Annotated in this window: 58 protein-coding genes (1 of these 58 cut by a window edge); 22 read left to right on the top strand and 36 right to left on the bottom strand. The window is 63.8% G+C overall.

The window, feature by feature from the left end; all coding sequences use genetic code 11:
- Nucleotides 1-390 carry the 3' portion of a CvpA family protein gene (locus ACODTW_RS15080; protein ID WP_488946851.1) on the top strand. The gene continues 345 nt to the left of window position 1, outside the view, so only the last 390 of its 735 coding nucleotides appear in the window; its start codon lies beyond the left edge, outside the window; the stop codon is at nt 388-390.
- A 59-nt stretch (nt 391-449) separates the two neighbouring features.
- Nucleotides 450-1904, top strand: a complete 1455-nt coding sequence (gene purF / locus ACODTW_RS15075) for an amidophosphoribosyltransferase (protein ID WP_488946850.1) — start codon at nt 450-452, stop codon at nt 1902-1904.
- Between the two features lie 69 nt (nt 1905-1973).
- On the opposite strand, the gene ACODTW_RS15070 is transcribed toward purF, so the two are convergent.
- The 3 genes from ACODTW_RS15070 to ACODTW_RS15060 all read right to left on the bottom strand — a co-directional run bounded on the left by ACODTW_RS15070 (nt 1974) and on the right by ACODTW_RS15060 (nt 5577).
- A complete protein-coding gene (locus tag ACODTW_RS15070) occupies nt 1974-3656 on the bottom strand; it encodes a methyl-accepting chemotaxis protein (protein WP_488946849.1) in 1683 nt (560 codons plus the stop codon).
- 29 nt (nt 3657-3685) lie between these two features.
- Entirely contained in the window at nt 3686-4150 is a 465-nt protein-coding gene (locus ACODTW_RS15065) for a cache domain-containing protein (RefSeq protein WP_488946848.1), read from the bottom strand.
- Nucleotides 4151-4347: 197 nt separating this feature from the next.
- On the bottom strand, nt 4348-5577 hold the full coding sequence (locus ACODTW_RS15060; RefSeq protein ID WP_488946847.1) for a DUF2336 domain-containing protein: 1230 nt from the start codon (nt 5575-5577) through the stop codon (nt 4348-4350).
- A 169-nt stretch (nt 5578-5746) separates the two neighbouring features.
- Here ACODTW_RS15060 and ACODTW_RS15055 point away from each other — a divergent pair, with 169 nt between their 5' ends.
- Entirely contained in the window at nt 5747-6514 is a 768-nt protein-coding gene (locus ACODTW_RS15055; RefSeq protein ID WP_488946846.1) for a substrate-binding periplasmic protein, read from the top strand.
- A 30-nt stretch (nt 6515-6544) separates the two neighbouring features.
- Here the strand turns inward: ACODTW_RS15055 and ACODTW_RS15050 are convergent, their stop codons facing one another.
- Nucleotides 6545-7327: a substrate-binding periplasmic protein gene (locus ACODTW_RS15050; RefSeq protein ID WP_488946845.1), complete on the bottom strand. Its 783-nt coding sequence runs from the start codon at nt 7325-7327 to the stop codon at nt 6545-6547.
- Nucleotides 7328-7533: 206 nt separating this feature from the next.
- Between ACODTW_RS15050 and zapE the strand changes: the two genes are divergently transcribed.
- Complete coding sequence (zapE, locus tag ACODTW_RS15045) at nt 7534-8652, top strand: cell division protein ZapE (protein WP_488946844.1); 1119 nt, start codon at nt 7534-7536, stop codon at nt 8650-8652.
- A 17-nt stretch (nt 8653-8669) separates the two neighbouring features.
- On the top strand, nt 8670-8891 hold the full coding sequence (locus tag ACODTW_RS15040) for a ribbon-helix-helix domain-containing protein (RefSeq protein ID WP_488946843.1): 222 nt from the start codon (nt 8670-8672) through the stop codon (nt 8889-8891).
- On the opposite strand, the gene ACODTW_RS15035 is transcribed toward ACODTW_RS15040, so the two are convergent.
- From ACODTW_RS15035 to ACODTW_RS15025, 3 genes are read right to left on the bottom strand one after another with little or no spacing between them, the layout of a single operon-like run.
- Nucleotides 8888-9250: an HVO_A0114 family putative DNA-binding protein gene (locus ACODTW_RS15035; RefSeq protein ID WP_488946842.1), complete on the bottom strand. Its 363-nt coding sequence runs from the start codon at nt 9248-9250 to the stop codon at nt 8888-8890. The two genes, ACODTW_RS15040 and ACODTW_RS15035, sit on opposite strands and share 4 nt — an antisense overlap.
- Nucleotides 9247-9537 (bottom strand): toxin-antitoxin system TumE family protein, encoded by a 291-nt coding sequence (locus tag ACODTW_RS15030; RefSeq protein ID WP_488946841.1) that lies wholly within the window; start codon nt 9535-9537, stop codon nt 9247-9249. The genes ACODTW_RS15035 and ACODTW_RS15030 overlap by 4 nt, the downstream gene beginning before the upstream one ends.
- 54 nt (nt 9538-9591) lie before the next feature.
- Nucleotides 9592-9780 carry a DUF1192 domain-containing protein gene (locus tag ACODTW_RS15025; protein WP_488946840.1) on the bottom strand — a complete coding sequence of 63 codons (189 nt, stop codon included), beginning with the start codon at nt 9778-9780 and terminating at the stop codon, nt 9592-9594.
- Nucleotides 9781-9886: 106 nt separating this feature from the next.
- Between ACODTW_RS15025 and ACODTW_RS15020 the strand changes: the two genes are divergently transcribed.
- The 3 genes from ACODTW_RS15020 to ACODTW_RS15010 all read left to right on the top strand — a co-directional run bounded on the left by ACODTW_RS15020 (nt 9887) and on the right by ACODTW_RS15010 (nt 12807).
- The gene (locus ACODTW_RS15020) at nt 9887-10864 is read left to right on the top strand and encodes an NAD(P)H-quinone oxidoreductase (protein WP_488946948.1); all 978 of its coding nucleotides are present in this window, start codon (nt 9887-9889) and stop codon (nt 10862-10864) included.
- A gap of 211 nt (nt 10865-11075) precedes the next feature.
- A complete protein-coding gene (locus tag ACODTW_RS15015) occupies nt 11076-11684 on the top strand; it encodes a DUF1013 domain-containing protein (RefSeq protein ID WP_488946839.1) in 609 nt (202 codons plus the stop codon).
- A 118-nt stretch (nt 11685-11802) separates the two neighbouring features.
- Nucleotides 11803-12807: a TIGR00266 family protein gene (locus ACODTW_RS15010; protein ID WP_488946837.1), complete on the top strand. Its 1005-nt coding sequence runs from the start codon at nt 11803-11805 to the stop codon at nt 12805-12807.
- A 43-nt stretch (nt 12808-12850) separates the two neighbouring features.
- Here ACODTW_RS15010 and fumC read toward each other — a convergent pair whose 3' ends face one another.
- From fumC to ACODTW_RS14995, 3 genes are all read right to left on the bottom strand, one after another.
- On the bottom strand, nt 12851-14245 hold the full coding sequence (gene fumC, locus ACODTW_RS15005) for a class II fumarate hydratase (protein WP_488946836.1): 1395 nt from the start codon (nt 14243-14245) through the stop codon (nt 12851-12853).
- Between the two features lie 67 nt (nt 14246-14312).
- Complete coding sequence (locus ACODTW_RS15000; protein ID WP_488946834.1) at nt 14313-15692, bottom strand: hypothetical protein; 1380 nt, start codon at nt 15690-15692, stop codon at nt 14313-14315.
- Between the two features lie 11 nt (nt 15693-15703).
- Nucleotides 15704-16843, bottom strand: a complete 1140-nt coding sequence (locus ACODTW_RS14995; RefSeq protein ID WP_488946833.1) for a hypothetical protein — start codon at nt 16841-16843, stop codon at nt 15704-15706.
- 242 nt (nt 16844-17085) lie between these two features.
- On the opposite strand from ACODTW_RS14995, the gene trxA reads away from it, so the two are divergent.
- Nucleotides 17086-17409, top strand: coding sequence for a thioredoxin TrxA (gene trxA, locus ACODTW_RS14990; RefSeq protein ID WP_488946832.1), 324 nt, complete (start codon nt 17086-17088; stop codon nt 17407-17409).
- Nucleotides 17410-17477: 68 nt separating this feature from the next.
- On the opposite strand, the gene ACODTW_RS14985 is transcribed toward trxA, so the two are convergent.
- The 10 genes from ACODTW_RS14985 to trpA all read right to left on the bottom strand — a co-directional run bounded on the left by ACODTW_RS14985 (nt 17478) and on the right by trpA (nt 25229).
- Nucleotides 17478-18554: a nucleotidyltransferase family protein gene (locus ACODTW_RS14985; protein WP_488946831.1), complete on the bottom strand. Its 1077-nt coding sequence runs from the start codon at nt 18552-18554 to the stop codon at nt 17478-17480.
- Complete coding sequence (locus ACODTW_RS14980; protein WP_488946830.1) at nt 18554-19795, bottom strand: PqqD family peptide modification chaperone; 1242 nt, start codon at nt 19793-19795, stop codon at nt 18554-18556. The genes ACODTW_RS14985 and ACODTW_RS14980 overlap by 1 nt, the downstream gene beginning before the upstream one ends.
- Before the next feature lie 101 nt (nt 19796-19896).
- Nucleotides 19897-20055 (bottom strand): hypothetical protein, encoded by a 159-nt coding sequence (locus ACODTW_RS14975; protein WP_488946829.1) that lies wholly within the window; start codon nt 20053-20055, stop codon nt 19897-19899.
- 381 nt (nt 20056-20436) lie between these two features.
- Nucleotides 20437-20631 (bottom strand): hypothetical protein, encoded by a 195-nt coding sequence (locus tag ACODTW_RS14970; protein WP_488946828.1) that lies wholly within the window; start codon nt 20629-20631, stop codon nt 20437-20439.
- A gap of 14 nt (nt 20632-20645) precedes the next feature.
- Nucleotides 20646-20882, bottom strand: a complete 237-nt coding sequence (locus ACODTW_RS14965; protein ID WP_488946827.1) for a hypothetical protein — start codon at nt 20880-20882, stop codon at nt 20646-20648.
- Nucleotides 20883-21115: 233 nt separating this feature from the next.
- The gene (locus tag ACODTW_RS14960; protein WP_488946826.1) at nt 21116-22441 is read right to left on the bottom strand and encodes a bifunctional folylpolyglutamate synthase/dihydrofolate synthase; all 1326 of its coding nucleotides are present in this window, start codon (nt 22439-22441) and stop codon (nt 21116-21118) included.
- Nucleotides 22441-23391, bottom strand: a complete 951-nt coding sequence (gene accD / locus ACODTW_RS14955) for an acetyl-CoA carboxylase, carboxyltransferase subunit beta (RefSeq protein WP_488946825.1) — start codon at nt 23389-23391, stop codon at nt 22441-22443. The genes ACODTW_RS14960 and accD overlap by 1 nt, the downstream gene beginning before the upstream one ends.
- Nucleotides 23388-23843: a hypothetical protein gene (locus ACODTW_RS14950; protein ID WP_488946824.1), complete on the bottom strand. Its 456-nt coding sequence runs from the start codon at nt 23841-23843 to the stop codon at nt 23388-23390. The genes accD and ACODTW_RS14950 overlap by 4 nt, the downstream gene beginning before the upstream one ends.
- Nucleotides 23840-24346 (bottom strand): hypothetical protein, encoded by a 507-nt coding sequence (locus ACODTW_RS14945; protein WP_488946823.1) that lies wholly within the window; start codon nt 24344-24346, stop codon nt 23840-23842. The genes ACODTW_RS14950 and ACODTW_RS14945 overlap by 4 nt, the downstream gene beginning before the upstream one ends.
- A 25-nt stretch (nt 24347-24371) precedes the next feature.
- On the bottom strand, nt 24372-25229 hold the full coding sequence (gene trpA / locus ACODTW_RS14940; RefSeq protein WP_488946822.1) for a tryptophan synthase subunit alpha: 858 nt from the start codon (nt 25227-25229) through the stop codon (nt 24372-24374).
- Nucleotides 25230-25422: 193 nt separating this feature from the next.
- On the opposite strand from trpA, the gene ACODTW_RS14935 reads away from it, so the two are divergent.
- Nucleotides 25423-27486, top strand: coding sequence for an HWE histidine kinase domain-containing protein (locus ACODTW_RS14935; RefSeq protein WP_488946821.1), 2064 nt, complete (start codon nt 25423-25425; stop codon nt 27484-27486).
- 68 nt (nt 27487-27554) lie between these two features.
- Here ACODTW_RS14935 and ACODTW_RS14930 read toward each other — a convergent pair whose 3' ends face one another.
- Both ACODTW_RS14930 and ACODTW_RS14925 read right to left on the bottom strand, forming a co-directional pair.
- Nucleotides 27555-28355 carry a TrmH family RNA methyltransferase gene (locus ACODTW_RS14930; RefSeq protein ID WP_488946820.1) on the bottom strand — a complete coding sequence of 267 codons (801 nt, stop codon included), beginning with the start codon at nt 28353-28355 and terminating at the stop codon, nt 27555-27557.
- 4 nt (nt 28356-28359) lie between these two features.
- The gene (locus tag ACODTW_RS14925) at nt 28360-29244 is read right to left on the bottom strand and encodes an undecaprenyl-diphosphate phosphatase (protein ID WP_488946819.1); all 885 of its coding nucleotides are present in this window, start codon (nt 29242-29244) and stop codon (nt 28360-28362) included.
- Nucleotides 29245-29439: 195 nt separating this feature from the next.
- Here ACODTW_RS14925 and clpS point away from each other — a divergent pair, with 195 nt between their 5' ends.
- The 10 genes from clpS (at nt 29440) to ACODTW_RS14875 (ending at nt 41643) form a co-directional block, all read left to right on the top strand.
- A complete protein-coding gene (clpS, locus tag ACODTW_RS14920) occupies nt 29440-29766 on the top strand; it encodes an ATP-dependent Clp protease adapter ClpS (protein WP_488946818.1) in 327 nt (108 codons plus the stop codon).
- 6 nt (nt 29767-29772) lie between these two features.
- Nucleotides 29773-32073 (top strand): ATP-dependent Clp protease ATP-binding subunit ClpA, encoded by a 2301-nt coding sequence (gene clpA / locus ACODTW_RS14915; RefSeq protein ID WP_488946817.1) that lies wholly within the window; start codon nt 29773-29775, stop codon nt 32071-32073.
- Between the two features lie 130 nt (nt 32074-32203).
- The gene (locus tag ACODTW_RS14910) at nt 32204-32746 is read left to right on the top strand and encodes a hypothetical protein (RefSeq protein ID WP_488946815.1); all 543 of its coding nucleotides are present in this window, start codon (nt 32204-32206) and stop codon (nt 32744-32746) included.
- Between the two features lie 2 nt (nt 32747-32748).
- Complete coding sequence (locus ACODTW_RS14905; RefSeq protein WP_488946814.1) at nt 32749-33264, top strand: DUF2059 domain-containing protein; 516 nt, start codon at nt 32749-32751, stop codon at nt 33262-33264.
- A gap of 519 nt (nt 33265-33783) precedes the next feature.
- Entirely contained in the window at nt 33784-35235 is a 1452-nt protein-coding gene (locus ACODTW_RS14900; RefSeq protein WP_488946813.1) for an NAD(P)-dependent oxidoreductase, read from the top strand.
- Between the two features lie 3 nt (nt 35236-35238).
- A complete protein-coding gene (locus ACODTW_RS14895) occupies nt 35239-35499 on the top strand; it encodes a DUF4160 domain-containing protein (RefSeq protein WP_488946812.1) in 261 nt (86 codons plus the stop codon).
- A 4-nt stretch (nt 35500-35503) separates the two neighbouring features.
- Nucleotides 35504-35785, top strand: a complete 282-nt coding sequence (locus ACODTW_RS14890) for a DUF2442 domain-containing protein (protein WP_488946811.1) — start codon at nt 35504-35506, stop codon at nt 35783-35785.
- 31 nt (nt 35786-35816) lie between these two features.
- Nucleotides 35817-36479, top strand: a complete 663-nt coding sequence (locus ACODTW_RS14885; protein WP_488946810.1) for a glutathione S-transferase family protein — start codon at nt 35817-35819, stop codon at nt 36477-36479.
- A 2-nt stretch (nt 36480-36481) separates the two neighbouring features.
- Nucleotides 36482-41023: a glutamate synthase large subunit gene (gene gltB, locus ACODTW_RS14880; RefSeq protein ID WP_488946809.1), complete on the top strand. Its 4542-nt coding sequence runs from the start codon at nt 36482-36484 to the stop codon at nt 41021-41023.
- 227 nt (nt 41024-41250) lie between these two features.
- Nucleotides 41251-41643 (top strand): hypothetical protein, encoded by a 393-nt coding sequence (locus tag ACODTW_RS14875; RefSeq protein WP_488946808.1) that lies wholly within the window; start codon nt 41251-41253, stop codon nt 41641-41643.
- 163 nt (nt 41644-41806) lie between these two features.
- Here the strand turns inward: ACODTW_RS14875 and ptsN are convergent, their stop codons facing one another.
- The 3 genes from ptsN to rpoN form a co-directional block, all read right to left on the bottom strand.
- Entirely contained in the window at nt 41807-42265 is a 459-nt protein-coding gene (gene ptsN, locus ACODTW_RS14870) for a PTS IIA-like nitrogen regulatory protein PtsN (RefSeq protein WP_488946807.1), read from the bottom strand.
- A 69-nt stretch (nt 42266-42334) separates the two neighbouring features.
- Nucleotides 42335-42946 carry a ribosome hibernation-promoting factor, HPF/YfiA family gene (gene hpf / locus ACODTW_RS14865; protein ID WP_488946806.1) on the bottom strand — a complete coding sequence of 204 codons (612 nt, stop codon included), beginning with the start codon at nt 42944-42946 and terminating at the stop codon, nt 42335-42337.
- Nucleotides 42947-43062: 116 nt separating this feature from the next.
- Complete coding sequence (rpoN, locus tag ACODTW_RS14860) at nt 43063-44595, bottom strand: RNA polymerase factor sigma-54 (RefSeq protein WP_488946805.1); 1533 nt, start codon at nt 44593-44595, stop codon at nt 43063-43065.
- A 278-nt stretch (nt 44596-44873) separates the two neighbouring features.
- On the opposite strand from rpoN, the gene ACODTW_RS14855 reads away from it, so the two are divergent.
- Together ACODTW_RS14855 and ACODTW_RS14850 are read left to right on the top strand one after the other, a co-directional pair.
- On the top strand, nt 44874-45473 hold the full coding sequence (locus tag ACODTW_RS14855; protein ID WP_488946804.1) for a PadR family transcriptional regulator: 600 nt from the start codon (nt 44874-44876) through the stop codon (nt 45471-45473).
- Nucleotides 45470-46771 (top strand): MFS transporter, encoded by a 1302-nt coding sequence (locus ACODTW_RS14850; RefSeq protein WP_488946803.1) that lies wholly within the window; start codon nt 45470-45472, stop codon nt 46769-46771. The genes ACODTW_RS14855 and ACODTW_RS14850 overlap by 4 nt, the downstream gene beginning before the upstream one ends.
- A gap of 7 nt (nt 46772-46778) precedes the next feature.
- Here the strand turns inward: ACODTW_RS14850 and ACODTW_RS14845 are convergent, their stop codons facing one another.
- The 11 genes from ACODTW_RS14845 to ACODTW_RS14795 form a co-directional block, all read right to left on the bottom strand.
- Nucleotides 46779-47423 (bottom strand): NrsF family protein, encoded by a 645-nt coding sequence (locus ACODTW_RS14845; protein WP_488946802.1) that lies wholly within the window; start codon nt 47421-47423, stop codon nt 46779-46781.
- On the bottom strand, nt 47416-47976 hold the full coding sequence (locus ACODTW_RS14840; RefSeq protein ID WP_488946801.1) for a sigma-70 family RNA polymerase sigma factor: 561 nt from the start codon (nt 47974-47976) through the stop codon (nt 47416-47418). Before ACODTW_RS14840 ends, ACODTW_RS14845 begins: the two co-directional genes overlap by 8 nt.
- 25 nt (nt 47977-48001) lie before the next feature.
- Complete coding sequence (locus ACODTW_RS14835; RefSeq protein WP_488946800.1) at nt 48002-48277, bottom strand: hypothetical protein; 276 nt, start codon at nt 48275-48277, stop codon at nt 48002-48004.
- Between the two features lie 3 nt (nt 48278-48280).
- Nucleotides 48281-48781: a DoxX family protein gene (locus ACODTW_RS14830; protein WP_488946799.1), complete on the bottom strand. Its 501-nt coding sequence runs from the start codon at nt 48779-48781 to the stop codon at nt 48281-48283.
- Nucleotides 48778-49530: an HvfC/BufC N-terminal domain-containing protein gene (locus ACODTW_RS14825; protein ID WP_488946798.1), complete on the bottom strand. Its 753-nt coding sequence runs from the start codon at nt 49528-49530 to the stop codon at nt 48778-48780. The genes ACODTW_RS14830 and ACODTW_RS14825 overlap by 4 nt, the downstream gene beginning before the upstream one ends.
- Nucleotides 49521-50384, bottom strand: a complete 864-nt coding sequence (gene bufB / locus ACODTW_RS14820) for an MNIO family bufferin maturase (RefSeq protein WP_488946797.1) — start codon at nt 50382-50384, stop codon at nt 49521-49523. The genes ACODTW_RS14825 and bufB overlap by 10 nt, the downstream gene beginning before the upstream one ends.
- Before the next feature lie 52 nt (nt 50385-50436).
- On the bottom strand, nt 50437-50739 hold the full coding sequence (locus ACODTW_RS14815) for a BufA1 family periplasmic bufferin-type metallophore (RefSeq protein ID WP_488946796.1): 303 nt from the start codon (nt 50737-50739) through the stop codon (nt 50437-50439).
- A 985-nt stretch (nt 50740-51724) separates the two neighbouring features.
- Nucleotides 51725-52516, bottom strand: coding sequence for an LPS export ABC transporter ATP-binding protein (lptB, locus tag ACODTW_RS14810; RefSeq protein WP_488946795.1), 792 nt, complete (start codon nt 52514-52516; stop codon nt 51725-51727).
- A complete protein-coding gene (locus ACODTW_RS14805; protein WP_488946794.1) occupies nt 52513-53478 on the bottom strand; it encodes an LptA/OstA family protein in 966 nt (321 codons plus the stop codon). Before ACODTW_RS14805 ends, lptB begins: the two co-directional genes overlap by 4 nt.
- Complete coding sequence (lptC, locus tag ACODTW_RS14800; protein ID WP_488946793.1) at nt 53475-54155, bottom strand: LPS export ABC transporter periplasmic protein LptC; 681 nt, start codon at nt 54153-54155, stop codon at nt 53475-53477. Before lptC ends, ACODTW_RS14805 begins: the two co-directional genes overlap by 4 nt.
- Nucleotides 54156-54272: 117 nt before the next feature.
- On the bottom strand, nt 54273-54884 hold the full coding sequence (locus tag ACODTW_RS14795) for a ribonuclease D (RefSeq protein ID WP_488946792.1): 612 nt from the start codon (nt 54882-54884) through the stop codon (nt 54273-54275).
- Nucleotides 54885-55111: the final 227 nt, after the last annotated feature.

The following is a 55111-nucleotide window of genomic DNA, read 5'->3' as shown; positions in this document are numbered from 1 at the left end:
GCCGTGCTGGTGTCGCTGGCCTATCTGTTCGCCATCTGGCTGTGGCCCGAACAGCCGGTCTGGCTGCGCGAGGCCAAGGCCCGGCCCTTCCTGGAAACAGGCGCCCAGATACTGCGCGGCTTTCTGCCCAATGCTGACCTGTCGCCGGCGCAGCGGGAAGCGGAACGCGCCCGCAACCGCCTGGAAGAGGCGGAGAATGCCAAGCGCACGCTGGAACGGCTGGCCAATCCGCGCCCCACATCTGCGGGGAACGCGGCTGTGCCGGAAAAGGATCGCGGCTATAATGCCGATGATCTTGGTCGCCTGGATCAGGTGATCAAAAGCACGGATCAACCCGCCGACCAACCCGCTGGCCAACCGGATCGACGTCCCGAACGGGACCAACGCTGACCCGGACCATCAACCATGACCCCACCGGACAAACCCACCCCGCGAAAGGCATTCCGCTGATGCTCACGACCCATCCGTTCGACGACGACAAGCTGCGCGAGGAGTGCGGCGTCTTCGGTGTGTACGGTCCGCAGGACGCGGCGGCCCTGGTGGCCCTTGGGCTGCATGCCTTGCAGCACCGCGGACAGGAAGCGGCCGGCATCATCAGTTTCGATGGGCAGGACTTCCCGCAGCACCGTGCGCTGGGTCAGGTCGGCGATATTTTCGGCAGCGAAACGGTCATGCGCAACCTGACCGGCAACCTTGCCATCGGTCATGTTCGCTATGCCACCACGGGCGAGCGGTCGCTGCGCAACGTTCAGCCGCTGTTCGCCGAATTCGAATTCGGCGGCTTCGCCCTGGCGCATAATGGCAATCTGACCAACGCCATGCAGCTGCGCCGCCAGCTGGTGCGTCGCGGCTGCCTGTTCCAGTCTACTTCCGATACCGAAACGATCATCCATCTGATGGCGACCAGCCGCAATGGCAGTGTCATCGACCGGCTGGTCGACGCGCTGCGTCAGATCGAAGGCGCCTATTCGCTGGTCTGCATGGCCAAGGATCAGGTGATCGGCGTGCGCGACCCCTACGGTGTGCGTCCGCTGGTGCTGGGCCGCCTGGGCGACACCCATGTGCTGGCGTCCGAAACCGTGGCGCTGGACATTATCGGTGCCGATTATGTCCGCGACATCGAACCGGGCGAGATGGTGGTGCTGGACAACGACGGGGTGCAGAGCCTGCGTCCCTTCCAGCAGACTCCGTCCAAGTTCTGCATTTTCGAATATATCTACTTCGCCCGCCCCGACAGCTTCATGGAAGGCCATTCGGTCTATGGCGTGCGCAAGAAGATCGGCGCGCAGCTGGCCATCGAAAGCAATGTCGATGCCGATCTGGTCATTCCCGTGCCGGATTCGGGCGTGCCGGCGGCGCTGGGCTATGCCGAACAGAGCGGCATCCCCTTCGACCTGGGCATCATCCGCAACCATTATGTCGGCCGCACCTTCATCCAGCCGACGGACAAGATCCGCCGTCTGGGCGTGAAGCTGAAGCACAATGCCAACCGGCATTTCATTCAGGGCAAGCGCATCATCCTGGTCGATGACAGCATCGTGCGCGGCACCACGTCGGTGAAGATCGTGGAGATGATGCGCGATGCCGGCGCCAAGGAAGTGCATATGCGCATTTCCAGCCCGCCGACCAGCCATCCCTGCTTCTACGGCATCGACACGCCGGAGAAGGAGAAGCTGCTGGCCCACCGCATGTCGGTGGACGAGATGCGCGACTATATCAACGCCGACAGCCTGGCCTTCATCTCGCTTGATGGTCTTTACAAGTCGCTGGACCATGCCAAGCGCGATGGCGACCTGCCGCAATATTGCGACGCCTGCTTCACGGGCGAATACCCGATCACGCTGACCGATTTCGACACGGCCTCGCGCGGGGATGTGACCTATATCGGGGCCAAGCGGGCGTAAGGCTTCCAGGCTTGTAAGGGCCCCTGGGCAATTGGCTCAGGGGCCCTTTCTTTTTTGGGGAAGCGGCTTCTAACAGGCGCGGACCTGTGTCAGGAATTGACGGATGCGCTGATTGAGGGCCGTGGACCGCTGGCTTAGGTCACCCGAGGCTTCGCTGACCTTCTGCGAGGCATTCTTCGTATCGTTGGCACCGCGCAGCAGGTTGACCACACGGTCATTGGCGTGACGTGTGCTCTGGTCGGCCAGTTGCACATTCTGAACGATGCCCTGCGTCACCTGGGACTGTTGTTCCACCGCCCCGGCAATGGCCAGGCTGGACTGACGCATGGTCAGGATCGTCTCGGAAATGGCGCGAAGGGCGACGACCGCGTCATGCGTGGCTGACTGGATGGCATCGACCTGCCCCCCAATCTCCGCTGTTGCCTCCGCCGTCTGCCGTGCCAGCGACTTGACCTCGCCCGCGACCACGGCGAAGCCTTTGCCCGCATCGCCGGCCCTTGCCGCCTCAATCGTGGCGTTCAGTGCCAGCAGGTTCGTCTGACCGGCAATATCGCTGATCAGGTTGACGACAATGCCGATGCGATCGGCGGCGTTGGCAAGCCCCTGAACCAGGCCATCGGTGCGGCTGGCTTCCTCCACGGCATGTTGCGCCACCTCGCTGGATTGCGCGACGCGGTCGCCGACCTCTGCAATGCAGGCGGACAGCTGCTGCGCCGCCGCGGCGACATTGGTCATCTGGTCGGAAGTCGTGGAGATGGCGCTGGCCATGCTGACAGCGGCCTCCCGCGTCGTGTCAGCGACATGGGACATGGCATCGGCGGTTTGCTGCAATTGCTGGACGGCGCTGATCGTCTCTCCCAGGGACACAGTGGCACCAGCGTCGAAATCCGCCGACATTGCGCTGATCCGGCCAATGCGCTGTTGTTCTGCCTCGGACTTGGCATGCTGCTCCACCTGCAGGAGGCGGCGCTCCTCATCATGCTGGACCAGCACGGCCAGGGCGGTCGACAGACGACCGATCTCATCCCGCCGGCCCGTCAAATCGGCAGTGACGACCAGGCCTTGCTCGCCGCCGATCAGCCGGTTGGTGATGTCGGCCAGCATGACAAGCGGGCGTGCCACGCGGCGGCTGACAAAGCCAAAGACAACGACGACGAGGATGCCCAGCGCCGCAATGCCCGCCGCCGCCAGGGCATAGGTCAGGCTGATGGCCCAGGTTACTTCCTCACGCGCCTGCAGGCGGGAACTGCTCTGCTCTGCCTTGATCTTGTCCAGCAGTTGTTCAAGCGCGTCGGCGCTGCGTTCCAGACTGCCGGTGAAGGCCAGCGTTGTCGCCACATCCCCATCGACGATGTCGAGAAGGTCACGGCTCTTGGCGACATATTTGTGCATCAGGGCTTCCAACTCCTGCTGCTTGTCGGCAAGACGATTGTTCCGGGCGACCTGGAGCAGGCGGGGCGTGTCGCCCGCAAGCGCCTCTGTCTGCGCGCGCAGGTCGTCCTTCAGCTTGTCCAATTTCTGCTGCGAGGCTTGCGTGGCAGCCAGGGCGACAAGCTGGTAGACGGCCTTGCGCTGTTCGATCAGGCGAACGTCAAGTTTGCCCAGATCGTCCTGGTCGGCGGCCATCGGGCCCAGCGCATGGTGCACCTGCCTGTCCATCGACTGGATGGCCTGGATCTGCACGGCGCCGATCACCAGCATGGTGACGGCCAGCAAGATGAAATAGATGGCAATGCGCTTGGCGACGGGCATGACCGGCACCTCCGGTTAAGCGAAGATTGCTATTGCTTGTAGATGCCACCACAGATGGCGAGACCCTGGTCGACCTGGCAGTACATCTGCTTGGGCTCGACCTTCTTGGTCGTCGGATTGGTGAACTTGTAATCCTGCCAGAAGGACTTGTTGGCCTTGGCCAGATCGATCCGTTCCTTGATGTAGAGCTTGCCGTCGATGTCCTCGGCGTCGATCAGGTCCTTGCCGATCAGCTTCTCGTTGGCGCCATGGGCCAGGCATTTGCCTGTCATGTCATAGACAACCACGTAGAGGTCACGATCGGTGAAGGGGCCGCCCTTGGTGCTGATGTCCGCAAAGGCCTTGTCGCGGCCGGACTTGTCCAGATGGGCAACAGCCTTCTGGACCATGGCGACGGCTTCCTCACGCGTGGCGGGCTTGTCATTGGCGTGCGCGGAAAGTGTCGGGTGAAGGACGAAAGCGGTGGCGGCAATTGTCAGGGCGAGCTTACGCATTATCTTATCCTTTCGCCAAGGTCGTGGCATGACCTGGCCAGGATGCGGCTTAATTCCTGAAAAGAGAGTGGTTCGTAGGGTTATATATGCTTTCGTATGGTTTTTGAGATATACTGCTTCTATGTCTTGGGTATATTATGATGTATATTGTGTTTATCGTATATGTACCATGAATTTATACTGATTAATTTTGATAACTACTCCACTCCGAATAATTCCAGCTGCCAGCGCATCTCTGCCTCTGTCATCGGATAATCGACCCCGTGGCGGGCATTCAGCAGCTTGGTGGGCGGCAATCCCGATTTCAGTTGCAGCAGCCGGGCGCAACGCATGGTCAAGCCGGCGCGCCAGGCCAGCGCCGTGATGGCGCGGGCCGATTGGGTGTCGATGATCCGCTGCACCAGGTCGGCCGGCAGGGCGGTGCGCAGGGCCAGCGCCTCGCGCACGAAGGGCTTGTCGCCCCAGGACAGCGCGTCCCAGATGGCGTTCTCGTCCAGCTTGCCTTCAGCTTTCAGGCGGGCGGCCTTGGTCTCCGGTGGTTCGCGCTTCACATAATCGCGGGCCCAGTCCAGCCGGCGCTGGGTGACGGCCACCACCTCCTGCCGGTCCTGCTTGTCAAAGCCCTTGCCAGCCAGTTCACCGCGTATGCTGTCTTCCACGATGCGGGCCAGCTTGCCCAGCAGCGACGGGGGCAGCAGCGGCTTGGCTGTGATCGTCCTGGCATCCAGGGCCGCCAGCGGCTTTTCCACCAGCCGTGACATGGTCCGGTCCGACAGGGCGGCACCGGGATTGGCCAGAAGGCTGGCCGTTGCCACCGGGTCGCCGGTGGCTGCGACGGCATCGGCCACCGGCGCCGATACATGGTCGCGTCGGGCGATGGCTTCCAGTACCCAGGGGACCGGCTGGGCGGCGACGATGGCCACCAGTTCTTCATCCGTCACGGCCGTGCAGCCGCGCAGCACCGGCTCCGCCACCTCCCGCGCCACATCGCGGGCCAGTTTGGAGATCAGGTCGGGGGGGGCTGAGGCCACGTCGCGCAGGGCGCTGGCCACGGCCGCGCGCACGCGCACCACCTGGTCGGCGGCCAGCATGGTCAGCGCATGGTGGGCCAGATCGCGGATGGCGGCATGTTCGGTGCCGGTCAGATGGGGCAGGGCGCGCGCCAGCTTGCGGGACAACAGCACGCGCACATCGGTATCGCGATCCCGGGCCAGACGCGGGGCCGCCTGCACCGGTGTCTCCGTACGGTGGGCCACGGCGCGGCGAACCAACGGGTCGTCATCGTCGGCCAGATAGAACAGCACCTCAGGCGGGACATCGGGACGCAGCGCCAGTTCGGCCCTGACCGTGGGGTCCCGGCTGCTGGCAAGGCTGCGCGCCTCCTCATAGGCCAGGGTAGCGTCGGAGGGCCGGGGGGGATCGCGCATCACGGGGGCGCCAGGGAAAGGGCGGGATCGGACATGGCCCCACGATCCTCTATCCGCATTCGCCTTTCAACGGTCAAAAACTGCCTCTCGCGGTGATAAACCGCAACAAAACCGTGTCATCATTCCCATGATTGCCCGTCGGGCAATTGTATCGCAGATGGGGGCGGGTATGCGGATAGCGGTCTTTGCCTTGGCGTTCTCGACCATGCTGGCCCTTTCGGGCGCCGCGTCGGCGGCCGAGCCAATCCGGCTGCGGGCAGATGCCTGGTGCCCCTATAATTGCGCGCCGGATGCCGAAAAGCCGGGCTACATGGTGGAGATTGCCCGGCTTCTGTTTGCCGACAGCGGGGTCGACTACCAGCTGATGCCCTGGACGCGCGCCGTGGAAGAGGCGCGGGAGGGCAAGGTGGATGCGGTGGCTGGCGCCACGGCGGAAGATGCGGCGGGGTTGGCCTTCGGTAAGCAGGCGCTGGGTGCCAGCCAGAACGTCATCATCACCCGCCGGGGAGATCCCTGGCGCTATGCAGGTCCGGCCAGCCTGGCGGGGCGCAAGCTGGCGGCTGTGCGCGATTATGCCTACGGCGATGAACTGGACGCCTATATCAAGGCTCATGAGAAGGATGGCGGCCGGTTGGAACTGGTATCGGGCGACGATGTCACCGACCAGAACCTGAAAAAGCTGCTGGCCGGCCGCGTGGACGCCGTGGTCGAAGATCGCAACGTCGTCGAATTCGCCTTGGTGGCTCAGGGCATGGAAGGGTTGGTCGAACAGCAGCCCGTGGGACCGGCCGAGCCGCTCTATCTGGCCTTCGCCCCCGGTCCGGCTGGCGCGGAGAGGGCGGCGAAGCTGGATGCGGGTATCCAGACGCTGCGCCAGTCTGGCGAACTGCGGCGAATTCTGGCTCGCTATGGCCTCAGCGACTGGCAAACGAAGTGATCGTGCATCGCATACCACCCACGATGGACATCAGCTGTTCTTACCGGCGTCCACAATGCGGTCGACCGTGCCATCCATCTGCATGCCCAGCAGCACGGCGTTGAAGCGGGTGATGATGGCCGGGTCGATATTGGCGGCGGTGGAGAAAATGACATAAGCCTGATGTTCGCTGATGCGCATCGGGTGCGCCTCCACCGCGTCCGCCTGCCCCATCTGGGCGGCGCGGGCCATGGCGATGCGGTAGCCGTCCAGGAATCCATCGATGCGACCGCGCAGCAGCATGTTCATGGCGCTTTCGCCATTCTGCACAATGACCAGATTGTCCACCAGGGCGCCGTTATTCAGCAGGCTTTCGAATTCCTGGCTGTATTTGCTGCCGGCTGTGGCGCCCAGCCGGAATTTGCTGGCAGCCAGGGCCGTCAGATCATCCAGCGGGAAATCCACCGAACTGCCCTTGCGTACGATCAGGGCATTGCGCCCCTGGCGCAACGGCTGTGAAAAAAGCCCGAAAGCCTCCCGCTCTGCCGTACGGGCCACGCCCGGCACGGCATCGACCTTGCCTTCCTGAACCAGGACCATGGCGCGCGCCCGCGGGACGGCGATCCATTCCATGGCACACGGCATGCGCCGCCCGATCTCATTGATCAGATCGACATCGATGCCGGTCGGCGGGCCTGCGCGTTGGGAGATCTGATAGGGGGGCAGGTCGGTGGCGGCCAGACGCAGCGTGCATGAAGCCGGTTCCGCCGATGCGGCCATCGGTTGGGTCGCAGCAAGACAAAGAGCCGTCAGGGCGGTCCGCAGGAACAACATATGTGAAGTCATGACGCATAGAATTCGCATAAATTTGTATGGAATGTAACAGCCAATTCGGATTGCCCCGTATGGGCCAGTCTCACACCATTGCATGGCGCCGCCAGCGGCAGGCAGGGCAGGGTCAAGCCGGCTGCACTTGCCCTATGGCGATCCGGCGGTTACCACCAAGACACGAAGTCCTTGTCAGCATTGTTGAAAGCGCCATGACCGACGGCCCCCTTTCCGTCTATCGCGCCCGCCGTGGCACCGGCACGCTGAAGGCCGATCCGGCCCAGGAACTGGCGGCGGAGAAGCTGGAAAGCCTCTGGCACGCCCTGAAGGGCTATCGCCCCGCCACCGGCCAGACGGGCTGGCGTGCCCGTTTCGGCCTGACCCGTCGGCCCGATCCGGCGCCGCAGGGCCTCTATATCTATGGCGACGTGGGCCGCGGCAAGTCCATGCTGATGGACCTGTTCTTCGAAACCGCACCGGTTGAGGAGAAGGTTCGCGTGCATTTCCATGCGTTCATGCTGAAGGTGCATGAACGCATGCATGCCATCCGCCAGGAAGGCCGCGCCAAGGGCGGGGACGAGGTGGTGGAGGTGGCGAAGGAGATCGCGGCCCAGGGCTGGCTGCTCTGCTTCGACGAATTCCATGTCACCGACATCACCAACGCCATGATCCTGGGCCGCCTGTTCACGGCGCTGTTCGAGATGGGCGTCGTCGTCGTTGCCACCAGCAACTGGCCGCCCGATGATCTGTACAAGGATGGCCTGAACCGGCAGCTTTTCCTGCCCTTCATCGCCCTGCTGAAGGACAGGCTGGACGTGCTGCATCTGGCGTCGGAGCGGGATTACCGGCTGGCCCGGCTGATGGGGGCCAAGGTCTATCATTATCCGCTGGGGGCCGGCACGAAGGAGGCGATGGCCTGGACCTTCGCCGACCTGACGGATGGGGAGACGCCGGTCGCCACCCATCTGACGGTGCAGGGCCGCCGCGTGGATGTGCCGCGCAGCGCCAAGGGCGTGGCCTGGTTCAGCTTCGATGAACTCTGCGCCCGGCCGCTGGGGGCCGGCGATTATCTGGCCATCGCCACGCATTTCCATACGGTGCTGATCGACATGGTCCCCCGCCTGTCGGAGGCGCAGCGCAACGAGGCCAAGCGCTTCATGACCCTGATCGACGCACTGTACGAGCATAAGGTGAATACCATCATCGCGGCCGAAGTGGCGCCCGAACGCATCTATGCCGAAGGCAGTCACGCTTTCGAATTCCAGCGCACGGTCAGCCGCATGATGGAAATGCAGGCGGAGGACTATCTTGCCCGCCCGCATCTGACCTGACGGGGGGAGGCCGTGCCATGACCGAAGTCCGTAAACGCTCCGTCATGATCGCCGGCCACCCGACCAGTGTGACCCTGGAGGAGCCCTTCTGGGAGGCGCTCAAAGAACTGGCGGCGGCGGGAGGTGTGTCGGTCAACGCGCTGATCGAACGCATCGATGCCACGCGCACGGGCAACCTGTCCTCGGCACTCAGGGTGTATGTGCTGATGGCGTTGCGGACGTCGAGCCCAGGCGCTTAAAGGGCCAAGGCAAGGTCGAAGGTGATGCCGCCATAGTCGGCATGCAGGCCGCCAGCATCATCCCGGTCGATCAAACCGTGATCAACCAGGGTCGCAACATCAGCATGTACATTCCGATAGTTCCGTCCAAGCCGTTGTGCCAAGGCCCGGATGCTCGATGCCGATTCTGCATGGACCGCTCGCAGCAGGTCCAATCGCCGCGGCGTCAGCACCGAGGCCGCATCCTGCAATGTGCCGAAGCTCAAGTGACGTTCATTCACGTCTTCACCGGCCACCGCGCGGTTCCAGGCAGAGATGAAGCGCTGGCCCATGTTTTCCAGGTTGGCCTTGCCACCGATATGGATATTGAGCGTGCTCATATTTCAACTTCTCCTGATGCCGCCACATCCGCCAGAAAATCGTGGATCAATTGCTCCACGCTACTGAACTGGTAAGGGAGTTCCTGGTCGCCCATGTGGCGATGGTCCCCTTTCCCGCGCTCATTGTCATAGCCGACAAGGCGCCGACCGTTCTTTCCATAGAAGAGACTATATTTGAACAAATGCTCCGCCGGCGGTACCGGGGATGGAATCCGCCAAATACGCATCTCGACAATCGCTCCCGATGGCAAGGTGCGTTTGTCCCGGAAAATCAGTGTCGCTGGCATCGTCTGATTATGGTGTAAATTGCCATATGGCGTCAATAACCATACATCGCGTCTCTACTTCTTGAAGAAGGCCGCCGCGGCCGCCGCCACGTCCTGCTTGTTCTTGATGGTGGCCTTCACGCGCACGATTTCTGCTTCCAGCGCCACGATGTAATCCTGCAGGTCACCGACGGACAGGCTGTTCAGGTCCAGGGGCTTGGCCGGCTTCTTTGTCGGCAGCAATTCGTCCAGATCAAATGCCATCGTGACCTCCCTCACTTTGTCTTGGCGCCATTCTGCGGTATCAGGCGGAAGACCGCAATTGCCGGACCTTGAACCAAGGAGAGCCCCCGTGACCCTGCCCCAGACCATGCGCGCCGTGGAGATCACCCAGCCCGGTGGGCCGGAGGTGCTGGTGCCTACCACCCGTCCCGTGCCGCAGCCGGCGGCGGGGGAAGTGCTGATCCGGGTGGCGGTGGCGGGTGTCAACCGGCCGGATGTGGTACAGCGCCAGGGGCTGTATCCACCGCCGCCGGGCGCCAGCGACCTGCCGGGCCTGGAAGTGGCCGGCACCATCGCCGCCATCGGCCCGGACGTCACGGGCTGGCAGGTGGGGGACACGGTCTGCGCCCTGCTGGGCGGTGGTGGCTATGCCGAATATGCCACGGCCCCGGTCGGCCAGTGCCTGCCCGTGCCTGAAGGTTTGGATATGGTTCAGGCGGCGGCCCTGCCGGAAACGGTGATGACCGTCTGGACCAACGTGTTCGAACGCGCCGGCCTGCTGCCTGGCGAAAGCCTGCTGGTCCATGGCGGGACCAGCGGCATCGGCACCATCGCCATCCAACTGGCCAAGGCGATGGGGGCCACGGTCTTTGCCACGGCCGGCGGGGCGGAGAAGGCGGCCGCCTGTGCGGCCCTGGGGGCTGACCACGCCATCGACTACAAGGCACAGGACTTCGTGGCCGTGGTGAAGGAAGCCACGGGCAAACGCGGGGTGGATGTGGTGCTGGACATGGTCGGCGGTGATTATCTGCCGCGCAATATCGATTGTCTGGCCATGGATGGACGCCATGTCTCCATCGCCTTTCTGCGCGGGCCCAAGGTGGAACTGAACCTGATGCCGGTGATGCTGAAGCGGCTGACCCTGACCGGGTCCACCCTGCGCGCCCGGTCGGCCGGTCAGAAGCGGGCCTTGGCGGCGGCCGTGCAGGAGAAGGTCTGGCCCTTGATCAGTGCGGGCAAGGTGCGCCCCGTCATCGCCGCCACCTTCCCCCTGGAACAGGCGGCCGATGCCCATCGGTTGATGGAAAGTTCCACCCATGTCGGCAAGATCATGCTGACACTGTGAGCGGTGAAGCGGTTTCAAAACCACCGGGATGCGAAAGAATCCCGTGGCTTGTACCGTTCCGGAACGGTATAGGAGAAGGGTCGTTGACTTGTCCGTCCGGTTGGCTGCGCGGGGCCCCTCCCGCGCGCGACGGGCGGCTTTTGCGTTCGCGGGTCATTTGACAGGTCATTTTCCGCCGGATTTTCCCGGCGAAGCGTTTCGAGGAGGAAGCATGGCACTGCCCCTGATGCCGAAGGCCACTGCCGTCTGGCTGGTCGAGAACACCAGTCTTACGTTCGAGCAGGTCGCGGAGTTCTGCGGCATGCACGAGCTTGAGGTGCAGGCCATCGCCGACGGCGAGGTTGCGGTGGGCATGGTCGGCCGTGACCCGATTGCCGGCGGTGAACTGACGGCGGCCGAAATCGCCCGTGTCGAGGCCAATCCCAACCTGAAGCTGAAGATGCGCGAGCAGGACCTGCCGCAGCCGGTCGCCCGCTCCAAGGGCCCGCGCTATACGCCGGTCACCAAGCGCGGCGACAAGCCGGATGCCATCGCCCATCTGCTGAAGGCCCATCCGGAATTGTCCGACGCGCAGATCTGCAAGCTGATCGGCACGACCAAGCCGACCATTGCCGCCGTGCGTGACAAGACCCACTGGAACGCCGCCAATATCAAGGCACGCAATCCCGTCCTGCTGGGCCTGTGCAGCCAGCGTGAACTGGATGCATCGCTGGAGAAGGCCCGCAAGGGCCGGCCGGAAGTCGAGACGCCGGATATGGACGCCATCGACGAGGATATGGACCCGACCTTGGCCGGGGACGAGGACGATACGGAAGAATAAGCGGACCTATCGGTTTCGCGTGGAATGGCCGGCCTCCAGATGGATGCCGGCCTTTTTCTTTTTGGGCGCCGTTACGATATCCTGCGCGTCGATCAATGCCAAACCAGGGGGATAGGGCATGACGCAATGGTTCTTCCATGATGGAGACAGCCGGGTGGGGCCGCTGGACGGGCAGGCCGCTCTGGATTATGTCCGCCAGCATCCCGACGCCTTCTGCTGGCGCAATGGCATGGGCGAATGGCTGCCCGTACGCGCCGTCGCCGACTTGTCGCCGCAGCCCGGCCCCTGGGGCGGGGCGGCCGGTGACCCGCCGCCCCCGCCGGGCGGCCGCCGTTCCCGCGCCGATGAGATTGACTTCAGGATCCATGGCCAGGAGATGCAGTTCGTCGAGATCGAACTGGATCCCGGCGAAAGCGCCATCGCCGAGGCCGGGGCCATGGTCTACAAGGATGCCAGCGTGGAGATGAACACCATCTTCGGCGATGGCAATGAAGGCGGCGGCTTCCTGGACAAGCTGATCGGGGCCGGCAAGCGCGTCATCACGGGCGAAAGCCTGTTCACGACAGTCTTTACCCAGGCGGGCCGGGGCAAGGCGCGCGTGGCCTTCTCCGCCCCCTATCCGGGTACGATCCTGCCGCTGAATCTGGCTGATCTGGGCGGTGAACTGATCTGTCAGAAGGACAGTTTCCTGGCGGCGGCCAAGGGCGTGTCCATCGGCATCCATTTCCAGCGCCGCATCCTGACGGGCCTGTTCGGCGGCGAAGGCTTCATCATGCAGCGACTGACCGGCGATGGCTGGGTCTTTGCCCATGTCGGCGGCACCATCATGGAACGGCAACTGGCGCCGGGTGAGGTGCTGCATGTCGATACGGGCTGTGTCGCTGCCTTCACGCCCGATGTGGATTTCGATCTGGTGCAGGTCGGCGGGGTGAAGTCGGTGCTGTTCGGCGGGGAAGGGCTGTTCTTCGCCACGCTGCGTGGGCCGGGTCGCGTCTGGATCCAGTCGCTGCCCTTCTCCCGTCTGGCCGGCCGCATGCTGTCGGCCGCCATGCCGGGGGCGAACAAGGGTGAAGGCAGCGTGCTGGGACCGCTGGGCGATATCGTCATGGGCAACAGGAAGTGATGCGCCCGGGGCCGGGGCGCGTGGCGCATCCCGGCCCCCAGCCTTATCCAGGGTGAACCATGTCTTCCGGCCGGACCCAGGTGCGGAACTGCTCCTCCGTCAGCAGGCCCAGCGCCAGGCCCGCCTCAAGCAGGGTCGTGCCCTCATGATGTGCCTTCTTGGCGATCCTGGCGGCATTGTCATAGCCGATATGGGGGTTGAGTGCCGTGACCAGCATCAGGCTCTCCCCCATCAATCGGCGGATGCGGTCGGTATTGGCGGTGATGCCGACGACGCAATTCTCTGCAAAGGACCGGCTGGCATCGCCGATCAGCTTGATGGACTGCAACAGGTTGTAGATCAGCACGGGCTTGAAGACGTTCAGCTCGAAATGGCCCGTGGCGCCGGCATGGGTGATGGTGACATGGTTGCCCATCACCTGGGCACAGACCATGGTCATGGCCTCTGACTGGGTCGGGTTGACCTTGCCGGGCATGATGGAACTGCCGGGCTCGTTCTCCGGCAGGCTGATCTCCCCGATGCCGCTGCGCGGGCCGCTGCCCAGCAGACGGATATCATTGGCGATCTTCATCAGCGACACGGCCACGGTATTCATTGCGCCTGATGCCTCCACGATGCTGTCATGGGCGGCCAGGGCTTCGAACTTGTTGGGGGCGGTGACGAAGGGCAGGTCGGTGATACGCGCCACCTCCACCGCAAAGGCCACGTCGAAGCCGACGGCACTGTTCAGCCCCGTACCCACGGCCGTGCCGCCCTGGGCCAGACGCAGCAGGGCCGGCAGCACGGCCTTCACCCGGTCGATGCCATAGGCCACCTGTTGCGCATAGCCGCCGAATTCCTGACCCAGTGTCATGGGCGTGGCGTCCTGCAGATGCGTGCGCCCGATCTTCACGATGGGCGCGAATTCCGCTGCCTTGGCGGCCAGTGCCGCATGCAGCTGTTCCAGCGCCGGCACCAGATCATGATAGATGCGCTCGGCCGCTGCGATATGCATGGCGGTCGGGAAACTGTCGTTGGAGCTTTGCCCCCGGTTCACATGGTCGTTGGGATGGACAGGCTTCTTCGACCCGACCTGCCCGCCCAGCAGTTCAATGGCGCGGTTGGAGATGACCTCGTTGGCATTCATGTTGGTCTGGGTGCCGGACCCGGTCTGCCAGACCACCAGCGGGAAATGGTCGATCAAGGTGCCGTCGATCACCTCGTCCGCGGCGCGCATGATGGCATCCGCCAGACCGGGATCCAGTTGGCCCAGCGTCACATTGGCCCGCGCGGCGGCCTTTTTCACGATGCCCAGTGCGCGCACCAGCGGCGGCGGCATACGTTCCCCGCCGATCTTGAAATTCTGCAGCGACCGTTGGGTCTGTGCCCCCCAATAGCGGTCGGCCGGAACCTCTATGGGACCGAAACTGTCGGTTTCGATGCGGATGTTGGCGGCCATCGCCCCGTTCCCCTGTTGCCGGATAGGGGGTCGACGGTAGCAGATGGCCGGGCGCGCGTCGCCGGTCTCAACCGAATTGCGACTTCCATTCCCGGAGCTGGCGCTCCGCTTCGTCCGACCCGGCCAGGATTTCCACCATGCGCAGGCTGTTGAACATCTGCCGCTGCGCTTCCGGTCCCAGCTTGCCGTCCCGCGTGCGGGGGGCCGCCCGCATATTGTTCAAGGTCGTCGACACGATATGCTGGCGTGCCTCGGTGATCTTGGTCGTCACCTCGCGCTGGATGCCCAGCGCATTGGCCAGCTTGGACGAGCGGCGCAGGGCCATGGCCAGCTGTTCGGCCTTTTGTATCGACTCGTCACTGGGCAGGCCGTCGGGCTGGCTGAACAGGGCATCGTGCAGGTTCTTGTCCACATCGGCGCAGATGTTTTTCAGGACGAACTGCCCGATTTCGGCGCGTGCATTCTTGACCTTGGAGCTGATGTCCTTGTCACGCAGGTTCTGGACCGTGTCATTGACAGAATTCAGACCGTCGGTCAGACGCTCCGCGGCGGCGGCCAGGCTGGCGGGGTCGCCGGAGATGTGCGGGTTCTCCCGATCGAAATCGGAGGTCTGGCGCAGCAGGTTGCCGACGACATAACCGGACATTTCCCGTGTCAGCGTCTCCTTCTCCGCCACCGTGCCGCCCAGCCGCACCTCGGCCAGCATGCGCAGCAATTCGCCAGGACGCTGCATGCGGGAGGCCAGGACCAGCAGCAGGGGCTGGGTCAGCGAAACATCCTCCTTGCCGAGCTCAATCAGGGCCGTGCGGATGATCTCTACGTGTGACTCGGCCAGATCCAGGATCGGTTTGGGCGGCAGGGCGGCCTTCAGCTTCTCCACCCGGCCGGCAACGACCAGGATCTGACGCATGGTGGCCAGCTGGCGCTGCACATCATCGTCGCGGCCGAACAGCGAAATCTTGAATTTCAGATTATTCTGGCACTCGTCGATGACCTCGCCCAGCGCACGCACGCCCTCGTCCCACAGCGGCTGGCACAGGACGGCGATGGCGGCCCCGTCGCGGTAATCGACCAGCGACACTTCCCGGTGCACCTCGTGCATCAGGCTGGTGGGCAACCGGTCCTTCACGGCACTCCAGCAAGGCGACAGCGTGGTCCGGCAGATGCGGTTGAGGCGCCGGCTGTAATGGTCGGCGTCGTCCAGCAGATCTTCCACGGGCAGGAAGAACAGGCGCGACAGGGCAGGTCGCCGCGGCGGGCGCAGGGTGACCAGACGGGGGCGCATCGCCTCAAATGCCTGCGAAACCTCGGGCTTGTCGCCCACCTGCTCCAGCAGGCGGTAGATCTGCAGCAGCTTGCGGTCAGGCAGGCGCGATGCATGGGCGGCCAGGGCCTGCCACTCGGTGGATTTTTGCGGATTGGTCGGCGTGGTGGGTTTGGTGTTCATGCCGCTTGCCCTCAACCCATCGCCGCTTTCAGGGCTTCAAGGCGCATCACGGCATCCATGTCCAGCACGCCGGTGCGCCAGTCCTGATTGACGCGCACCCATTTTTTCTGCATGCGCGCGATCGCCTCCAGATCCAGCTGGTCGGTGGCGTGGCTGATTTCCTCCCGCGGGATCAAGGGCAACAGGCGCGAGATATCGGTGATTGTCGTCTGGCGGGTGGCCGCCGGTTCGTCCTTCACGCTGTCCCACATGGCAATCAGGAATTCCCAGCCATCCAGCAACCAGGAAATGCGGGCGACGAATTCCTGAATGGATTTCAAAAGATTCGGGGCATCATTCACGATCTGCCGGGCGTCGCGGCAGGCGGCGTCCAGCTTGCTGATGCGCTGGCGGGCCAAGGTCAGCGTATGGTTGGCCACGGTGGAAACATAGGCACCCAGCATGGCCATGTCAGACGGGTCCGTGTCGGCAAAAAGCTGTGTGGTCTGGGCGAAGGCCTGCAGCCTGTCTGCCAGCGCGCGCAGACGACCGCCCTTCGGCGCCTGTGGCAAGCCGACGGGAGACACGGCCTCGCCCAGCTCATCCACGCGCATGGTCATGTCTTCTGGGGCGATATCGACCATATGCGCCACCTTGGCCAGCGCCTGGCGGGCGACGCGCTTGCTGTCGTCCGCCGTCATGCCGGGGCGCAGCAGGTCGGCGGCGCTGATGCCCACCAGCTTCAACAGCTCCGTTACCAGAATGAACTGGGTCAGCACCAGATATTGCGCATCCTGTTCCAGCAGCGTGGCAGCCTTGGTCGCCGCGCCGGGGCCGCATACGCCGGTCGCCTGGACGGTCAGGGCGCAGGTGCGGATCTGTTCGGGCGAATGCATTTCCAGCTGCTCGATCTCTTCGAACAGCAGCCGATCGTGCAGGGTCAGGGTCATGACGCTGGGCAGCCCTTTCCAGGGCAGCACATAGGTTCCCTTGCCGGCGGTAAAATTGGGCAGCAGGAACTCGAATCGATCATTCTGGTCCCGGCGCAACCGGGCCTGGCTCAATAACGGGGTGGTGAAGGGAACAGTGACGCCGCGTTCCTCGAACGTGGCGGGGGCGAACTCCTCCGTCATGCTCCGGGCCTTGCGGCCGATATCGCTTTGATCCGTCATGTCCGGCCGGCCCGTCTCGTCCCTAGATCTTCCATCGGCATATAAATGGTTATATGTCGAATTTTAGATAGTTAGAACGATTTCCGTGCCGCGGGAATGAGGATTTCAAGGTGGCGGGATCGCAGCACAGGGGTGCTGCCCGCGGCACCTTGACCCGTGGTCGGGCGGGTGCCTACATTTGCGGTCGACAGGCGGTCCGTTCCCGGGGACCGTACCCGAAACCTTCTCCCACCGAGGGACACATGGCCGATATCATCAATGTCACCGATAGCAGCTTCGAAAGCGACGTACTGAAGGGCGATGGCCCGATTCTCCTGGATTTCTGGGCGGAATGGTGCGGCCCCTGCAAGATGCTGGCCCCCAGCCTGTCGGAGCTGGCGTCCGAACTGGATGGCAAAATCTCCATCGCCAAGCTGAATATCGATGAGAATCCGACGGTGCCCAGCCGGTTCGGCGTGCGCGGCATCCCGACGCTGATGATCTTCAAGGATGGCCAGGTAACGGCCACGAAGATCGGTGCCCTGCCGAAGTCGCAGCTGAAGAGCTGGATCGAGCAGAACCTCTGACCCGTCCCGTCGTCAGATGGCAAGGGCCGGTCCTGCGCAGGGGCCGGCCCTTTTCATTCAATATCGGCCTAGTGCCGCCGCCGCGCAGGGAAGAGGATGCGGTGCAGGCGGGTGACGGCCGTGTCAAAAAACCGGTCGGGACGCATCAGCAGCTTGGTGATCAGGTTGCCCGGTGACAGCCGCGGCACGGAATCGATCATCTGGGCCAGCCGCGGATAACGCAAGGCACGGTCCATCCAGCGAACCGCCCGACGGTCGACGGGCAGGGGGCTCGGCAACCCGAAAAGTTCGGACAGCAATGTCAGATGGGCGGCGGCATAGGGGGCCCAGGCCGGCTCTTGCAGCGTATCAGCCAGATGGCCGGGCACGGAGCCGCCGAACAGCATCGACAACAGGCGCACCACGTCCAGTGCCTTCATCAGCGGCATCAGGCCCGTGCGCATGGCCGGGATCGACATGGTGGTGGACTGTACCATTGCATGCAGCACGCGTTCGCTGTCGCCAAGCCGGCCGATGCGCAGCCCCTCCCAGTCCAACCAGATGATGCCGGCGGCCGCCCGTTCGTCCGGCAGCATGCCGCGGTGTGCGGGGTCAATGACCGAGCGGTGCGTTTCGACCGCGACGGGGGTCTTCTTGCGTATGCGGGGGGCGAAATGGTGGGCGTCGGCCCATTCCGCGTCGGATGTGCTGTCGGGCACGCTGTAGCCGATGGCGTGCAGAGCGTCGATTGCCTTGCGCTGGTCGGCAGGATCGACAATCCACATGTCGATATCCAGCATCATGCGGTTGCTGTCCGCCCAGTCCGGTCTGGCCAGTTCCACCGCCCCCTTCAACCAGACCGGCGTCACGTTCGCCTGGTTCAGGGCTGCCGTCACTTCCCGCATCTGCTCGCGCATGCGGTGCAGCCGCTGGCGATGCAATCCACGCAGCGTTGACAGAAGGTCGCGTGCGGGATCCGGGGCGCTGTCCCACAAGCCATGCCGGTGCAAGGCCGCTTCCAGTTCCAGCATCATCATGTGCCGGTCCGCCAGTTCAACAAGCGTCGGCCAATCTTCCGCCTCCGGCGCCGGGGCGGTACCCGGAGGCGTCAGGGGCGAGACCAGACGGCAAAGCAGCCGCTGCAGGGCCAAACGGCTGGTTGGCATCAGGCGTCTCCTGCCAGCATCGCTTCCAGCAGAGGTTGAGCCGATTGCAGGTCGCCATAGGTCAGGCGGAATATCGGCAACTCCTCCAAATAGGCGAACAGACTCTGCAGCAGATCGGCTTCCAGATGGTCGCCGGTGGTGATCCCGCTGGCGGAGAGCAGCGTCAGGCCTTCCTGCAGGTCGATCGGCACCGCTGTCGCCGGGCTGCCTGCCTCATAGCGGGGGAAGACGATGGCACGAACCTTTCGTGACGATGTGGTCCAGGGTATCTGGCGATGGCGTGGCAACGGCATGTAACGGGCATCGCGGGCCGCGCATGGGATGACCGGCTGCGCCATCAGGGATGGATAATGTGCAGCAAGGATGGGCCAGGACCCGTTTTTGACAGCCAGGGCCGTCGGGAATGGCAGTGCCAGAAGCCCGTTCCGCCCGGCAGCCAGCCCGATGATGTCGTCGCCACCAAAATACCAGCCGTGACTGGCCAGCCATCCGGTCAACGTGCTTTTCCCGGCACCGGAAATGCCCGGCAGGACAATGCAGCCGCCATCCTTGCCGACCAGACCCGCATGCATGATGGCCAGAAGGGACTGGTCTGCGGCGTAGGCAGCACGGACCAGTTCGTGCAGGAATCGGCTTAGCATCTCCGTATTGTCGGTGGACCAAAGCCATTGGTCGTCATTTCTCACCCAGACCCGTTGACCATCCGTCATCAGAGCGAGGTCATGGGCAGGCAGCGGCCCGGTTTCTGGCCCTGCGATGATCATCATCCCGGACAGGATGTGCCGGAGCCGACGGGTCATGTCCTGGAAGGAGGGCGGACCGTCCTGCCCGATATGACAGGAAACAGTTTTTCCTGAGGGCAGAAGCAGGCGGTGGCTGATCACCGGGCCGTCGGGCGGCGCGATCCCGTCGGTGGGCGGGTGAACATTGCCGTAGGGCGCAACATCAGGTTCCATGCGGCGCAATTGCAGTGCGGCGCCGTCCTCATCAATCCATTCAAGCGCGCGCCAGCCGGCAAGACAGGCGCCGACATCCAGTTCGATGATCGACCGCTCCACCCCGTACAAGTCAGCCAGCGTCAGGCACAGGTCGTCCTGCGATAAGCCGCCATCTTCAAGCAGGTGCCAGATAGTTGCCGCGGTCGCATTGAGGATGTGCAACTCCCGGCTGACATTGTCGATGACGGCCAGATGATCAGCGAGCGGCCATGTTGAAAAACGCCTGATGGTCTTCTTTGGCACGGATCTGGGCTTTGACTAAAAAATTTAGAAAGCCGTTTCCTGTCGAAAGTGGGCCTCGCGGTCCGGACGGGAAACGGCATCCAGGATAAACCGCAGGCAGATCATCCGCAGTTGCTGCAGGGCGCGGCATCAACCTTCAACGTGATGAGGGTCACCGGTGCGGCATAGGCGAGGGCCTTGCCGGCCCGAACCAGCGCAGCGCGACGGTGCATGTCGGTTGACTTTTCCTTGTCGTTGCCGGTTTTCATGTTGTCTTTCATAAGTTTGCGAATCCTCTGTTAATCAATCGGCGTGCCGGGGTAAGGGGGCCCTGAAGGCGGTCAGGACCCGCTGTGGAGGCATTGCCCAGTCTGATCGTGGGTGGTCAGTCCGGCGCAATGTTGTGACAGCAGAAATATTCCGGGCTGGGTCCGCGGTGATGGTGCAACCCCTTTGGCTGCGCTCTCGCTCAGTAATGCGAGCTTCAGCCCCGAATTCAGCCCACATGCTGAAATTTCGCATGCCGCATTGCCGATATCAACTGCAATCTAAGGGTGAGCGGCGGCGCTTGTCGTTCTTCCCGGCTTGCGCGTCGAGGCAGGGGCAATCGGCGACGGCAGCATCGTCACCGTCCGCCAGTCCGCACGCGCGGCACCGTGCCTTCAGCTGCCGGCTCTGGCTTCCACCGCCATAATGGCCAGCGTTGCCGGCGCCAAATAGGCGACGGATTTTACGGCCCCGACCAGAACGGCGCGTCGCTTGGATAGCGCTGCCGCCTCACTTCCCGGTTCTATCGGGTCGCCGTCTTCGGCGCAACGATAGACGTGGCGCGTCTCGCCTTGCTCTGCGTTCCGCATTCAGCTCTCCCTGATCAGCCGTCCGCGCTTGTCGCGTGGGCCTGTATGGTCAATGCAGTCAGCGTGATCGGCGCAACATAGGCAGCCGCCTTCAGCGTCCGGACCAGCGTGGCGCGGCGGTCAAGGTCCACCTTCGGCCCGGAGTTGCTGTCGTCGACTGTTTCGGTTCTGCCGGTATCCATGTCGTCACCTTTCCACTGGCGCACAGTTCTGTCGCGTTCCTGATCAGGGCGGCGGGACAGAAGTGGCATGGGCCTCAACATTCAGCAGGGCAATCGTAGCGGGGGCTACGTACGCGACCTTGCCCAATCGTACCAGGGCGGCCCGACGCCGAGGATCAATCTCGGACGGGGTGGCAGGCCCCGGGGCCTCTTGGGATTGTTGCACTGGTCGCACCATCAAGCCGCTGGAAACTACAAGAATTACCCAGCCATGCTAGTTTTGATTGTGTGGGCGTGTCAATATTTCCAGCGTGCCGGTTGCGTTATTGGTTGTCCGTCAGCACATGCCCCGCCAGATAAAGGGAGCCGCAAATCAGCAGCCTTGCCGGCCTTCCGCTGTCGGCATGGGTGGTCAGATCGCCCACCGCTGACGCGACATCCGGGCTGGCGGTGGCGTCGATCCCGGCTTGGCGGGCGAACTCAGCCGCGTCCTCGGCCGACACGCTGTTGATTTCATCGGGAATGGCGACGGCGCGCAGACGGCGGATATAGGGGGCCAGGGGGGACAGGAAATCCAGGGGCCGTTTGCTGCCCAGCATCCCGAACACCAGATCCAGATCGTAACCATCACCGGCCCACCGGGCCAGTTGCATGGCCAGCACCTCTCCCGCGCTGTCATTATGGCCACCGTCCAGGTACAGGTCCCAGCCGTGGGGAAGCAGTGCTGGCAGGGGGCCGCGGGTCAGCCGTTGCAGACGGGCGGGCCATTCGACCCGGGTCAATCCGACCCGGATCGCATCGGCGCTGATCGTCAGCGGCAGATGGGCCGTGGCGGCGATGGCCAGCCCGGCATTGTGGATCTGATGGGCGCCCATAAGGCCCGGCGGTGGCAGGTCCAGATCGCGGGTCGCGTCCTTGAATCGGAAGCCATCGGCGGTGGGTACGGAAGACCAGTCCCGGCCGTACAGTGACAGTGGTGCTGAAAGGGAATCGGCCCGGTCGGTGAAGACCTGTGTCACCACGGGATCGGGTTGAGGACTGGCCAGGACCGGGCACCCTTGCTTGATGATGCCGGCTTTCTCACCCGCGATCTCTGCCAGCGTCGGCCCCAGAAACTGCGTATGATCCAGGGAGATGCGGGTCAGCAGACTGGCCGCCGGACGGTCGATGACGTTGGTCGCGTCCAGACGTCCGCCCAGTCCCACTTCCAGCAGCAGCAGGTCGGCCGGCATGCGGGAAAAGGCCAGGAAGGCGGCGGCCGTTGTCACCTCGAAAAAGGTGATCGGCTCGCCGGCATTGGCGTCTTCCACCTCCTCCAGCAGATCGGCCAGTTCATCATCGCTGATCAACTGTCCCGACAGCCGGATTCGTTCGTTGAAACGGACCAGATGCGGAGAGGTGTAGACATGCACGCGATAACCCGCGGCTTCGGCAAAGGCGCGCAGAAACGCCACCGTGCTGCCCTTGCCGTTGGTGCCGGCGACGTGCACGGTGGGGGGAAGGCGTCGTTCGGGGTGCCCCAGTTTCGCCAGCAGCCGTTCGATCCGGCCCAGCGACAGGTCGATGACCACCGGATGCAATTGCCGCATCCGATCCAGCGCCGCCGCCAATCGGGGGGCGGCAGGGACCAGCGGCCGGGCCTTGATCATTATTGGTAGCCCGCCCCACCCTGGATGGCGCTGACAGCCGGTCCCTTGCGGGATGTGCCGGGACGGTCGCCGCCACGGCCGATCTTCACCACTTCCGCGCTGGGGCCGGGACGGCGCAGCAGGTCGATGATGCGGGCCAGGGTATTCCGCAGCTCCTTGCGGTGGACAACCATATCCACCATGCCATGGTCGCGCAGATATTCCGACCGCTGGAACCCTTCGGGCAGCGTCTCGCGGATCGTGCTTTCAATGACGCGGGCGCCGGCAAAGCCAATCTGCGCGCCCGGTTCGGCGATATGGATGTCGCCCAGCATGGCGAAGCTGGCTGTCACGCCGCCCGTCGTCGGGTCGGTCAGCAGCACGATATAGGGCAGGCCGGCCTCCTTCACCATTTCCACGGCGATGACGGTACGCGGCATCTGCATCAGCGACAGGATCGCCTCCTGCATGCGCGCCCCGCCCGATGCCGGGACGGCGATCAGCGGCACCTGCTGCAACACGGCCAGACGGGCGGCGGCCAGCAGGCCTTCACCCACGGCCATGCCCATGGACCCGCCCATGAAGTTGAAGTCGAAGGCGGCGACCACGGCCCCCTGGCCGTTGATCTTGCCATGGGCGACGACGATAGCGTCCTGGCGGCCGGTCTTCGTCTGCGCTTCCTTCAGACGGTCGGTATAGCGCTTCTGGTCGCGGAACTTCAGCGGATCGACCACGACCTTTGGCAGTTCGATCGTCTGATAGCCGGGGTCCAGCAGCATCTTCAGCCGCCGCACCGGATCCAGACGCATATGGTGGCCGCAATGCTGGCAGACATGCAGTTGCTCCTCCAGATCGCGGTGGAACAGCATGGCGCCGCAGGACGGGCACTTGTGCCACAGATTATCCGGGACCTCCTTCTTGGAGACGAGGGCCTGGATCTTGGGTTTGACGAAGTTGGTCAGCCAGTTCATGGGGTACCTTCAAGGCGGGACAGGATCCCGCTGAGTATGGTCGCAATCACCTTCACGTTTGGCTTCGTCTCGATGAGACTGCCATGGGCAATGGCGTTACGATCCTCATATAGCGCTTTGACAGTTGCGTAATCCGGGGACCCCTTGTCCGTCAACAGTGCCAATCGACGAAGGAAGTCCATTTTTCGGACATCAATGATCGTCCAGACACGTCGATCGGTGGGAACGGAGCTTTGCCGCCCCTCAGCGGCCCGGGCCAGAGCCAACTCCGTCACCAAGTGTTCAAACCGGGCAAACAACATAAAGAAATAGGCATTAGCTGTAATCTTCGACAGCATGTAAGGTTCATCGAAGCCGACACCATTGTACGCAGTGGACGATACGTCAATCCTGGTCCGCATCGCATCGTCAGCGATTTCATGGGCATCGGTGATGGCTTTAAACGGACTCAACGCAGGCTCTTCAAAATCGACTGGAAGGATTCCTTTGTAAGCGGTCGCAGAAACTCGCCATGCTGTGTGTAACGCCAGTCCGGGGCGCCTAGTTGACCAATATCCGCTAACGTCTCGTGAAAATCATTGGAAAAAATCCACACTTGGCCGCGTGTCCCGATGACCCAACGCGCGTCGGGCCACACGGACAACCAACCCTGATCCGTCTTTGATCGAAGCCTAATTTCTGCTGCCAACCGTGCGGCATCGCCCTCGGGCCGCTTTTCAATTAGAAGCATTGGCAACACAACGGGTTCATTGATACCGACTAGCTGCATCTTGTGTTCCAGCTTTTCGGTTTCAGCCACTAGGCAGTCAATGCCAGGCACCTCGATCGACCACTGGCGCAACTGTTCCATCAGGTCAGCCAGGCGCGCCTTCCAGTCGATGATATCCGCCTCCACCTCCGCCCGTATCGGGGGCGGGGGAAGGTGTGTGTAATCATCATCAAACGCATAAGCCATGGCACACCTCGCGGGTCCAGGTGCCTCACCCCCGGGCGTTGCGCACGCCCTGGGCCAGCGCCTGCACGAAGCCTAGCACATTGTCCACCAGCCCGGCAGTGGGCTTGCCCTCGGCGTCCAGGTTGGCCTCAACCTGGCGGACAATGGCGCTGCCGACCACGGCGGCGTCGGCCACGCGGGCCACGGCAGCCGCCTGGTCGGGGGTGGAGATGCCGAAGCCGACGGCCAGCGGCAGGTCGGTATGGCGGCGCAGGCGGGTGATCGCCTCGTCAATCGCGGCGCTGCTGGCGCTGGCGGCACCGGTGATGCCGGTGACCGACACGTAATAGACAAAGCCCGACGTATTGGCGAGCACGGAAGGCAAGCGCTGATCGTCCGTGGTCGGGGTGGTCAGGCGGATGAAACTGACGCCGGCACGGCAGGCCGGCTCGAACAACTCCTGGTCCTCTTCCGGCGGCAGGTCGACAACGATCAGGCCATCGACGCCGGCAGCCTTGGCGTCAACCAGGAACCTTTCGACACCATAGGCGTAAATGGGATTGTAGTAGCCCATCAGGACCAGCGGCGTGTCCTGGTCTTGCGTGCGGAAGGCCCGGACCAGTTCCAGCGTGCGGGTCATACGGGCGCCGGCCTTCAGGGCGCGCAATCCCGCCGCCTGGATGGCCGGACCGTCGGCCATCGGGTCGGTGAAGGGCATGCCCAGTTCGATAATGTCGGCCCCGGCGGCCGGCAGCCCCTTCAGCAGGGCCAGACTGGTTTCATGATCGGGATCGCCTGCGGTGATGAAGGTGACAAGGCCGCCGCGGCCCTGCTCCTTCAAAGCGGCGAAACGACGGTCGATGCGGCCGGAGGTCGGGGCGGCTTGGATCGGGGCGCTGGTCATGCGAGGGGCTTCCAAACTGCGGTCAAAAAGGCGGCGCACCATAGACGCTGTCATGGTGCTAAACAACGCCACTTTACGCGCGTCGGCCCGGCGTGGATCACCCCCACTATGCGCTTCGGCCTAAGCCGGGCTCCGACGATGAAACAGCTTCACCCTGTGCGGACAAGGGCGTTAACTGCACGGGACGATATGGTTGAGGCAGGCGGATTTGCAGGACAGTTTCGACCATGGATTGGTGAGGGGCGAACTGGCGGCGGCCAATCCGGCGAACCCGTCGCGGGCCGTCGTCTGGCTGGCGCTGACGGCTTTGCTGGTGGCACTGGGCCTGTTCGGGGTGGAGATGTTCCTGGGCCGGGCTCGCGTCATGGACCGGGCCGTCACCGATGTCCGCGCCACCTCCGATCAACTGGCCGAACATGCGGCCCGGCTGATGGGGGCCCACGCCCTGATTCTGCGCAACGCCGAATGGCTGGTCCGCAACCAGGGCTGGGACACGGTGGCCAACACCCCCCGCGTCTACGAATGGCTGCGCGATCTGGCGGGAGAGGCGCCGGAGGTTCAGAGCTACTGGCTGGTCGACGTTGATGGTCGCGTCCGCATCACGACCTTCCGCTGGCCGGTTCCCGCGTTGAACGTCGCCGACCGTGATTACTTCGCCCCGCATGAAGGCGGGCTGGTCGGCCCCTATGTCACCGGCCGCCTGATCGGGCGGCTGAATCCGGAAGTGTTCTTTGCCCTGTCACGGCGCATCGAAAGTCGTGAGGGAAAATTCCTGGGTGTGGTGCAGGTATCGCTGCGGCCCGCCTATTTCGAGGCATTCTATGCCTCCATTGCCGTGCGGCCCGACACGGAGGTGATGCTGGTCCGCGATGATGGAGAGGTCCTGGCCCGCCACCCATCCCCGGAATCATCAGAGGCGGCGCTGGGTAATGTCGCCGCCCTGGTTGCTCAACGGGCGCCGTCGACGGGCCTGATGACGGCACATTCACCGTTTGACGGCAAGGAACGGCTCTATGCCGTGGCCGATGTGGATCGTGTGCCGGTCCGGGTCGTCTATGGTGTCGCGACGGCAGAACTGGAGTCCGAGTGGGCTTGGACGGCGCTGGGCCATTTCAGCTTCGCCATGATCGCCACCCTGCTGCTGTTGCCGCTGGCGCTGGTGGCCTTGCGCCAGACGCGGCAGGCCGAACAGGCACAGGGGCTTCTGCGCACCAGCAACGCGGCGCTGGAAGCCCGCGTGCGGGAACGCACGGCGCACCTGGACACGGCCCTGGACGATCTGCGCCGCAGCGAGGAACGGTTGAGCCGGCTGTTCAACACGGCCCCCGTGGCGATCATGGAGATCGGACCGGACGGGCGCTACACGGATGTCAACGCGGCGGCTGAACGTATCCTGGGCCTGTCGCGATCGGCCATCATCGGCGTTCGCCACGATGCGGCATTGTGGCATGCGACGGGCCTGGACGGCCGGCCGCTGGCCACGGTGGACTACCCGACCGCCCGCGCCCTGGCGGGTGAAGAGGTACGCGACGGCGAATATGCCCTGCGCGATCCCAAGACGGGCGCGCGGCAGATATTGTCGGTGAATGCCGCGCCCATCCGGGACGATGATGGCCGGATCATCGGCTGTACGGCCACCGCCATGGATGTGACGGGCCGGTACGAGGCGGAGGACCGCCAGCGCCTGCTGATGCGCGAGGTGGACCACCGGGCCAAGAATGCGCTGGCCGTGGCCCAGGCCGTGGTCAGGCTGAGCCGCGCCGACAGCATCGACGCTTTCGTCCATGCGGTGGAGGGGCGCATCTCCTCCCTGGCCCGTTCCCACAGCCTGCTGGCACAGGCCTCCTGGGTTGGAGCCGACCTGGAACGGCTGATCGAGGATGAAGTTCTGTCCTTTACTGCCGATAATGGACGCCTGACCGTGCGCGGGCCGCGGGTCAAGCTGGGGCCCGACATGGTGCAGTCATTGGGCCTGGTGTTCCATGAATTGGCGACCAATGCTGCCAAGCATGGGGCCCTGTCGACCCCTGGGGGCCAGGTGACGGTCGACTGGTCGGTGCGGCGCAATACGCTGGAACTGACCTGGACGGAGACAGGGGGACCGCCCCTTTTCGGTCCGCCGACGCGTCAGGGGTTCGGCTCAACCCTGCTGAGCCAGGTGTTGCATCATCAGCTTGGTGGCAAGATCGAGATGGCGTGGGAAAGTCAGGGATTGCGTTGCAACCTTACCCTGCCCCTGGGCGTGACGCCGGTCTGATACCAGTGTCACGCAATCGCCGGGACCTACATCCGCAGGCTTGGCTACGCCGCATGAGCGGCGCGGCGTCAGCGGCGGACCATCAGGAAGGCCAGGATGGCCGTGGTTGCCGAGACATTAAGTGACTGCACCCAGCCGCTGCCGGCGATGGTGACCAGTTCGGTGCAGGCGGCCTGACTGGCGGGCGGCATGCCCTGTTCCTCGTTCCCCATGACCACGGCCACGGGCTTGCCCCCTGGCTGGCGCGACAGGTCGGAGAGCGCCGGGAACGGCCCCAGGGCTGTGCCGATGGTGCGATAGACCTGTCCCAGCGTCTTCAATGCCGCGGCAAAATCCGTCGCCCGGTGCAGATTGACATATTCGAACCCACCTTCGGCCACGCGATACGCGGCCTCGGAGGGCAGGGCCTGGGCCGGATGATCAGAGATGATGATGCGTTCGATGCCGAAAAATGCGGCTGTGCGGATGATGGCGCCCAGATTATGCGGGTTCGACACACCGTCCAGCAGCAGCAGGGGGTTGCCTGCCGCCGCCCAGCCCTTGGCCAAATCCAGGCTGTAGGGAAGGATCGGGCGCGGGGCGGCTTCCGCGATGATGCCGCCATGCATGGCGGAGCCGCCGATCTTCTCCAGCTCCGCCCCCGGCACCATCCGATAGGGTTTGCGGGCGGCTGCCAGCATGGCGCAGAAGGGGCCGGCCGCGTCCTTCAACCGCTCGTCATAATAAAGCTTCTCCACCCGGTCCGGTTCGCGCGCGAACAGGGCGGCCACGGCGGGAAGACCCGCGATGCGGAACGGCTTGCGTCGGCCCTTGCCCGCAACCGGCGGCGCGACCTTGGGCTTCAGCGACAGGGTGGGGCGGTTGCTCATCGGATCAGGCCGCGAAGAAGGTCAGCCAGGTCAGCATGATGGCACCCAGCGCGATGCGATACCAGGCGAAGGGGGCGAAGCCGTGGCGGCCCACGAAATTGACCAGCCACCGGACCACCAGCAGGGCCGACAGGAAGGCGACCGCGAACCCGATGGCGATCAGCCCGATATTCCCCACCTCCAGTACCGCCCGGTTCTTATACAGGTCGTAGGTTGCGGCCCCCAGCATGGTGGGGATGGCGACGAAGAAGCTGAACTCCGCGGCGGCCTTGCGCTCCACCCCCATCAGCAGCGCGCCGATGATGGTGGCACCCGACCGCGAGACGCCGGGTATCATGGCCAGACACTGGGCAAAGCCGATGGCCAGCGACAATTTCGGCGGAAAAGCCTCAACGGCGAAATGCTGGGGACGGGGCACCAGCCGTTCCGCCGCCAGGATGGCGATGCCGCCGACAATCAGGGCGACCGACACGACCGTGGGGTTGAACAGCACGCTTTTGATATAGGAATGTGCCAGGGCGCCGATGACGGCCGCGGGCAGGAAGGCCAGCAGGATGGCGGCCGTGAAACGGTAACTCTCGCCATTGCCCTGGGTCAGGCCACGCACCACCCCCCACAGTTTGCCGAAATAGACCAGAAGGATGGCCAGGATGGCGCCCAACTGGATCACGACCTTGAACAGATCCTCTGCCTGGCCCTTGAAGCCCAGCATCTCGCCCAGCAGAATCAGATGGCCGGTGGAAGAGACGGGAATGAACTCCGTCAACCCTTCCAGCAGGCCCAGAAGGACGGCGTCGAGATATTGGGCGAGGTCGGTCAAGATCGGCTTCCATGACTGGGCGCGGCTGCCGGCCTTATAGCAGTGCGACGCCGGGGCTGCGAGGGCCATGGTGGCGGCTCCTTGTCACGTTCATGTGACAAGAGATGGTGCCGTGTGGGCACGGGGGCGGGAAAATTCAACCCCAACCACAAGATAATGCGCAATCCGTAGCGGCAATGCAGATACGCCCTTCCATGCCGGCCCTTAGATTTCATATGATCGTCGGGTGCGTAAGAGGGACATATCAAGTGATCGTTAACCGCCATGTCTGAGGATGAGAAGAACGGTAATGGAGGGTCGGCGACGGGTGTGGCCATCAAGGCCAAGCCCAAGACGAAAAAGCCTTCCATGTACAAGGTTCTGATGCTGAACGACGACTACACCCCCATGGAGTTCGTCGTGCATGTGCTGGAACGCTTCTTCAACAAGAATCGGGACGAAGCCACCCGGATCATGTTGAATGTTCATCGGCGTGGTGTCGGCGTTTGCGGCGTGTTCACCTATGAGGTGGCGGAGACGAAAGTGGCCCAGGTCATGGACTTCGCCCGCCAGCACCAGCACCCGTTACAGTGCACCCTGGAAAAGGATTAGCGCATTATGCTGTCGCGGAATCTCGAACAGACGCTCCACCGGGCCCTGGCCAACGCCAATGAACGGCGTCACGAGTACGCGACGCTGGAACATCTGCTGCTGGCCTTGACGGAGGACCAGGACGCGCTGGCCGTGCTGCGGGCCTGCGGGGTGGATGTCGCGAAGCTGAAGGCCGAACTGGTTGAATATCTGGATGGCGAGCTGTCGAACCTCGTCACCACCCGCCATGACGACGCCAAGCCCACGGCCGGGTTCCAGCGCGTGCTGCAACGCGCGGCCATCCATGTGCAAAGCTCCGGCCGGGAGGAGGTGACGGGCGCCAATGTCCTGGTGGCGCTGTTCTCCGAACGCGAAAGCCATGCCGTCTATTTCCTGCAGGAGCAGGAGATGACGCGCTTTGACGCCGTCAACTACATCTCCCACGGCATCGCCAAGGCCCCGGGCCGGGCGGAGCCCAAGCGCGTGTCGGGCACCGACGACGATGCCCAGTCGGAGAAGGTGGTGAAGAAGGGGACGGAGGCGCTGGAAGCCTATTGCGTCAACCTGAACAAGAAGGCGGCCAGCGGCAAGATCGACCCGCTGATCGGGCGCGAGCAGGAGGTGGAGCGCACCATCCAGATCCTGTGCCGCCGGTCGAAGAACAACCCGCTTTATGTCGGCGACCCCGGTGTGGGCAAGACCGCCATCGCCGAGGGGCTGGCGCGGCGTATCGTCCAGGGCGAGGTGCCGGAGATCCTGCGCAAGGCCGTGATCTATTCGCTCGACATGGGTTCGCTGCTGGCCGGCACCCGCTATCGCGGTGATTTCGAGGAGCGGTTGAAGGCCGTCGTCTCTGAACTGGAGGCGCTGGAAGGCTCCATCCTGTTCATCGATGAGATCCATACGGTGATCGGCGCCGGCGCCACCAGCGGCGGGGCCATGGATGCGTCCAACCTGCTGAAGCCGGCCTTGGCGTCCGGCGCGCTGCGCTGCATCGGCAGCACCACCTATAAGGAATATCGCTCCTACTTCGAGAAGGACCGGGCGCTGGTCCGCCGCTTCCAGAAGATCGACGTGAACGAACCCTCGATCGAGGATACGATCAAGATCCTGGAGGGCATCAAGGTCTATTACGAGACCCACCACAAGGTTCGCTACACCAAGGATGCCATCCGGTCGGCCGTGGAATTGTCGGCGAAATATATTGGCGACCGCAAGTTGCCCGATAAGGCCATCGACGTCATCGACGAGGTCGGGGCCGCCCAGGCGCTGCTGCCCGAAGCCAAGCGCAAGAAGACCATCACCCAGAAGGATGTGGAGGCGGTGGTCGCCAAGATCGCCCGCATCCCGCCAAAGTCGGTCAGCCGTGACGACCGGGAAGTGCTGATGAATCTGGAACGTGACCTGAAGACCATGGTCTTCGGTCAGAATCAGGCCATCGACGCGCTGGTGTCGGCCATCAAGCTGGCCCGTGCCGGTCTGCGGGAACCGGAAAAGCCCATCGGCAACTACCTGTTCTCCGGCCCCACCGGTGTCGGCAAGACGGAAGTGGCCAAGCAACTGGCCCGTACGCTGGGGATCGAGCTGATCCGATTCGACATGTCGGAATATATGGAACGGCACACGGTCAGCCGCCTGATCGGTGCCCCGCCGGGCTATGTCGGCTTTGACCAGGGCGGCATGCTGACGGACGCCATCGACCAGCATCCGCATTGCGTGCTTTTGCTGGACGAGATCGAGAAGGCGCATCCGGACCTGTACAATATCCTGTTGCAGGTCATGGATCACGGCAAGCTGACCGACCATAACGGCAAGAATGTCGATTTCCGCAATGTCATCCTGATCATGACCACCAATGCCGGTGCCGCCGACATGGCCAAGCCCGCCATCGGCTTCGGCAGCGGCATTCGGTCGGGCGAGGATCAGGACGCCATCAACAAGATGTTCACGCCGGAATTCCGCAACCGCCTGGACGCGATCATCGCCTTCGCCAATCTGGGTCAGGAAGTGGTGACCCGCGTCGTCGACAAGTTCGTCATGGAACTGGAAGCACAGCTGACCGACCGCGGCGTGACCATCGAACTGACCGACGGCGCCCGCGCCTGGCTGGCCAAGAAGGGTTACGACCCCGTCATGGGGGCCCGCCCGCTCGCCCGCACCATCCAGGAATATGTGAAGAAGCCGCTGGCCGAGGAACTGTTGTTCGGCAAGCTGGCCAAGGGTGGGGCCGTCCGCGTTGTCCTGAACAAGGAAGGCGACGGCCTGGACTTCGATTATGCCGAACCCAAGGGCGGCAAGCGGGAAGAAAAGGTCGAGGAACTGGCCTGATCAAATCCCATCCCCGTTGACCCTGTTATGAAACGCCCGGCGAGGAGACCTGCCGGGCGTTTTTCTTGCGTGTTAAAAGGGGGTGGGTTACAACTTTAGCCTCAATTGAACATTGTTCATGAGGTTGGCTATGCGATTGCGATCCCTCATCCCCCCGCTTGGATGCGGTGCTCTGTTCCTTGTCCTGATCCTGGCCCTGCTGCTGCCCATCTCTGCAAAGGCGGGGGAGGCTGAACGGCAGGCCGCCCTGCGTGCGGCTTTGCTGCCCACCGAAGAGACGCAGTTTGCCCAGTTGCTGGAACGGCGGCGTAAGACGTTCATAACCCTGTTCGTCAATAAGAACCCCGGCAAGGAACAGGCGGTGGCCACCCTGTTTGATACGGATTTATCCCCCCGTATCCGTGAACAGTGGGGCACCTGGTTTGAGCGGTATGTCGCCTTCCTGGCATCCCGCCTCAATGACGAGGATGTTGCAGCCTATGTCGCCTTCCGTGGCACGCCGGCGGGCAGGGCCTATGCAGATTTGAATGTCCGGGATGACGTGCAGGAATCGGCACGAAAGGAATTGCGGGGCGAATTGGGCTTGATTGATGCCCTGCGTCTGAAAGCCGCCGTGCAGCGGTTCGAAGAGGTGGCGAAAGAGGCCGGGATGCAACGGCCGGAGGAGAATTGATCATGCGGAAACGGTGCGCCCTATCTCTGCTGCTGTCCGGCATCCTCTGTCTCCCCGTAGCGGCCCCCGCCAAAGCCCCGAAGCCCGAAGCGCTGGCCAAGGCCATGCAACTGGTGCAGGCGGAAAGGGGTTTCAGCCGCTGGGTGCGCTACACTCCCGAAGGCTATGCCGCCTTCTGGGGGCTTGGGTTCCCGGCGGCATTGGACCCGGCCCTTCGGGCACGCCTGGAGACGGCGTCAGCGGAGGTGCAGGCAATCTTCCGGCCGGTGTCCGACCAGGTCGATGCCAAGCTGATGGCCCGCTACATCACAGAGGGCGACATGGAGGCCGTTTTGAGCTTCGCGTCCTCGCCCGCGGGGCAGGCCCGGCGGGCCGCCCTGGAAGCGGCAGAATATCGCGTTGACCTGAGCCGGGCCGGGGCCCTGCGTCTGCAACCTGACATGCGGGAAGCTGTTGCGGCAAAGGCCCGCGCGGTCGGGCTGGTGGTGCCGAAGGAATGGCAGGACGTGCCCGATTAATAGCGATCTCCCTTGACCCTTGACCGATCAAGGGAGATTTCGTGTTCCCTCACACGCCGGGCGCCGCCATCCAGCGGCTTGGCTTGGCTTGGCGAGCGCACGTGCGCCGGGCCGGCGGTCGCCGGCCTCCAATCTGCCAAAGGTCAGGCCTTCGGCAGATTAGTATAAGCATAACAAGGGCTTATGGCCTGTCAGCGCTACACATTGCCCCGAGGAAATTCGATCAGAAATCAAAATAGTCCCATTTCGGTCCCAATTCCGCACCTGCGAACGACTCTCAACGGGTGTTATGCGGAAATGCACCGGAAGTATGCGCCCTATAATGGTCAGTTATACTGACCTATCACCAAAAAACTGCTGGTGAAGGGGCATTTCACGCTTTATATGATCATCACCGGCGGCTTTCTGGAAAGGGCATTACCCGATCAGGTGCCGCCGTTTCCAACGGTGCGGCGGGGCCATCCGCTGCATTACGGCAGAAACGGGGCCTGCCCCCGCGATGATGTAAGGAATGGTTCCATGGCGACGCAGAAGATGCTGGGTTTTGTTCACACCGACCAGCGCATGCCCGACAAGCGCAAGGCCGACCTGCGCCGCCAGGATTTCAATGAAATCTATGCCCGCTTCTCGGATGACGGTGCCAAGGAACAGGCCAATCGCTGCTCCCAGTGCGGCATCCCGTTCTGCCAGGTGCACTGCCCCGTCTCCAACAACATCCCCGACTGGCTGAAGCTGACGGCGGAAGGTCGCCTGGAAGAGGCGTATGAGCTGTCGCAGGCCACGAACAATTTCCCGGAAATCTGTGGCCGCATCTGTCCGCAGGACCGTCTGTGTGAGGGCAACTGCACGATCGAGCAGTCGGCCCACGGCACGGTGACCATCGGGGCGGTGGAAAAATACATCACTGACACGGCCTGGGATAATGGCTGGGTCAAGCCTGCAACCCCGCGTCAGGAACGCGTGCAGTCCGTCGCCATCGTCGGTGCCGGTCCGGCCGGACTGGCCGCGGCCGACCAGCTGCGCAAGAAGGGCTACCAAGTCCATGTCTATGACCGGTATGACCGGGTCGGCGGCCTGTTGATGTACGGCATTCCGGGCTTCAAGCTGGAAAAGGATGTGGTCATCCGCCGCTGGAAGCTGCTGGAAGATGCGGGCGTCGTCTTCCATCTGGGGGTGGAGATCGGCCGTAACACCGACCTGCGTGCGCTGCGCGCCGAACATGACGCCGTGCTGATCGCCACGGGTGTGTACAAGGCGCGCGACCTGGGTGGGCCGGGCGCCGGCCTGGATGGCATCGTCGCCGCGCTGGATTACCTGACGGCCAGCAACCGCAAGAGCTTGGGCGACACCGTCCTGGATTTCGAGACGGGCAAGTTGAACGCCAAGGGCAAGAATGTCGTCGTCATCGGCGGCGGCGATACGGCCATGGACTGCGTGCGCACGGCCATCCGCCAGGGCGCCAAGTCGGTGAAGTGCGTCTATCGTCGCGACCGCAAGAACATGCCGGGTTCCCAGCGCGAAACCGCCAATGCCGAGGAAGAGGGCGTGGAATTCGTCTGGCAGACGGCGCCGGAAGGTTTCACCGGTGACAGTCATGTCACGGGCGTGAAGGCCTACAAGATGCATATGGGCGTGGCCGACGCCACGGGCCGCCAGACGCCGCTGCCCATCGAAGGTTCCAACTTCACCATGGATGCCGATCTGGTGATCAAGGCCCTGGGCTTCGATCCGGAAGAAATCCCCACCCTGTTCGGCGTGCCGGAACTGAAGGTCAGCCGCTGGGGCACGGTGCAGGTGAAGTACGCCACCATGATGACCAACCTGGACGGCGTCTTCGCCGCCGGCGACATCGTGCGCGGCGCCTCCCTGGTCGTGTGGGGCATCAAGGATGGCCGCGACGCCGCCGAGGGCATCCACAAATACATCCAGAACAAGATCGCAACCCAGCCGGTGGCGGTGGCGGCGGAGTAAGGGATGCCGACTGTCGCTTGGATCATGGGCTTTGCCATCGTTTTCTTCTACGATGACCATGGTGAACCTCACTTCCACATCAGAGGCAAAGGCACCAGCGCAAAGATAATGCTAGCGGATTTGTCCGTAGCGGAAGTGAAGGGCGAGTTGAGCACCCGAGAGTTGCGGGAAATTCGGATATGGGCACGACGGAACCTGCCGGCCCTTTATCAGTCATGGACGAATGCTCGCGCACAGCAGCCGATCCCGATGATCAAGGAGTGAGGCCATGTACTGGATTGAAGATGCGACGGCCAATCCTGACTTCACCGTAACAATTCGCTGGAAACACGGCGCGACCTCGACGGTGGATTTCAAAAGGAACATCGAGATGGGTGGTGTCTGCACAGTCATGGGTGATCCGGCCTTTTTCACCACGAAAATGTATGTGGGCGAGGACGGCTATTACCTTGGCTGGCCAGAGGAGATCGACTTCAGCGCCGATAGCCTCTGGTACCGCACCCACCCTGAAGACCTGAAACGCGACTACCCGGAAGCCGCCGCCGAATGACCGTCTGACCGCCCAAGGACCCGACCGCATCATGCTCCGCCTCTATGACAACCTTTCTTCCGGGAACGGCTATAAGTGCCGCTGGCTGCTGACGCAGCTCGACCTGCCGTTCCAGCGGGTGGAGATGGATATCGATGCGGCCGAGACGCGGACGGACGCTTTCCTGGCGCTGAACCCGAACGGGCGTATCCCGTTGCTGCGGCTGGCGCCCGGCGATTTTCTGGCCGAAAGCAATGCCATCCTGCGCTGGCTGGCCGAGGGCACGTCCTTCTGGCCGGACAACCGCCGGGACAAGGCCGCCGTTCTGCAATGGCTGTTCTGGGAACAGTATAGCCACGAGCCGAACATCGCCACCGCCCGCTTCTGGATCACCCACAAGGTGGCCATGGACCCGGAACGCATCCATGCCCTGATTGTGAAGCGCGAGAACGGGCATGCGGCGCTGAAGCTGATGGAACGCCACCTGACGGGCCGTGACTGGTTCGTCGGACAGGGCCCGACCATCGCCGACATCGCCTTGTACGCCTACACCCATGTGGCGGAAGAGGGCGGGTTCGACCTGGCCCCCTATCCCGCCATCCGTGACTGGCTTGACCGGTTCGCCGCGCAAGAAAGCCACATCAAGATCACCGACGCTGTGGGCAGTCCGCTGTCCGTGGCCGATGCTTTCTCCTCTGAACGTCAAGGGGTCTGACCATGACCGACGCCACCCTCTCCGCCGGTGAAATTTTCGCCGCCGAATACACCGCCAACAAGGCCCTGCTGGATACCACTGCCTTTGTGGATACCGAGCAGCATGATGCCTGCGGTGTGGGTTTCGTGGCGGCGATCGACGGCAAACCCCGCCGTGAGGTGGTGGAAAAGGCCGTGGAGGCGTTGCGCGCCCTGTGGCACCGCGGTGCGGTGGACGCCGATGGCAAGACCGGCGACGGTGCTGGCATCCATGTGCAGTTGCCCCAGGCCTTCTTCCGCGAACATGTGGTTCGCACGGGCCATCCGGAGCCCAAGGGCCTGATCGCCGTCGGCCAGGTCTTCCTGCCGCGCACCGACCTGTCGGCCCAGGAGCGCTGCCGCGCCATCGTCGAGACCGAAATCCTGAACTGGGGCTATGCCATCTATGGCTGGCGCCAGGTGCCGGTCGACATCTCCATCATCGGCGAGAAGGCGAACGCTACCCGGCCGGAGATCGAGCAGATCATGATCGGCAACACCAAGGATGTGCCGGAGGAGGAGTTCGAGCGCGATCTCTATATCATCCGCCGGCGTATCGAAAAGGCGGTGGCTGGCGAACAGATCGGCGGCTTCTATATCTGCACGCTGTCCGCCCGTTCGATCATCTATAAGGGCATGTTCCTGGCCGAGCAGTTGACGGCCTTCTATCCCGACCTGTTGGACGAGCGGTTTGAGAGCAATTTCGCCGTCTATCACCAGCGTTATTCGACCAACACCTTCCCGACCTGGCAGTTGGCCCAGCCGTTCCGCACGCTGGCCCATAATGGCGAGATCAACACGCTGCGCGGCAACGTGAACTGGATGAAGGCGCATGAAACCCGCATGGATCATGAGGTGTTCGGTGCCTGGATCGAGGATCTGAAGCCCGTCATCCAGGTCGGCTCGTCCGACAGCGGCGCGCTGGATGCCGTGTTCGAACTGATGACCAAGGCCGGCCGCTCCGCCCCCATGGTCAAGACCATGCTGGTGCCGGAAGCCTGGTCGACCAAGGAGGTCATGCCCCAGGCCCACCGCGACCTCTATTCCTATTCCAACGCGGTGATGGAGCCCTGGGATGGCCCGGCGGCGCTGGCCATCTATGATGGCCGCTGGGTCGTGGGCGGTGTGGATCGCAACGGCCTGCGTCCGCTGCGTTACGTCATCACCGGCGACGGCCTGATCATCGGCGGTTCGGAAACCGGCATGGTCAAGATCAACGAGCAGCAGGTGGTGGAAAAGGGCCGCTTGGGGCCGGGGCAGATGATTGCCGTCGACCTGCAGGAAGGCAAGCTGTTCCACGATCGGGAGATCAAGGACAATCTGGCCGCCCAAAGCCCTTATGGCAGCTGGATCGGCGAGATCACGGTCCTGGACGATCTGGTGAAGAAGGCACCGGTGGAACCGGCGGAACTGTCCAAGGACGAGTTGCGCCGCCGCCAGCTGGCCTATGGCATCACCATGGAGGATCTGGAACTGATCCTGCAGCCCATGGTGGACGATGCCAAGGAAGCGATCGGTTCCATGGGCGATGACAGCCCCATCGCCGTGCTGTCGGACAAGTATCGCGGCCTGCACCATTATTTCCGCCAGAACTTCGCCCAGGTCACCAACCCGCCCATCGACAGCCTGCGCGAAACCCGCGTCATGTCGCTGAAGACGCGGCTGGGCAACCTGGGCAACATCCTGGACGAGGATTCGACCCAGTGCCGCCTGCTGCAGCTGGAAAGCCCCGTGCTGACCAGTGCTGAATTCCGTGCCATGCGCAAGTACATGGGCACGACGGCGGCGGAGATCGACTGCACCTTCACCCCGTCGGCCGGGCCCAACGCCCTGCGTGACGGACTGCGCCGCATCCGTCAGGAGGCGGAGGACGCGGTGCGCGGTGGTGCGACCCATGTCATCCTGACCGACGAGGCCATGGGGCCGGGGCTTGCGCCCATGCCCATGATCCTGGCCACGGGTGCGGTGCATACGCATCTGATCCGCCAGCAGCTGCGCACCTTCACCAGCCTGAATGTGCGGTCGGGCGAATGTCTGGACGTGCATTATTTCGCGGTGCTGATCGGCGTCGGCGCCACCACGGTCAATGCCTATATCGCCCAGGAAGCCATCGCCGACCGCCATCGTCGCGGCCTGTTCGGCACGATGAGCCTGGAGGACTGCCTGAAGCGCTACAAGAAGGCCATCAATGATGGTCTGCTGAAGGTCATGTCCAAGATGGGCATCTCCATCATCAGCTCCTATCGTGGCGGCTTGAATTTCGAGGCCATTGGCCTGTCGCGCTCGCTGGCCGCGGAATATTTCCCCGGTCTGCCGTCCCGCATCTCCGGCCTGGGCCTGCACGGCATCCAGGAAGAGGTCGTGGGTCAGCACAAGATGGCCTATGACGACGAGGTTGTGGCCCTGCCGGTCGGCGGCTTCTACCGCTTCCGCAAGGGCGGTGACCGCCACGCCTGGGAAGGTGGCCTGATCCACCTGATGCAGACGGCGGTGTCCACCGACAGCTATTCCACCTTCAAGAAGTATTCCGAAGCGCTGAACAAGCGCCCGCCCATCAACCTGCGCGACCTGCTGGACTTCAAGCCGGCGGCCAAGAATGTGCCGGTGGACGAGGTGGAAAGCATCACGAGCCTGCGCAAGCGCTTCATCACGCCCGGCATGTCGCTGGGCGCCCTGTCGCCGGAGGCGCACGGCACGCTGAACGTCGCCATGAACCGCATCGGCGCCCGGTCGGTAAGCGGGGAGGGCGGCGAGGACCCGGCGCGCTTCAAGCCCGATGCAAATGGCGACAACTGGAACAGCGCCATCAAGCAGGTGGCCTCTGGCCGCTTCGGGGTGACGGCGGAATATCTGAACCAGTGTCGTGAGATCGAGATCAAGGTGGCCCAGGGCGCCAAGCCGGGTGAAGGCGGGCAGCTGCCCGGTTTCAAGGTCACGGAACTGATCGCCAAGCTGCGCCATTCCACGCCGGGCGTCATGCTGATCAGCCCGCCGCCGCACCATGACATCTATTCGATCGAAGATCTGGCCCAGCTTATCTATGACCTGAAGCAGATCAACCCGACGGCCAAGGTCTGCGTGAAGCTGGTGTCGCGGTCGGGCATCGGCACCATCGCGGCCGGTGTCGCCAAGGCCGGCGCCGACATCATCCTGGTGTCGGGCCATAATGGCGGCACGGGTGCTTCGCCCCAGACCTCCATCAAATATGCCGGCGTACCCTGGGAAATGGGCCTGTCGGAAGTGCAGCAGGTGCTGACGCTGAACCGTCTGCGCCACCGCGTGACGCTGCGTACCGATGGCGGCCTGAAGACCGGCCGTGACATCGTCATCGCCGCCATGCTGGGCGCAGAGGAATTCGGCATCGGCACGGCGGCGCTGGTCGCCATGGGCTGCATCATGGTCCGCCAGTGCCATTCCAACACCTGCCCCGTCGGCGTCTGCGTGCAGGATGAAGACCTGCGCAAGAAGTTCACGGGCACGCCGGAAAAGGTTGTCAACCTGTTCAGCTTCATCGCTGAAGAAGTGCGCGAGATCCTGTCCAGCCTGGGCTTCCGCGAGCTGCGCGAAGTGGTGGGCCGGTCGGACCTGCTGCATCAGGTCAGCCGTGGGGCGGCACACCTGGATGATCTGGACCTGAACCCGCTGCTGGCCGTGGCCGATCCGGGCGAATATGCCCGTTACTGCACGCTGGAAGGCCGCAACGAGGTGCCGCCGACGCTGGATAAGCAGATGATCGAGGATGCCCGCGCCCTGTTCGAGGATGGCGAGAAGACCCAGATGCAGTATCACGCCCAGAACACGCACCGCGCCATCGGCACGGCGCTGTCGGGCATGATCACCCGCAAGTTCGGCATGAAGGGCCTGCAGCCCGGCCACGCCACGGTCCGCCTGCGCGGTTCCGCCGGCCAGTCGCTGGGCGCCTTCGCGGTGCAGGGCCTGAAGCTGGAAGTGTTCGGCGACGCTAACGACTATGTCGGCAAGGGCCTGTCGGGTGGCACCATCGTCGTGCGGCCGCTGACGGCCAGCCCGCTGAAGACCAACGAGAACACGATCATCGGCAATACCGTGCTGTATGGCGCCACGGCGGGCAAGCTGTTCGCCGCCGGCCAGGCCGGTGAACGGTTCGCGGTGCGCAATTCCGGCGCCACCGTCGTGGTCGAAGGCTGCGGTTCCAACGGCTGCGAATATATGACGGGTGGTCTGGCCGTCATCCTGGGCAAGGTCGGCGACAATTTCGGTGCCGGCATGACGGGCGGTATGGCCTATGTCTATGACGAGGAAGGCACCTTCCCGCTGTACGCGAACCCGGAAAGCGTCATCTGGCAGCGGCTGGAAGTCCCGCATTACGAGGAGCAGCTGAAGTCGCTGATCCAGGAGCATATCGACGAGACGGGCAGCCGCTGGGCCGCCCAGCTTCTCAACGATTGGGATCTGGTCCGCGACAAGTTCTGGCAGGTGGTGCCGAAGGAAATGCTGAAGCGCCTGGCCGTACCTGTTACAGCACCGGAACGACTGAGCGCCGAGTAAGGGTAAGTAAGGATAGGGGGCCGAAAGGCCCCCTTTTCTTTTGGGGGCGCGACTCGGGAGGCAAGGATTTCTGCGGGTTGCCGAGTCGCGGGCGGCTCAGGCGATTCGAATCTATCCTTACTTGGAGTCGGGCGGGAGTTGGTAAGGGAAGGGCCCCCAGCATCCTTCCGGCATTGAATAGCAACGCTTGCGAAGCATAATGTCGGTTGTTTGATGGGGGTGGCGAAATGACGACAGACAGGCCGTTTGCAGAAGCGCTTGTAGTGGGGCTTCCCAACATCCTTGAACTTGCTGCCGCCTCTTTCACCAAGATCGATGGCCATGTCTTCATCGACATTTTCAACGATGGCAGCTTGCAAAGCCGTGTCGCTTCTTTTCCATCCCTCGCCGAGGCTCAGCGCTGGGTCAATATCGTTGTATTCCGCGACACTCTGGAACAGATTGTCGGCTGCGACTGGGAATTGGATGACCCGCATATTCGAAGATGCATTGATCTGGTGATCTCGATCTGGTCACGCCATGTCCTTCTTCAATACCCTGACGACCGTCTGTCATTTGCGGTCTGGTCTGAAGAGGACACAGGCGATATCGGCGTTGTGGTCGTTCAGCGTCACGATTAGAGTTTTTCTGGTTTACCTTGAAGCATTCTCTACCGTCACCCCGATGTAGGCCAGAGCTACGGGAAATATCGCTTCAACCTAAACCTGACAGACCCCCAAACGCAAAACCGGCGCCCCGTTTCCAGGACGCCGGTTTCTTAAATCCTGACAAGCTACCCCGCCGTTAGGCGGCGTTGACCTGTTCGGTCTGGGCCAGCAGGGCATAGAGGGCGTCGCCCGTCTCCGCCCCACGCAGCTTGTCACACAGCACGGGATCGCGCAGAGCGCGGGAAACCCGGGCCAGGGCCTTCAGGTGATCGGCGCCGGCCCCTTCCGGGGCCAGCAGCAGGCAGATCAGATCCACCGGCTGTTCGTCGATCGCTTCGAAATCGACCGGCTTTTCCAGCCGGGCGAAGATGGCCATGACACCGGGCAGGCCCGGCAGCTTGCCGTGCGGAATGCCGATGCCGCGCCCCACGCCCGTGGTGCCAAGCCGTTCACGTTCCACCAGCACGTCGAAAATGGCCCGTTCGTGCTGGCCGGTCAGATCGGCCGCCTTCTTGGCCAGTTCCTGAAGGACCTGCTTTTTGGAAGCAGCCTTCAGGTTCGGGAGGATCGCCTCCGGCGTCAAAAGATCATTCATCGCTGCCGAAGGTGTCTGGAATGAAGGGGATACGGAACGCAAGGATAGAGCCATGGGGAACGCATCGCCTTACTGTTTCACGGAACCGGCGGCACCGGCGGGGTCAACCCAGCCGATATTGCCGTCGGCACGGCGGTAGATCATGTTCAAACCGCCATGTGCCCGGTTACGGAACATCAAAGCGGGCAATTCTGCAAGGTCCATCCGCATCACCGCCTCGCTGACGGTCAGCATTTCGATGCTGGTTTCCATCTCGGCGACCACGGTGCCGTGGTGACCGTTCAGTTCGGTCGGAACCTCATCCTCAACCTCGTCGCCTTCCGGCTGGGCTTCCAGGATGTATTTGCGGGCCGACTGCACGGGCAACTGAGCGATGGTCGTCCGCTCATGATGGTCCTTCAGGCGGCGCTTGTAACGGCGCAACCGCTTGGCCACCTTGTCAGCGGCCTCGTCGAAGGCGGGATAGGGCTCCGTCGCTTCGGCGTTGGACTGCAGCAGGATACCGCGGCCGACATGAACCTGAATATCGGCTTTGTACAGATGCGCATCCTTCGAAAGGATGACCGTCGCCTCCATCGGGTTACCGAAATATTTCCCGACCATCGATGCCAGCTGATCCTTCACATGGGTCCGCAGAGCATCGCCCACATCCAGTTGCTTGCCTTTGACGGTGACTTGCATATTTGACCTGTCGTTTCAGGGCGCGTGACCGGGCCTGACGGAACCGTCATCCTGGGGCCGGCATCCAGACCGGGAGTGCCCCAGAACAGGTTTTCCATCAGCGGCCAGCGCAGGGACTACAACCCAAGGGCCTTCTCCCGACGGCGCTGGACTGAAGAGGGGATCTTCATGCCTTCACGATACTTCGCCACCGTGCGGCGTGCAATGTCGATCCCGTCCGCCCGCAGGATTTCGACAATTTTATCGTCCGACAAGGTGTCATCCGGCTTCTCCGCATCGATCAGGGCTTTGATGCGGTAACGCACAGCCTCGGCCGAATGTGCCGCCTGGCCGTCGGCGCCCTGGATGGCGGAGGTGAAGAAATATTTCAGCTCGAACACGCCGCGCGGGCTGGACAGGAACTTGTTCGTGGTCACGCGGCTGACCGTGCTTTCATGCATGCCGATGGCTTCCGCGATGTCGCGCAGGATCAGCGGCTTCATGAATTGCAGCCCGTGCAGGAAGAAGGCGTCCTGCTGGCGCACAATCTCGGTTGCGACCTTCAGGATGGTGTTGGCCCGCTGATGCAGGCTTTTCACCAGCCAGCTCGCCGACTGGAACTGTTCGGCGATATATTCCTTTTCCTGCTTGTTGCGTGCGCCGGCGGTGACCCGGCTGTGATAGCGCTGGTTGACCAGCACGCGCGGCAGGGTCTCGGTGTTCAGTTCCACGATCCAGCCGCCGCCGGGGCTGGCGCGCATCAGGATGTCGGGAACGACGGTCTGCACCGGTTCGAAATCGAAGGACAGCGCCGGCTTTGGGTTCAGCGCCTTGATCTCCGCCACCATGTCCGACATGTCGTCGGCATCGCAGCCGCAGACCTTCAGCAAGGCCTGGAGATTGCGGGCGGCCAGCAGGGGCAGATGGTCCAGCAGGGCCTGCATGCAGGGGTCCAGGCGGTTCTTCTCCCGCAGCTGGATGGCCAGACATTCCGACAGGGTGCGGGCAAAGATGCCGGAAGGATCGAAACGCTGCATGCGCTTCAGCACAGCTTCCACCTGATCCAGCCCGCAGCCCAGCGTGAGCGCCACTTCTTCCAGGTTGCCGGTGAAATACCCCGCCTCGTCCAGATGATCCAGCAGGGCGAAAGCCACCAGCCGGTCCAGCCGGTCGGGCAGATCCATGGTGATCTGTTCTTCCAGATGGTCGCGCAGCTTCGGCCGCTCGGTCAGGGTCGCTTCGAACCCCTCGCCATCATCCTCGAATCCACCGCTCCTGGAAGACCAGTCGCCAAACTGCTCCCCCGATCCCAGACCCGCGCTGTCCATGTCGGCGGCGGAGCTGTTGGTGTAGACATTCTCGTAATCTGTATCCAGCGGGGCGTCGTTCGATGCGCCCATCCGGTCGCTGGTTGCCAGTTCCACCGTGTCGGCGATGCGGCCTTCCGCCTGGGGCGCCACCGCCTCTTCCCGATCCACACCGGTGGTCGGTGCGTCCGCCCAGCCGTCGCCGTCGTCGCGCTCCAGCAGGGGGTTGCGTTCCAGCTCCTGGTCGACATAGTCGGCCAGTTCAAGGTTCGACAGCTGCAGCAGCTTGATCGCCTGCTGCAGCTGCGGCGTCATGACCAGCGACTGTGACTGCCGTATATCGAGCCGTTGCTGGAGCGCCATTCTCTCGAAAAAACCTGTTCTGCCGAAGGGCCGAGGCCCGTTACCCCACCGGAGCCTGCTGCGTCTGGTGGTCATCCGGAAATGCCGACAGCCTTGGGCTGTGTCGGCCGGCATACCCCTGTCGGCAGTTCTCCACGCGCCAAGGTACGGCGCCCGCCGCCTGCCTGCAACAGTTAGGCCAATTGCGGGGTAAAATTATTCCATTGATTTCTGCGGGAAGTCGCGTCCGCGCCTTCTCGCTTGCGTTGGAGGTTGGATTGTATTAGTTGGATTAAACTATGAAAGCCGAACTTCTTATCCTGGGTGTCCTGCATCGCGAGGACATGCATCCCTATGAGATCAAGCGCCGCCTTGAGGCGGCGATGATCGACCGCTGGATCGATATCGATACCGGCACACTCTATTATGCGGTCCGACAATTGGCCAAAGATGGCCATATAAGGCCGGTGTCGGAGGAACGGGTGGCGCGCGGCGGGGCCCGCACCATCTACACCCTGACCGACAGCGGTCGGGCGCGGTTCCAGAGCCTGCTGGTGCAACGCTTCGCGGACAATGACCCGATCCTGCATCCTTTATTCCCGGCCTTGCCGTTCCTGCACCATGTCGACACTGCGGCGGTCATCCCGCTGGTTGAAAAGCGCATCGCCTGTTGCCGTGAGGCGCAGGCGATGCTGTCCGGCATGCTGGCGCGGCTGGACCCGGTGCTGGGCACAGGCAACCGGCTGCTGATGGAACATTCGCGTGACCTGAGCGCATTGGAGGTGGCGTGGCTGGAACGGATGCTGTTGGCCCTGAAGGCAGGGCCACAGGACGCCAAGCTCAGCCGGCTGCCTGCCGATGGTCCCTATTCCCCCTTGCCTGTCGGAAATGAGACATGAGCAAACAAGCCGCATCGGTGGACGCGCGCCGCGCCCTGTTCGCCAATCCCGATTTCCGCTGGCTGCTGACCGGCGGGGTCATCTCCATGCTGGGGGACCAGTTCACGCTGCTGGCCATGCCGTGGCTGGTGCTGAAGCTGACGGGTGACAGCCTGGCCCTTGGCCTGGTACTGGCGATCCTGGGCGTGCCGCGGGCCCTGTTCATCCTGGTCGGTGGGGCGTTGACCGACCGGTATTCGGCCCATCGCGTGCTGATGTTGACCAAATATATCAACACGCTGCTGTTGGGTCTGCTGGGCGCGCTGGTCTGGGCGGATACGCTGCCCTTGTGGCTGATGTATCCGCTGGCCCTGTGCATCGGGCTGGCCAGTGCCTTTTCCATTCCCGCCGGCACCTCCATCCTGCCCACCGTCGTGCCGCCGGCCCAGCTGGCCGCGGCCAACGGGGTGATGATGGGCCTGCGCCAGTTGAGCCTGCTGGCCGGGCCTGCGCTGGCCGGGCTGTTGATCGCGTTGACAGGCGGTGGCGGCGATGGCGCTGCCACGGGGGCGAGGGCCAGCGGCACGGCCGTCGCCTTCCTGCTGGATGCGGCCAGCTTCGCCGTCTCCGCCTGGACCCTGGCCAAGGTCGCGGCCAAGGCCCCGGAGGCAGCGGCAAGGGCTGAGCCGGTGCTGCGCGCCATCGGCAGCGCGCTTGCCCATTTCTGGCGCGATACGCATCTGCGTGCGCTGTGCCTTTATTTCGCCTGCACGGCCCTGTGCGTCTCCGGTCCCGTGCAGGTGGGGCTGCCGGTGCTGGTCGATCAGAATCTGGCCGGCGGCGCCGGAGCGTTGGGCGCGATCATGGCCGCGCATGGGGCGGGCACCCTGGCCGGATTCGCCCTGTCCGCGGCGCGGCCGGGTCTGCGTCTGGGCACGCTGGGGCTGACCATCCTGACCGTGGATGCTTTGGTCGGGCTGCTGTTCCTGCCCACGGCCTATCTGACCGTCACCTGGCAGCTGGCTGTGCTGCTGTTTGCGGTCGGTGGACTGGCGGGGATCGTCCAGGTCCGGGTCTGGACCTGGATGCAGCGCCAGGTTCCCCCATCCATGCTGGGCCGGGCCATGGCCCTGTTCATGTTCATCTTCATGGGCATGGGGCCGCTGTCGGCCGCGGCCACCGGTGCGCTGCTGCGCCATGTCTCGGTCACGCAGATGCTGGTCGGCACAGGCGTCTTTCTTACCAGCGTCGCCGTGATCGGCATCATCCTGACGCCGATCCGGCATGTGCGGGAACAGCCGGCGGTCGACCCGGCCTGATCCCGGTTCAGCGCTGCCGGCGCCAGCGGAACAGCAGGCGTCCCAGCGGGGCCAGCATGGCGCCGGCGGCCAGCACCGACAGCGCCTGGATAGCGATCAGCCAGGGGGCGTCCAGATCATCATGGATCATGCGCTCCCCGAAGATCGCCATGCCGCCGCCCGCGATCAGCAGCAGGGCCATCATCCGCACCGGCGCCACGGGGGCGGCCCGGCGCATGTCGATGGCCAGGAACAGGGCAGAGCCGATGGCGATCAGCGGGAAGCAATAGGGGCAGAACAGGTGCAGCAGCCCCGGCATCTCCTGCGATTCGGCCATCGGCCGGCTGCTTTCCCACAGGGTCAGCAGCCAGAAACCGGCGGCCGGCAGCCAGATCAGCCGTTCCCACACCCGCCGGCCCGGTACAGAGAAGGAGATGGCGGCAAAGCCGGCCAGCAGCGCCGTTGCCACCGCCAGCACCTGTTCGACCAGCCATAGCGGCTGCCCGGCAACGATGGACAGGTCCGGCCGGATGCCGTGCCAGGTGGTGGCCAGCAGCATCAGCCCGATGGACAGGGCCGCCCAGCGGGCCAGCCGGACCAGGGGCGTGGGCAGGCGATGCACTTGCGTGCTCTCGCTGCTCAGCCGCTCGATCAAGATCCCCAGGTCAGCCATTCTCCACATCCTTCCGCAACATTTGGCGCAAGCCCGCGATCCCGCGATGCACCGCCACCTTCAGCGCCCCGATGCTGACGCCGCTGGCATCCGACGCTTCCCGCAGGCTCATGCCCTTTACCTTCAGCATGTCGATGGCCAGCCGCTGTCGTTCGGGCAATTGCGACAGCAGCGGGCCCAGGGCCAGGGCCGGTTCGGGATCGGGCTCCGGCTGGGCGACGCCGGTATCCCGCTCCTCGTCATAGTCCGTCTCCACCGCCCGGCGGCGATAGGTCCGGCGCAGGGCATCGGTCAGCCGGTTGCGGGCGATGGTCGACAGCCAGGGCAGCACGGGCCGCCCCGGCTGGTAGGTCGCCCGCGCCTGGTGCAGGGCCAGCAGCGTGTCCTGCACGAAATCATCCAGATCGGCCGCCCGCGCCAGCTTGCCCCGGCCGATGGCGCGGATGACGGGCACGGCAGCGCGCAGGAAGGCGGCATAGGCCGCACCATCCCCTTCCTGCGCTGCAACCAGCAGCAGGCCCAGTTCCCGCTCGCCCGTGTCACCTACCGGCATGGCGCCCCCGTCGGCCGGGTTATCGTCATTGCTTCGGCTTGTCGGGCCGGGCAACGCCGTTCTGTTCCAGGAACGCCTTGAACTTGGCGGCGTCCAGGAAATAGAGGTCAAGGCACTCATAGAATTTATCCTGGTCCTTGATGCTTTTGCACAGCCTTTCGGCTTCCTCGTTCGCTTCCTGTTTTTGGGCTTTTTCCGACGCGCTCATCGTCTGATTGCCGGAATCCTGGGCGAGTGCCGCCATGGCAGGCGCCGCGCAGAACAGCAGGAACCCAAGGGCAAGGCGTTTCAGGATATTCATGCGTCACCTCGTGGCTGGATCGGGGCGGCTCCGCAGGAAACGGCGGGCCAGGGCGTCGGCCGACAAAGCGCCGGGCCCCAGGATGAAGAGTGCCCCACCAACCAGTATCCAGGGAACCTGTTCTGAAGCGATGGCGATGCCATTTTCGATCCCCTGCGGCGTGCGGCCGATGACCAGGAACAGGGTGGCCGCCATGACGGCCAGCCCCGCCGCCCCGACCCGGCCGAACAGCCCCAGGATCAGCGACAGGCTGAGCGCGATTTCCGCCCCCGTGGTCAGGGGGGCCGCGATCATGGCCGGCAGCAGCGGCACGGGATGCACCTGGGTGAACAGGAACTCCTGCGCATCCCAGGTAAAGACCCGGTGCCAGCCTGCGGTGGCAAAAGGCCAGGCCAGCCAGATCCGACCCGCCAGCAGAACCAGCGCCGCCGGCCCGCGCAGGGTCCAGGGGGCAGCGGTCGTGGGGCCGGGATCGGTCAGGAAGCAGAGCAGGCGCTTGATCATAGGGTCACCGTCGGGGTCGTGGCCGCCAGCAACCCATGGGTGAGCAGCAGCGCCAGCAGGGAAGGGAGCAGGTCAGGGTTTTCCAGCATGGCGGCCGCTTCCAGCAGCGGCGTGCCGTGCTGCAATGCCCGCAGCAATCCGACCGCGTCGGCCGGCAGGATCGTTGCCGCCACCAGCAGGTCCGGACCCCGCCAGATCAGCAGGCCGGACAGCCCGTCCAGAGGCAGCGGCGGGGCGAGGAAGGCGATGTCGGGACGCAAGGTCTGCCATTCCCGCCCCTGATCGACATCCCCATCAACCAGACTGGCCGAGGGCACCAGGGTCATCGGCAGGCCGGCCAGGGCGTCAGGCGGAAGGGCCGACAGCATGGCGGGCGTCAATGCATCCGAATCGGCAGCGAAATAAGCCTGCTGTGTCGCCCAGTCCGCCGCTGCGAACGCCCGCTGGGAGGGGGGCAGTGCCGCGGCGAAGCCTTTGCCATAGGCGGACAGCACCCCCGCCGCCGGCGGATGGCGGCGCAGAAAATCCCGTGCCGCCGCCGCGAATTCCGTCTCCCCCAGCCGTGCCGCCACGGCCGGATAGGCTTGGGCCAGCACCCCGGTCAGGGCGGCGGTGACGGTGGCGGTGTGGATATAAAGCGCCTTGTCCGCCGGCACGCCGCCATCCGCCAGATGCGGCAGGGTGGCGGCATAGCCGTCAGGGGCGCCGTAGCAGGCGGCCATCATGGCCTGTTGCAGGGTCAGCAGCATGTGGCCTCCCGTATCCGGTCGGCCATGGCCGCCTGTTCCAGCAGCAGGGACAGCGGCGGCAGGTTGGTGTCCCATTCCACCAGGGTCGGCCGGGGACCGAACCGGCGGATGGCCTGGTCATAAAGCGACCAGACCGGATCGGGCACGGGGCTGCCATGGTCATCGATCAGCAGCGGCGCGCCGTCGATTTCCACCCGCGTATGCCCGGCCAGATGATATTCGCCGATGGCATCGGCCGGGAATCGGGACAGCATGGCCGCCGCATCGCGTCCCCGGTTATGGGCGCTGACATGCAGGTTATTGATGTCCAGCAGCAGGCCGCAGCCCGTGCGGGCCACCAGGGCCGCCAGAAATTCCCCCTCGTCCATCTGGTCGGCGGTGAAGCGGACATACAGGGAGGGGTTTTCCACCAGCAGGCGCCGTCCCAGCCCATCCTGGGCGCGAGACACGTTGCGGGTGACGATCTCCAGCGTCTGCGCCGTCAAGGGCAGGGGCAGCAGGTCCGGCACATGCGTGCCGGCCAGTCCGCACCAGGCCAGATGGTCGGAGGTCAGGCAGGGTTCGAACCGGTCATAGAGAGTGCGCAGGCGGGACAGATGGTCCCCATCCACCCCGTCGGCCGCGCCCAGGGACAGGGCAACGGAATGGAAGGAGACCGGATAGTCCCGCCGCAGCCGTTCCAGCTGCGCCAGACGGGGACCGCCGGCGCAGAGGTAATTTTCCGAATGCACCTCCAGCCAGCCCACAGGCTGCGGCGCCGCCAGGAAGTCGGCGACATGGGCGTGCCGCAGCCCCACCCCCGCGACGGCAGGGGCAACCAGGGGACGAGGGTGGGGGCTGGCTGGCGGGTGCATCGGAGGCGGGCCTTATACCTGTTCCCGGTGAGGTCGGGTCACCGGGATCTGGTTACTTCTTCATCATGGCCGGGTTGGCGCCTTCGTAGGCCGTCAGGCTGCCCTTGGCGGCTTCGCAGGCTTCCTTGGTCATGGCCTTGAAGTCCTGGCCGCTGTAATCGACCTTGGACTGCGTGGCGCAGGAATGGCCCGCGGCCTTGTTGGCGCAGTCATTCTCACCGGCCTTGGCCACGCCATAGCAATGGACCTTCTCCCCTTCGGCGGCATTGGCGGGGGCGGCGATGGCGGCCAGGGACAGGGCACCGGCAAAAGCAGCGCCAAGGGTCAGGGCGGTGAAGCGGGCGGTCGTGTTCATGGAATGCGTTTCCTTCGATGGCAGGGAAGGGAGCCGTCATCGGCGCCCGTATCCTGTCATTCGACGCAGCCCAGGAAAGGTTACGCGGTCGGTAAGATTTTTTTGTCACCTCGGAAAAATTCTGACCTGCTGGCATGGGCAGTCGGCGCGAAAGTGCCAGCCATTTCCTCCCTTGCAGCCAAACGCAACATAACAGGGGATGTCTCAGAGAATGAGATCTGCGGTCTCCGAGTGAAGGGCAACTCTGCAACATGACGTAACCCACCGAAGGTTGCTCTTTGGGTGGCTGGGAAGCGTGCTCTGAGAATTCTAGTGAAGCTACATCATTGATATAACGAGCATAACAGTTGGGGGTTGTAAGGTCATCGGCCCGAGAGGAGGCCTAATTGGAATTGTATTTGCAGTTCACCCTTTTAAGGCGGCTCGCCTGTCCTTGAGCGTCATGTCATGATCGTACAAGGTGCTGTAGTTTTCGCTGCCGAATTTTGGATCGGAGAGGCGTATGTCTAAAGGTTCGTTTCTCGCCCAAGCTTGGAACAATGGAAAATACCATACCAGTGGCGCTGGCTATGGTTTCAAAATACCCGTTAATGCCCGAGACGCATTCTTCCAAAGAAGATGGGGTACTGTTGCATTGTACCTTCCTGGCCGGCTAGCGCCGGCAATTGCGAATATCGATAAGCCCTCTTTTTGGAATGGCACTTGTCGTGAGTTAATCAGTCAAGACATTGGGATTTGGCTGATAGAAAATGGATTCGCCCCGTGGCCTAAAGGTAGGCCGCCGAGGATGCTGCTTACAATGCGAGCGGAGCGTATCTTTGATGTGCTACCAGCGTAAATTTCAAACGAATACCAAGCTCAAGAAAGCTCGCATTTGGCATCCCCGCTGATTGGAACGGTGGCTGCCTGTGCCGCCGAAGTCATCAAGGTCTGACAAGTCCGAATTTGATGACACTGGCATGAGACACTACCATCAGCCTCGTCATCACATCGTGAAGCGTTCGCCCAGATAGACGCGGCGCACATCCTTGTGGGCCACGATCTCTGACGGCGCGCCTTCCATCAGCACGACGCCGTCATGCAGGATGTAGGCGCGGTCGACGATGTCCAGTGTCTCGCGCACATTATGGTCGGTGATCAGCACGCCGATGCCGCGTTCGCGCAGATGGGCGACCAGTTCGCGGATTTCATTCACGGCGATCGGATCGACACCGGCGAACGGTTCGTCCAGCAGGATGAAATGCGGCTGGCTGGCCAGGGCGCGGGCGATTTCGGCGCGGCGACGCTCACCACCCGACAGCGCGATGGCCGGGGTGCGGCGCAGATGGCTGATGGAGAATTCGGCCAGCAGTTCATCCAGCCGCTGTTCACGCACATCGCGGTCGGGCTCCACCACCTCCAGCACGGCGCGGATGTTGTTTTCCACCGACAGGCCGCGGAAGATGCTGGCTTCCTGCGGCAGATAGCCGATGCCCAGCCGGGCGCGGCGGTACATGGGCAGGTTGGTGACATCCACACCGTCCAGCGTGATCGTGCCATGGTCAGGCAGGATCAGGCCGGTGATCATATAAAAGCAGGTGGTCTTGCCCGCCCCGTTGGGACCCAGCAGGCCCACGGCCTCGCCCCGGTTCACCGACAGGCTGATATCGCGCAGTACGGGGCGGCCCTTGTAGGACTTGCCCAGGCGGGAGGCCACGAGGCCCGAATTCTCCGCCACCAGGCGGGGACCGCTGGTCGGGGCACCCGTGGGGGCGCTGTCCTTGGTCGGCTTCGTCATGGCTTGCTCCCCTGCGGGTTGGCGGGTGGCTTGGGCTGCTGCGGCACGCCGCCTTCGCCCTTTTCGTTGGGAATGAACAGGCCGCGCACGCGGTTGTCGCCGCCGTTGGTGGTCGACGGCTTGGCCGGGGCGGCGGGTGCGGGCGATCCCGGCACGCGCGACAGGATGCGGCTTACACCGGATTTCAGATCGACCTCCGCCGCGGGGCCGTTCAGCTGGTTCTGGCCACGGGTGACGCGGACATTGCCGGTCAGCAGGGCCAGTTCACTGTCCAGATCATAGGTGCCCTTGTCACCGCGGGCCGTTTCCGATTGGGTGGTGATGACGACGCCGCCTTCGGCGTCGACCCGGCTCAGCCCCAGCTTGTCCTGGGCATCGCGGGCCAGCAGGGCCACCAGCTTGTCGGCGCGGACCCGATCCTTGGGCCTTGCTGCCAGCGCATCACCGCGCGCCACGGCCAGCTCCTGATCGCGCCAATATTCCAGACTGTCACGCGCCGTCACCGTTTCTTCCGGCGTGGTCAGGCGCAGCCCTTCGCCCGTCAGCACGGCGACCGACCGGTCCAGGTCATAGATGGCGCGGGAACCATGGGCCGTGCGCTCGCCATTTTTCAGTTGCACATTGCCTTCGGCCAGCAGGCGGTAGACCTCGTTCCCGCCCGTCGCGGTCTTGCGGAAATAGGCGGCCAGCGTGTCGGCTGTCAGCACCATGTCGCCCTGTGTGGCGGTGGCGCCGCCGCGCGCGATGGCGACCTGCAACTTGTCATGATATTCAAAGCCGGCAGGGGCATCGACATCAATGGGCTTCGACCCGCCAATTTCCAGCGAGGGGGTGGCCGCGGGCGCGTCCTGTGGGGTCGGTGCCTGTTGGGCCAGACCGGTGCCGGCGGCCAGCGACAGGCCCAGCGCCACAGGCGCCAGCCAGTGCCCCCAACCGTTGCGTCGCATCTTGGTACCCCTCATGGCGCCGTTTCCCCCGGCTTGTCATTGTCACCGGCCTTGGCTCCGGCCCCGAAGGCCCGCAGCCGCGCATGGCCCGTGAAGACCAGCACGTCGCCGTCATTCAGCACGCGGAAGCCACCGGCCTCCACCATGCCCATCGGCCCCTGACCTTCCACGGGGCGGTTGCCCCAGGCCAGGTTCCGCTTCACATCCAATGTTGCTTCTTCGGTCCGCAACTCATAGCCCGAGCCGTGGAAGAAGGACACGGTACCCATCAGCGCCAGGACCTGGCTGTCCTGGTCGTAGCGACCCCGTTGTGCCGTCATGGACAGCCACGCGCCGCGCTTCAGGGTGATATCGGCCTGTGGCGCTGTCAAATCCACGATGGAGCCGCCGCCGCCCTGTTGTGCCACCCGGTTGGCCTTGATCTCGAACGGCTGATCGCTGGTATCCGTGCCCAGATAGCGGGCCTGGGTCAGTTCCAGGTCGCCCTGGGCCGGGCCGGGGCGCGTCTTGTCCGACGATCCACCGAACAGCGGCCAGACGAAAACAGTCACCAGCACCAGACCCGCGACGGCTGGCAGCGCAATGCGCGCCGCCCGCACCACCCGCGTATGGGCGTAGGGGTCGTGCCCGCCGCCCGCCGCAAGGCGTGCCGGTATCGGCCGGTTGGTCGACGGGGACGGGTTGACTGACATCGCGGCGGGGCCGTCTTTCGGTGCGAAGATATTGCTGGTGCGGAGGATTGGCTGGTTAAGGCGGCAATTCTGTGACGGGTCGCACAGATTGCCGGCCCTCATGCCCGCCATGCGGCATTAATGGGCGAAGATGTCGGGTTCTTCCCAGCCCAGCAGGTCCAGCTTGCCCCGCGCCGGCAGGAAGGCGAAGCAGGCTTCGGCCAGTTCGCGCCGGCCTTCGCGTTCCAGCAGCGCATCCAGCTTTTCCTTGATCTGGTGCAGGTACAGCACGTCGGACGCTGCGTATTTCAGCTGCTCCTCGTTCAGTTCGGCCGCACCCCAGTCGCTGGACTGCTGCTGCTTGGACAGCTCGATCCCCGTCAACTCCTTGCACAGATCCTTCAACCCGTGCCGGTCGGTGGAGGTGCGGACCAGCTTGGACGTGATCTTGGTGCAGTAGATGGGCGCGCAGGTGATGCCCAGCGCCTTGTACAGCACGGCCACGTCGAAGCGGGCGAAGTGGAACAGCTTCAGCACCGCCGGATCTTCCATCAGGCGCTTCAGGTTGGGGGCCAGCGTCTGGCCCTTGCGGATCTGCACCAGATGGGCATTGCCGTCACCGGCGGACAGCTGCACCAGGCACAGCCGGTCACGGTGCGGATTCAGGCCCATCGTCTCCGTATCGACAGCCACCACGGGACCCAGGTCAAGACCGTCGGGCAGGTCACCATCGTAAAGGGAGATCGTCATGGGCAGGGTCCTTGGGCAATGAATATCCTTCGGCGGTCCGGTCATCCGGGCCACCGCATCCTTTCCTTATCGGTTGCCGGCCGCTGTACCGCAAGGGGCGATGCCGCAAGGGTCCGATGCCGGGGAAGGGGGCCGGGAAGGCCGGGCCCAGAAACGCTTAAGGCCGCCGGTATGAACCGGCGGCCTTAAGAGCGTTACTTGCGGATGGTGCCCAGAAGAAGACTCGA

The sequence above is a fragment of the Niveispirillum sp. FG148 genome (assembly GCF_057809655.1).
The sequence above is the reverse complement of the archived record's forward strand: the minus strand, read 5'-3'. Positions and strand labels throughout refer to the sequence as shown.

Bases quoted from the DNA above. Each gene is read 5' to 3' on its own strand.
- ACODTW_RS14905 (WP_488946814.1), top strand. From the start codon at position 32,749: ATGCGGAAACGGTGCGCCCTATCTCTGCTGCTGTCCGGCATCCTCTGT.
- lptB (WP_488946795.1), bottom strand. From the start codon at position 52,516: ATGACGAAGCCGACCAAGGACAGCGCCCCCACGGGTGCCCCGACCAGC.
- ACODTW_RS14890 (WP_488946811.1), top strand. From the start codon at position 35,504: ATGTACTGGATTGAAGATGCGACGGCCAATCCTGACTTCACCGTAACA.
- ACODTW_RS14875 (WP_488946808.1), top strand. From the start codon at position 41,251: ATGACGACAGACAGGCCGTTTGCAGAAGCGCTTGTAGTGGGGCTTCCC.
- ACODTW_RS15030 (WP_488946841.1), bottom strand. From the start codon at position 9,537: ATGCCAGCGACACTGATTTTCCGGGACAAACGCACCTTGCCATCGGGA.
- purF (WP_488946850.1), top strand. From the start codon at position 450: ATGCTCACGACCCATCCGTTCGACGACGACAAGCTGCGCGAGGAGTGC.
- ACODTW_RS14970 (WP_488946828.1), bottom strand. From the start codon at position 20,631: ATGCGGAACGCAGAGCAAGGCGAGACGCGCCACGTCTATCGTTGCGCC.
- accD (WP_488946825.1), bottom strand. From the start codon at position 23,391: ATGAACTGGCTGACCAACTTCGTCAAACCCAAGATCCAGGCCCTCGTC.
- ACODTW_RS15020 (WP_488946948.1), top strand. From the start codon at position 9,887: ATGCGCGCCGTGGAGATCACCCAGCCCGGTGGGCCGGAGGTGCTGGTG.
- ACODTW_RS14900 (WP_488946813.1), top strand. From the start codon at position 33,784: ATGGCGACGCAGAAGATGCTGGGTTTTGTTCACACCGACCAGCGCATG.
- ACODTW_RS14825 (WP_488946798.1), bottom strand. From the start codon at position 49,530: ATGCTGCTGACCCTGCAACAGGCCATGATGGCCGCCTGCTACGGCGCC.
- ACODTW_RS14850 (WP_488946803.1), top strand. From the start codon at position 45,470: ATGAGCAAACAAGCCGCATCGGTGGACGCGCGCCGCGCCCTGTTCGCC.
- ACODTW_RS15065 (WP_488946848.1), bottom strand. From the start codon at position 4,150: ATGCGTAAGCTCGCCCTGACAATTGCCGCCACCGCTTTCGTCCTTCAC.
- ACODTW_RS14910 (WP_488946815.1), top strand. From the start codon at position 32,204: ATGCGATTGCGATCCCTCATCCCCCCGCTTGGATGCGGTGCTCTGTTC.
- ACODTW_RS15015 (WP_488946839.1), top strand. From the start codon at position 11,076: ATGGCACTGCCCCTGATGCCGAAGGCCACTGCCGTCTGGCTGGTCGAG.
- ACODTW_RS15000 (WP_488946834.1), bottom strand. From the start codon at position 15,692: ATGAACACCAAACCCACCACGCCGACCAATCCGCAAAAATCCACCGAG.
- ACODTW_RS14840 (WP_488946801.1), bottom strand. From the start codon at position 47,976: ATGCCGGTAGGTGACACGGGCGAGCGGGAACTGGGCCTGCTGCTGGTT.
- ptsN (WP_488946807.1), bottom strand. From the start codon at position 42,265: ATGAATGATCTTTTGACGCCGGAGGCGATCCTCCCGAACCTGAAGGCT.
- ACODTW_RS15060 (WP_488946847.1), bottom strand. From the start codon at position 5,577: ATGCGCGATCCCCCCCGGCCCTCCGACGCTACCCTGGCCTATGAGGAG.
- ACODTW_RS14835 (WP_488946800.1), bottom strand. From the start codon at position 48,277: ATGAATATCCTGAAACGCCTTGCCCTTGGGTTCCTGCTGTTCTGCGCG.
- zapE (WP_488946844.1), top strand. From the start codon at position 7,534: ATGACCGACGGCCCCCTTTCCGTCTATCGCGCCCGCCGTGGCACCGGC.
- ACODTW_RS15070 (WP_488946849.1), bottom strand. From the start codon at position 3,656: ATGCCCGTCGCCAAGCGCATTGCCATCTATTTCATCTTGCTGGCCGTC.
- ACODTW_RS14985 (WP_488946831.1), bottom strand. From the start codon at position 18,554: ATGCCAACCAGCCGTTTGGCCCTGCAGCGGCTGCTTTGCCGTCTGGTC.
- ACODTW_RS15035 (WP_488946842.1), bottom strand. From the start codon at position 9,250: ATGAGCACGCTCAATATCCATATCGGTGGCAAGGCCAACCTGGAAAAC.
- rpoN (WP_488946805.1), bottom strand. From the start codon at position 44,595: ATGGCGCTCCAGCAACGGCTCGATATACGGCAGTCACAGTCGCTGGTC.
- ACODTW_RS14815 (WP_488946796.1), bottom strand. From the start codon at position 50,739: ATGAACACGACCGCCCGCTTCACCGCCCTGACCCTTGGCGCTGCTTTT.
- ACODTW_RS15010 (WP_488946837.1), top strand. From the start codon at position 11,803: ATGACGCAATGGTTCTTCCATGATGGAGACAGCCGGGTGGGGCCGCTG.
- ACODTW_RS14960 (WP_488946826.1), bottom strand. From the start codon at position 22,441: ATGATCAAGGCCCGGCCGCTGGTCCCTGCCGCCCCCCGATTGGCGGCG.
- ACODTW_RS14930 (WP_488946820.1), bottom strand. From the start codon at position 28,355: ATGAGCAACCGCCCCACCCTGTCGCTGAAGCCCAAGGTCGCGCCGCCG.
- ACODTW_RS14845 (WP_488946802.1), bottom strand. From the start codon at position 47,423: ATGGCTGACCTGGGGATCTTGATCGAGCGGCTGAGCAGCGAGAGCACG.
- trxA (WP_488946832.1), top strand. From the start codon at position 17,086: ATGGCCGATATCATCAATGTCACCGATAGCAGCTTCGAAAGCGACGTA.
- ACODTW_RS14855 (WP_488946804.1), top strand. From the start codon at position 44,874: ATGAAAGCCGAACTTCTTATCCTGGGTGTCCTGCATCGCGAGGACATG.
- fumC (WP_488946836.1), bottom strand. From the start codon at position 14,245: ATGGCCGCCAACATCCGCATCGAAACCGACAGTTTCGGTCCCATAGAG.
- ACODTW_RS14995 (WP_488946833.1), bottom strand. From the start codon at position 16,843: ATGACGGATCAAAGCGATATCGGCCGCAAGGCCCGGAGCATGACGGAG.
- trpA (WP_488946822.1), bottom strand. From the start codon at position 25,229: ATGACCAGCGCCCCGATCCAAGCCGCCCCGACCTCCGGCCGCATCGAC.
- ACODTW_RS14830 (WP_488946799.1), bottom strand. From the start codon at position 48,781: ATGATCAAGCGCCTGCTCTGCTTCCTGACCGATCCCGGCCCCACGACC.
- clpA (WP_488946817.1), top strand. From the start codon at position 29,773: ATGCTGTCGCGGAATCTCGAACAGACGCTCCACCGGGCCCTGGCCAAC.
- ACODTW_RS14885 (WP_488946810.1), top strand. From the start codon at position 35,817: ATGCTCCGCCTCTATGACAACCTTTCTTCCGGGAACGGCTATAAGTGC.
- clpS (WP_488946818.1), top strand. From the start codon at position 29,440: ATGTCTGAGGATGAGAAGAACGGTAATGGAGGGTCGGCGACGGGTGTG.
- ACODTW_RS14945 (WP_488946823.1), bottom strand. From the start codon at position 24,346: ATGGCTTATGCGTTTGATGATGATTACACACACCTTCCCCCGCCCCCG.
- ACODTW_RS15025 (WP_488946840.1), bottom strand. From the start codon at position 9,780: ATGGCATTTGATCTGGACGAATTGCTGCCGACAAAGAAGCCGGCCAAG.
- ACODTW_RS14895 (WP_488946812.1), top strand. From the start codon at position 35,239: ATGCCGACTGTCGCTTGGATCATGGGCTTTGCCATCGTTTTCTTCTAC.
- ACODTW_RS14975 (WP_488946829.1), bottom strand. From the start codon at position 20,055: ATGAAAGACAACATGAAAACCGGCAACGACAAGGAAAAGTCAACCGAC.
- ACODTW_RS14805 (WP_488946794.1), bottom strand. From the start codon at position 53,478: ATGAGGGGTACCAAGATGCGACGCAACGGTTGGGGGCACTGGCTGGCG.
- ACODTW_RS15055 (WP_488946846.1), top strand. From the start codon at position 5,747: ATGCGGATAGCGGTCTTTGCCTTGGCGTTCTCGACCATGCTGGCCCTT.
- ACODTW_RS14795 (WP_488946792.1), bottom strand. From the start codon at position 54,884: ATGACGATCTCCCTTTACGATGGTGACCTGCCCGACGGTCTTGACCTG.
- ACODTW_RS14965 (WP_488946827.1), bottom strand. From the start codon at position 20,882: ATGCCACTTCTGTCCCGCCGCCCTGATCAGGAACGCGACAGAACTGTG.
- bufB (WP_488946797.1), bottom strand. From the start codon at position 50,384: ATGCACCCGCCAGCCAGCCCCCACCCTCGTCCCCTGGTTGCCCCTGCC.
- ACODTW_RS15040 (WP_488946843.1), top strand. From the start codon at position 8,670: ATGACCGAAGTCCGTAAACGCTCCGTCATGATCGCCGGCCACCCGACC.
- gltB (WP_488946809.1), top strand. From the start codon at position 36,482: ATGACCGACGCCACCCTCTCCGCCGGTGAAATTTTCGCCGCCGAATAC.
- ACODTW_RS15050 (WP_488946845.1), bottom strand. From the start codon at position 7,327: ATGTTGTTCCTGCGGACCGCCCTGACGGCTCTTTGTCTTGCTGCGACC.
- hpf (WP_488946806.1), bottom strand. From the start codon at position 42,946: ATGCAAGTCACCGTCAAAGGCAAGCAACTGGATGTGGGCGATGCTCTG.
- ACODTW_RS14925 (WP_488946819.1), bottom strand. From the start codon at position 29,244: ATGGCCCTCGCAGCCCCGGCGTCGCACTGCTATAAGGCCGGCAGCCGC.
- lptC (WP_488946793.1), bottom strand. From the start codon at position 54,155: ATGTCAGTCAACCCGTCCCCGTCGACCAACCGGCCGATACCGGCACGC.